Source organism: Streptomyces sp. NPDC005811 (genome assembly GCF_040630405.1).
Taxonomy (GTDB): domain Bacteria; phylum Actinomycetota; class Actinomycetes; order Streptomycetales; family Streptomycetaceae; genus Streptomyces.
Window position 1 is genome coordinate 1 of sequence record NZ_JBEXXK010000041.1, and the last position, 56,170, is coordinate 56,170.

A 56,170-nucleotide genomic window follows, 5' to 3' on the forward strand; every position below is an offset into this window, starting at 1 on the left:
GGCAAGGCGGGCGCGGTGGCGAAGGTGCTGTCGGTGGCGGGCAAGGCGGGTCGCGTGATCGACCCGATGACGTACATCGCCAAGGGCGCGGGCGCGGGCCTGTCGAAGATCGGCGACATCAGCAAGGCCCTGAAGGGCATGGGGAACATAGAGATCCCGAAGCTGCCCGAGAACGCGATCACGCTCCCCGAGGGGACGGTCCACCTCCCCGACGGCACGATCCACCTGCCCGAGGGCGCGGCGATCCCGGAGGGCGTGACCAAGCTCCCGGACGGCAACTTCAAACTGCCCGACCACACCCCGGCGATCCCCGAGGGCTCGGTCAAACTCCCCACGGACGCGGGCGCCCCGGCCCGCTACTACGACCCCCACGGCAACCTCCTCGACGAGAACGGCACCGTCCTGAAGTCCGCGGAGGACGGCCCCGGCGACATCGTCGACCAACCGGAGAACCCCGCGTCCGGTGCGGACACCCCCCGGGTCGACACCCCGGCCAAGGAACCGGCCCTCGTCGGCGCCGGCACCCACGCGGCGGAGTCCGGGGCACAACACATCAACCTGGGCAACAGCCTGGACACCCACCTCGGCGACATCGGACGCACCGCCGACAACACACCCACACCCCACACGGGCGACCATCTCCCCGGCGGCACCGCGGACCACCTCCCGGGCGGAGGCGTGGGCGACAACATGCCACGAAACAGCATCGACACCCCCGCACCGGCGAGCACCGGGGACAACGCGATCCCGGGAACATCGACCGGCGACCACGCCCCCGGCGGCCACACCACCGAAACCGGCCCGAGCACAGGCCACGATCTCCCGGGCACCGGCGGCCACGACCTCCCCGGCCACACCCCGGAAACCCCTCCGGGCGGCGGCCTGGACGACCTGGGAGGCCTGGGCGACGACGCCCTCGACCACGCGGACGGCTTGGGCGACGATGCCACTACGCCCGACCACCACACCGCCGCCCCGGAGCGCCCTGAGTTCATGCGGGACGGCGACAATCCCTACGGTCCGAAGGATTCGCTGACCCCCGAGCAGATCAAGGAAATTCAGGTCTATCGGGCTAATCACGAACCGGGTTACTACGAAAAGTACTACTACGACGACGGCCGTCGACTCCGAACGAACATCCCGGACGAGAGTGGTTACGCCCCCGTTCAGATGCACGTCGATCCCGTCACCGGGGTGAAGACCGCGGCCTCTGACGCACCGCCCCCCATCCCCGAAAAGTACATCGACAGTGCCGAAGTGAGTCGCGGCCGGCATCAGGTGCTGAACGACGAGACGCTCCGACATCTGGATGAGGCCGCAGCGCATCGGAGGAGCTCGATCGACTATTCGAAGAGCGCCGAGAACCACAGGGAAATCATCGGGGGTTGGGACGACTCGCACGAGGCGCTCCACGAAGCCGGCAACGAGTACAAGTCCGCGATGAACGAACGGACCAAGGCCGCCGAGGCCTTCGGCGAAGCGGTCGCGGAACACCAGGTGATTCCAGAGCTCTACCCGAACTCGGTCCGGGAGACTCTGCATGGCCCGGCGAACGGCAACGACCAGTTCGATCAGTTGTGGCGCCGCGAGGACGGAAGGTTCGTCGTCGTCGAGGCCAAATCGACAATCGACACCAAGCTGGGCAAGAGGGACGTGCCCTATCTCGACGGCAAGAGAGCCGCCATGCAGGGCACAAGGGAATACTTCATGGACATTATCCAGAAGATGGAGAGCAGAGGCCGAAAGTATCCGAGTGAGGCACGGCTCGCTGCGGATCTGAAGATTGCTCTGGCCGAAGGCAAGGTGGACTACATTCTCGTCAAGGGCAAGGTCGACGGCGGTCTGTACGCTGGCTACGAGAAGCAGCAGTTCAACATCGGGTGACGGGAGATTTCAGTGACAGCGAGGGTGATCCGACACGGCAGCCCCGGGCCCGATGACGAGGCGTACGCACAGACCTTGGGCGAGGGACTGGAGCGGACGATCGCCGTCCTGGAAAGCTCGCCCAGCATGTTCGACGGGGCGATGGGAGGCGCGGAAACCTACCTCCGCGCCCGCCTGGCGGTCGATCCGGACGCCTCGCATCTCCGCACCTGGGAAGCCACCGTCACCGCGATGCAGGTGTATTCCTCGGCATTCGCCGCCGCGGTGCGGACGGAGGGCGCCATCGAGTGCCGTATCGCGGACGTGGTGCGAACCGTCCCGGCAACCGGTCCGCAGTACTACACGAATGCAGGAAACTGGCTCACCGCATTCTGGTTGGCGGTTGTCTGCCGTGAACAGACCCGCATGACCCAACTGTGCGAGATTCCGGTCGGATTCCTGCGCTCGTCAGGAGTCGAATACGACGATTACGTTTATCACTGGATCGACGCCCTCCAGACGTACTGGTCGGAACGCCCGGGATTGGGCGAGAAGCTGATCGCAGCGATCCAGGCTTCCGAACCGGAAGTCGTACGCATCGCCGACCGGGAACTGCTGGACAAGATCCTTTATCAGCCGATCAATCTGTTCCAGTATTTCCTCCGCAAGGACCACGAAGGTTTCCGGCAAGCCCTTTTCGAGGCCTTGGAACTGCATAAATCGTTCTGGACGGCGTCAGAGGAACGCGAAGAGACGGTCGATGGCTACCTGGCACTCGGCCCTCTCGCCGTCGCCTGCCTCGCCTACGATGCCGGATTCCCCATCGAGGTCGAATCCGAGTACATCCCCGGCGAGTTGCTCAAGCGTGCCTGGCTCGGTGAATTCCCGACCTGAGGCATAGCAGTCAGAACAGACTCAACAACGCCTCCGCCGGATCCGTCAGGCCCATTTCGCCGTCCGGGAGGGGGAGTTCGAACCAGACCGTCTTGCCTCGGGGGGTGCGGCGGGAGCCCCAGGCCGCGCTGAGGAGGCCGACGAGTTGGAGGCCTCGGCCGCCCTCGTCCGTGTCGCGGGCGCGGCGGCGGCGTGGCTGGACCAGACCCGCGTCCCAGACCTCGCAGACCAGGGTGCGGTCGAGGAGGAGGCGGAGGCGGATCTCGCCCTCGCCGTAGCGCAGGGCGTTGGTGACGAGTTCGCTGACCAGCAACTCCGTCGTGTCGACGAGGGGTTCGAGGTCCCAGGAGAGGAGCCGGGTACGGGCGTACTCGCGCGCCCGGCCCACGCTGCGCGGCTCGCGCGGGAGGGTCCAGTCGCCGACCGAGTCCTCGGGGAGGCCCTGTACACGTGCCATCAGCAGCGCGATGTCGTCCTCGCCGTGATGGGTGTCGAGGGTGTTGAGGACGTGGTCGCAGACGTCCTCCAGGGGGCGGGTGGGGTCCGTGAGGGCGCCGACGAAGGCCTGGAGGCCCTCGTCCAGGGGGTGGTCGCGGGACTCGACGAGGCCGTCCGTGTAGAGGGCGAGCAGCGCGCCCTCGGGGAGGTCGACCTCCACCTCCTCGAAGGGCTCGCCGCCGACACCGAGCGGCATGCCGGGAGGGACGTCGAGCATGAGGGCCGGCTCGCCGGGTTCGACCAGCACCGGCGGGAGGTGGCCCGCGTTGGCGAAGGTGCAGCGGCGGGTGACGGAGTCGTAGACGGCGTACACGCAGGTCGCGAGGTACACCTCGGAGAGGTCGGCCTCGCGGGGACGGCGGGCGGCACGGGTGGCCTGCTGGACGCCGCCGGGGGTGCCGAGTCCGCGCGCGATCTCGTCCAGCGCGGAGAGGACCTCGGCGGGTTCGAGGTCGAGCAGGGCCAGGGTGCGCACGGCGGTGCGCAGTTCGCCCATCGCGACCGCCGCGCGCAGCCCGCGGCCCATGACGTCGCCGACGACCAGGGCGGTGCGGTGGCCGGGGAGTTCGATGACGTCGAACCAGTCGCCGCCGACCTCGCTGGGCCGGCCGGTGGAGACATGGCCCGGGAGGTAGCGGCAGGCGATGTCGAGGCCGGAGGCGACCGGGTCGCCGGGGGGCAGCAGGGACCGCTGCAGTATCAACGCCCGCTCGTGCTCACGCCGGTAGAGGCGGGCGTTGTCGATACAGACGGCGGCCCGTGCCGCGAGTTCCCAGGCCAGATCCCGGTCCCGGTCCCCGAACGGCTCGCTGCCCTTCGTACGGGAGAACTGCGCGAGTCCTACGACGGTGTCGTGGGCGACCATCGGAATGGCGAGCGTGGACTGCACGAGCCCGCCGTCCTCGCCGGGGATGGCCTGCGGGCGCGCGGTGCGCAGGGCGTCCGCGCAGGGCGAGTTGAAGGGGAAGTGGTGGACCGCACCGACCGCGACGGGCGCGCCGGTGGCCGAGTACGGCGCGTCGGAGACGGCCGAGGAGAAGGCGACCCGGCGCAGTTCGGCGCTGCCGTCGGCGAGACCGGGCGGGGTCTCGTCGCCGGCCAGGAGTCCCTGGTAGAGGTCGACGGTGGCGAGGTCGCAGAAGCCGGGCACGACGACGTCGAGGAGTTCGCGCGCGGTGGTCTCCAGGTCGAGGGAGTTCCCGATGCGGGCGCCCGCCTCGTTCAGGAGAGCGAGATTGCGCCGTGCGGCGGCGGCCTCGCGGGCGGCGGCACGGCGGGCGGTGATGTCGGTTCCGAGCCAGGCGATGCCGATGGGGCGGCCGGTGCCGCTGTGCACGCGGTAGAGGTTGATGGACCAGTGCCGGCGTTCGTCGGAGCCCGGCACGAAACCGGTGACGTGCATGTCCGTGATGGAGTCGCCGGTCTCCAGGACCCGGCGCAGGGTGGCGCTGACCCGCTCGGCCTCGGGCCGGGGCAGATAGTCGTGGACGCCCTTGCCCCGGTGGTCGTCGGGGCTGCCGCCGAAGATGGAGGCGAACCGCTGGTTGGCGCGGCGGACCCGCAGGTCGGGGTCGATCAGCAGGAAGCCGAACGGGGATTGGCCGAAAATAGCCTGCGAGGCGGCGAGGTCGGTCTCGATGCTGCGCAGGGTGCGGACGTCGACGACGATGCACACGGCGGCGTTGTCACCGTCGAGGCCGCGGGTCGGCATGACGTACACCTCGGCGAGCCCGCGCTCGCCGCGCCCGCCGCCGGGCACGGGGTCGGGCATCCGGAAGGGGACCACTCCGGTCCACTCCCGTCCGTCGAGGATCTCGGCCATCTTGCGCTCGCCGCGCTCGCGCAGATCCGGGTCGATGAACGCCTCGATGGGGTCCATGCCGACGGCCCGGTCCGCGGAGATGCCGAAGATCTGTTCGGCGCGCAGGCTCCACTGGTCGACGAGCCCGTCGGGGCCGATCGAGAAGGACGCGACCTTGATGTAGTCGTAGATGGAGCCGGGCGGGCTGCTCTGCCACACGGCGTCCCCCGGTGCCGCCCCGCCGTCCGCGAGTCCGTCGTACGCACGGTCGGAAGCCGGGGACGCGTCCGAAGCGAACGCCCCTGCGGCCCTGGCCCTCGCGCCGCCCGACGGGTCCTCGGACCCCGTGGCCTTCGCTGGTATCTCGCTCACGCGAACCGTCCCCTCCAGCTCACCGCGCCCGGCACCGGTCACCGGCGGCGGCTGCCCGCAGTATCCAGCACTACGGCGCCGCACGACACGGTGTTCACGATCACAGCACGGTCCAGGCTTTTTTTGGACCGTTCCGCGACCACACTCCCAGTCTTCTAACCAGCGGGCACGTGGTCGAACCACACCTTCCGTGACCGGTCGCCGACGGGCACCGCACGGGTGACGGAGGAGGGCCCGCCGTACACGCGGTCAGCCCGGTACCGCGAGTTCGAACCAGACCGTCTTCCCGCTCGCTCCCGGCCGGGTTCCCCAGCGCCGGGAGGAGGAGGCCACCAGTTGCAGTCCGCGGCCGCTCTCGTCCTCGGGCCGGGCGGCGCGCTCGCGGGGCGGGTCGGGCAGCGGGTCGGAGACCTCGACCAGCAGGACGCCCTCGAGGCCGGCCGGGCGGACCAGACGGACGCCGATGGGGCCGGTGGCGTGCCGCAGGGCGTTGGTCACCAGCTCGCTGACCAGCAGGGCGGTGATGTCTCCCAGGCTGTCGAGGCCCCAGCCGTGCAGCCGGCCCCGGACGACGCGGCGGGCGGTGGCCACCGCCCCGGGGTCCGCCGGGAACGTCCACTCGGCCCAGCCGTCTTCGGTGTCGACCACACCGATCACTTCCCCGGCCAGCGAGTAGACCCACGTCCGGTTTCATGGGGTTAATGAGGACATACCCGATATCCAGGGGGCGGTACCGCCCGCACACCCGGGGAAGGCGGGCCCGCGTCAGCGGGGCCGGGCCGTGAGCCGGGTGAGGGTCTCCCGTACGGCGGGGACGTCCTGGTCCAGCCAGGGCACGTCCCAGATCTCGTCGGGGGTGAGCCAGCGCAGCTCGTCGTGGTCCTGGAGGGGTGCGGGGGCGGCGGAGCCGGGGCACAGCCGGGCGGTCCACACCTGAAGCACATAGGGCGCCCTGAGGGGCCATTCGCCGGGGACGCGCTCGACGGCCTCGGTGTCGACGCCCAGTTCCTCGCGCAGTTCGCGCACGAGGGCCGCCTCGGGCCGCTCGCCGGGCTCGACCTTGCCGCCGGGCAGCTCCCAGCGGCCGGCCAGCTCGGGAGGTGCGCTGCGGCGCGCGGCGAGCAGCCGGCCCGCGTCGAGGAGGGCGGCTCCGACCACCACGGTCCGTTCGGTCATGCGCCGGAGCCTACGGGACCCCGGCGCGGGTCAGTTCCGCGTGCTGTCTCCGCTCGGGGCCTGGCTCTGGCCGATGCGCTCGACCCAGTAGAGCTGCTTGTGGCCACGGTCGTCGAGGCTGTCGGCGATCTTCTGCGCCTCCGCCCGGGTGGCGTACCGGCCCACGCGGTAGCGATTGCCGTTGTCGTCCTGCCGTATGACGAGCCAGGGCAGAGAGATGGTGCCCTCGTTCATCGTGCCCCTCCGCTTCCCCGGCACGGCACGGCCCGTGCCCCGCCCTCTAAGGAAACCGCAATCCGCATATGCCCGAGCGTACGCCTTACCTTTACACAGCGAACACGGCTTTGCACAAAGAGGTACGCAACCAGCCAAGACGCAGGGGGCGCACGAGACCGAACGCGCCGTGCGGGCGCGCTGACGCGTCCGGTCGGCGGCGGGTCGGGCATATATGGGACGACCTGCGAGAACGGCCGGAAACGACCGAATCCCGACGGCGGGCGGGCGCGCTGTGTGCGGGCGTTTTCCGGGGGCAACTGCCGGAAGGGTGTGCGCCGCCCGCCGCGATGCGCTACCGCAAGGACGGCCGAGGGCCGTCCCCCACGCACCCCGGCCATCCCGCCGAGCGGGCAGGCCGAGCGGGCGGACCGAACGGGCTATCTGACGGGCAGGTGGTACGCGACGCGGTAGCGGTCGGCCGGGATGACCACGTCGGCCGTCTCCACGGGGCGGCCCGAGGCGTAGTACGTGCGCTGGACGACCAGGACGACATGGCCGGGGACGCCGCCGAGGGCGAGGAGTTCCTCGGCGAGGCCCGGGCGGGCGCCCACCTCCTCCGTCACGTTGTCCACGATGACGTCGATGGCGCGCATCCGCTCGACCACGCCCATGCCGCCGAGCGGGCCCTCCTCGGGCAGCATGACGGGCGTACGGCCGGTGACGGCGAGGGGTTCCCAGGAGGTGGAGAGCATCATCGTCTCGCCGGCCTCCCGGAAGACGTACTTGGTGCACATCACCCGGTCCCCGGCCTTGATGCCCAGCCGTTCGGCGACCGCGCCGCTCGCCTCGGACTGCCGGCTACTGGACTCCCAGGTCCCGCGGGCGTGCGCCTCGGCCTGCTCCTGGCGGAACGGTGTGGCCCCGCTCGCGGGCCGGTAGCCGGAGCGGGCGATACGGCGGGGCACCGGCCGCTCGCGGACATACGTACCGGATCCGGAGCGGCCCTCGACCAGGCCCTCGGCCATCAGGACCTTGCGGGCCTCCAGGGCGACGGTGTCCGAGACGCCGTACTCCTCGCGGATTCTGGCCTGGGACGGCAGCCGGGTGTGCGGTGGCAGCGAGCCGTCCACGATCTTCTTGCGGAGATCGCCCGCGACACGCAGGTACGCCGGCTGCTCACCGAATGTCACTGGCCGCTCCCATCAGGTTGTACAGACAGCTACAGCGTGGCAACCGTGGGTTCGACCATGCAAGCAAAGGCCAGAGAATCACTCGATGTGATGACATGTGCCCCGGAAAGGCTTTACGCAGGCAGTTTCTCCCCGCTATGGCCGCGCTCACACGTCCTGGCGGTCGCTCCCGCCGGTGCCGGAGCCGGCGCCGGCGCCGTCCTCGTCGTACGAGGGCGGGGTGGTGGCCAGGCCCAGGGCCTTGCGGGCGGCGACGGTGGTGTCGCCGTCGACGTACGCGTAGCCGCTGTCGTAGTGCAGATAGAACGTGTCGGCGTCCCCCGCGGTGGCCGCCTTCGCCCAGGCCGCCCGCGCGTCCCGCATGTCCTCGACCAGCGCGTCCACCGGCTTCCCCGCGTCACCGGCCCAGGTGTGGCCGCCCAGCGCCCCGGCCTGCTCGGCGAGCGCGTCCCGGACGTCCGCCGCCCAGGCCTTGTTGGCGTCCAGGTCCTCCTCGGCGTAGTCGTCGGGCTCCTCGTAGAGGACCACGTCGACCGCGGCCATCGCCTTCAGGAAGGCCACCTGGTCGGCGTCCAGGTTCGTCTCGTCGGCGCGCAGCGAACCGGTCAGGGTGCCGGTCTCGTCGGTGTGGGCGAAGACGCAGGTGATCTCGCGGTCGCCCCACTGCCAGCTGTCCTCGGTCGGCGTCAGGTAGTAGACGTCGACCTCGTCGCCCAGCGCCCAGGGGTCCATGGCGTAGGCGTCCTGGAGGGTCCAGCACTTGTCCTCGGCCTGGTCCGTGACGTATCCGTCGCCCGGGTAGTCGTCGCCGGACAGCGGGATCGTGCCGAACACCTCGCCCTCGTGCGGGTCGGAGCAGGGCACCTCGTCGACGTCGTAGACGTCCTGGTCGAAGCGGCCCGGCACGTCGAAGCAGTCGCCCTCGGCGAGCGAGTAGCTGGTGCCCCTCGCGCCCTCCTTGACGCCCTCCCAGAACTCGGAGGCGACGTTCGTGGACAGCGACAGCGCCCACAGCGTGAGGCCGAGGGAGGACAGGACCGCGCCCGCGATCGCCATCCCCTTGCCGCGCTCGCCCCGCTTCCTGATCTGCACCAGCGCGATGATCCCGAGGATCAGCCCGACGGCCGGCAGGAAGCAGAGCAGCCCCAGCACGAGGGCGGCGATGGCGACCCCGTTGACCGGCGCGGGCCGGGCGAAGGGGGTGTACCCCTGCCCCCAGACCTGGTACGGCGAGGGGCCGTACGGCGTGTGGGGGTACGGCCCCTGCGGATACGGTCCGTGCGGCTGCGGAGGCCGGTACGGGTCCTCGGGCTGCTGGGGCCCGGGGGGCGGGGGTATCGACACGAGTACCGTGCTCCTGGTTCGGACGGATCGGGGCGGGGTGCGGGCAGTCTGGCAGCGGGGTCCGACAGCGGTACGGAACTCGGATGCGACGGACGCGACTGGGCGGCATCGTAAGCGTGTGACTCATGGGGGCGGAATGCAGGGCGCGAACGCGACGATTCGGGCGGTGAACGCGCTTGCTGCGCGCTGGGCCGGAGAGATCCGCGCGGACGGGAACTCGGTCTTCTCGGCGGCGGGCGTCTGGCCCCTGCTGGCCTTCCTCGCGGACGGCGCCGAGGGAGCCGCGCGGAAGGAACTGGCGGACGCCCTCGGGGTGCCGGCGGATCAGGCGGCGGGCGCGGCACGGGGGTTGCTCGCCGGGATGGACGCGATGCGGGGGCTGGACCCGGCCCTGGGCCTGTGGACGAACCGGACCCTCGAGCTGCGCGAGTCCTGGGCGGCGGGGCTGCCCACCGGGGCGCACGGGGTGCTCACCGGGGACGCCGAGGCCGACCGGGCGGCGCTGGACGCGTGGGCGGCGAAGCGGACCGGCGGGCTGGTGGAGGCGATGCCGGTCACGGTGACGGACCGCACCGAGCTGGTGCTGGCGAGCGCGCTGGCCCTGCGGACCCGCTGGCTGCGGCCCTTCCAGGAGGGCGGTCTGCTGGACACCCCGTACTGGCCCGAGGGGGACGTGCTGAGCCTGACGCGGGAGAGCGCGCTGCCGGACCGGCTCGGGGTGGCGGACACCCCCGACGGCCAGGTCACCGAGCTGAAGGTCCTCGGCGACAACGCCCTCGACGTCCATCTGCTGCTCGGCGAGGAGCAGATGACGCCGGGCCAGGTGCTGGGCGCCGGCGTGGGGCTGCTCTCCCGACGGTACCCGGTGGTGCCCGGGTCGCGGCTCCCGTACGGCGCGGCGGGGCCCGGCGTGTACGTGGCGAGGGAGCGTTCCGAGACGCCCGATCCACCGACGCTGAGGGTGACGACACCGGCGTTCGACGTCGCCGCCGGTCACGATCTGCTGCGACAGCACGAGCTGTTCGGCCTCACCACCGCCCGCGACACTCTGCACGGTCACTTCCCCGGCATCAGCGGCACCCAGCCGCTGGCCATCGAGTCGGGCGGGCAGTCGGCAGTGGCGAGGTTCGGCGCGACGGGCTTCGAGGCGGGCGTGGTGACGGCGTTCGGCGCGGTCGGCTGCGGTGTGCCGCGCACGCGATGGCTGGTCACGACCGTCCGGGCCCGCTTCGACCGCCCGTTCGGCTTCCTCGCCCTGCACCGCCACTCCCGGCTGGTGCTCGCGGCGGGGTGGGTCGCGGACCCCGAACGGCTCACCGAAGACCCCTACGACTCGGAGGACTTCTAGGACCCCGAGAACCCCGAGGACCCCGAGAACCCCGAGGTCCCTGAGGACCCTGAGGACCCTAAGGGCCCTCAGGGACCCGAGGACTTCTGATGCGTGCGACCCTCCTGGTCGACACGGTGTTCTCCGCGGTCGGGCTCCGGCCACTGCTCGCGTTCCTCGTGGAGGCCGCGCTCGGGCTGTGGACGGCTCGGACGGTGGAGCTGGAGGAGTCATGGGCCTCTCGGCTGGACCGGGACAGCGCGCTGGTGCCGGCGTCGGCGTCGGCGCCGCGGACGGACTGGGAGAAGCCGTTCGCCGGGGACATCCGCGTCCGGGTGGGCGGGCCGCCGTCCGGTGAGGACGTGGCGGGGCTTCGGCGGACGACCACCGATCTCGATGCCGTCACCGAGCCCGGGTGCGGGGCACGAACGGGCTGGACGTCCATCTGCTGCTCGGGGAGGAGCCGATGACGCCGGGCAGGTGCTGGCGGCGGGGGGGACATCCTCGGGGGCCGGCTCACGGCCGTACCCGGTGGGCGGCTTCCGCCCGGTGAGGCGGGGCCCGGGCTGCGCGTGGTGCGGGAGCGGGTGCGGGACACTTCCCCGGCGTCGGCCAGGACCCGCTCAGGCCCGTTCCGCCTGCCGGACCGCCACGGCCGTCGTCGTCCGCGCCGTCCTCGACCGACCCTTCGGCTTCCTCGCCGTGCACCGGGCGAGCGGGCTGGTCCTGTCGGCGGGGTGGGTGACCGAGCCTCGCCCGCGAGCCGGGGCGTCGGCCTCACCGCACCAGTTCGGCGGCCTTCGTCGTCCGGCCGAGGAGCCACTCCAGCGGACCGCGCCGGAAGAAGCGGGACCAGAGCGTCGCGAACACGGTGACGGCGACGACGAAGCCGAGCAGGACGTGCAGGGGGGAGCCGGGCAGTTCCTCGATGCCGAGGAGACGGATGCCGACGATGTGGAAGACGTACGCGCTCAGGGACATCGAGCCGACCGCGATGACCGGGCGGGCGAGGGCGTGGAAGCGCGGGAAGGCGTCGACCGCGACGAGGCAGGCCGCGAGGACCGCGATCGCGACACCGGTGTTGGCGAGGACCGACAGGGTCGTCTCGCTGTGCGGCGAGGCGACCAGCAGCCCGGCCGGGGTGCTGCCGTCGGGGTAGCCCCAGGTGTCGGACCACCAGGCCGACGCGGCCGATCCCCCGTCGCCCCAGGCGGCGGCACTCAGTTTCGTCAGGGCGCCGGGGACCAGGTGCAGGGCGAGCCAGGAGCCGCCGTACCCGAGGACGGCGAGGGCGCCGCCGGTGAGTGCGAGGCGGGTGCGGACGACGGCGTCGGTGAGGTCGAGGCGGGCCACGGCCATGCCCGCGATGACGAAGGGGAGCCAGGTCAGGGCCGGGTAGCTGCCGGTGAAGAGCAGCGAGACGATGCCGTCGCCGCCGGCGGGCCAGGCCCAGACGCCCTGGGCGCCGTCCGCGGGGAGCGCGTGCTGGACGATGTACAGGAGCTGCGGCATGACCAGGGCGGTGCCCGCCGCGACGACGGCGAGCGGGCGCGCGCCGAGCCGGTACAGGGGCAGGACGAGCAGGAAGTACAGGCCGTAGAAGGCGAGGATCACCTCGACCGGGGTGCCGGTGAGCGTGAGCGCGGTGCCCAGCGCCAGCAGGACCAGCGCGCGGATCACGACCTTGGCGACCGCCTGGCGGCCCGCGCGGCCGGTCCTCGGCGTACGGCGGCCGGTGATCAGCATGATCGAGAAGCCGGCCAGGAAGGCGAAGAGGGCGGAGGCGCGGCCGTGGGCCAGCTCCATCAGGTGCCCGGTGATCCCGCCGCGGGACGGGTCGGGGCCGACGTGGGCGGCGTACATCCCGAAGACCGCGAGACCGCGGGCCAGGTCGACGCCGATGAGGCGGCCCACCGGGAGCCGGGCGGGGGCGGGGGCGGCGACGGGGTCCGGGGCGGGTTCCGGGGCGGGTTCCGGGCGTGGCGTGTGCGCCGTGTCGGAGGGGTTCGGGTTCATGCGTTCCAGGCTGGAATCGGGCTGCGGCCCGGAGTATCCGGCGACCGTCCGGTCCCGTCCCGCCATCCGGTGCTTCCGCACCCCCCGTCCGGCTGGACCGCTCCCCCCGAGTGGCGGGAACACCCTTCGCGTCCCACCGCGGACGGCACGTCCCGTTCTACGGTCGGACCGGTGACAATCGACACCGACAGCGACATGGACAGCGACATCGGCGTACGGCCGCAGCCGTGCGCACAGGTACGGCGAGGCGGGGCACGTGTGATCCGGGTCATGGTCGTGGACGACGAGGCGCTGGTGCGCTCCGGTTTTCAGCTCATCCTGAGCGCGGCCGACGACATCGAGGTCGTCGCGACCACGACCGGCGCGGAGGCGGTCGACGCCGTACGGCGGACCGCTCCCGACGTCGTGCTGCTCGACATCCGGATGCCGGACGTGGACGGGCTGACGGTGCTGCGGCAGCTGCGCCTCCAGCCCGTGCCGCCGGTGGTCGCGATGCTGACGACCTTCGACGCCGACGAGTACATCGTCACCGCCCTGAAGTCCGGCGCGGCCGGGTTCCTGCTCAAGGACACCGAGCCCGACCAGCTCGCCCAGCTGGTGCGCACGCTGGCCGCGGGCGGGGTCGTGCTGTCGCCGAAGGCGTCCCGCGCGGTCTGGCGCGACCACCCCGGGACGGCGGTCGCCGACGACGCGGAGACGGCCCGCGTCGGGCGGCTCACCGAGCGCGAGCGCGAGGTGCTCGTGCTGATCGCGGAGGGACTGTCCAACACCGAGATCGGCACCCGGATCCACCTCAGCGCGGGCACCGTCAAGGACCACGTCAGCGCGATCCTGACCAAGCTGCGGGTCGCCAGCAGGGTGCAGGCGGCACTGCTGGCGCAGCGGGCGGGGCTGCTCGACGCCGGACGGCGGCGCCCGGGGTCCGGGCGATGACCGCGCCCGGGGCGTGGTGGGCGCGGATACCCGCTCCGGCGGTCGACGCGCTGGTCGTCGCGGTCGCCGTCGTGGACATCCTGCTCAACCTGGACGGCGCCGGCCCGGTGGAGCGGTCCATGGGCGCACTGGCCTGCGCCGCGCTCGCCGTGCGGCGCCGCTTCCCGTTCCCGGTGTTCCTGCTGGCCCTGCCCTCGAGCCTCGTGCTGGACATCGTGTTCGCGCCGTTCGCGGCGCTGTTCACGCTGGCCGAACGCTCCCGCGACCGGCGGCTGCTCGTCGGGTGCGCGCTGCTGTTCGCCGTGGCCTCCGCCACGCCCTGGCCGCTCGCCGAGCTCTCCTCGCACGAGCGCACGTGGACGCTGGTCTACTTCTTCTACACGCTCGCCACCGCCGCCGCCCCGGTGCTGCTGGGCCAGCTCGTCCAGGCCCGCCGGGACCTGGCCCGCCGGCTCGCCGAGATCGAGGAGGCGCGCGAGCACGAACGCCTCCTGCACTCCCAGGCCGTCCTGGCCCGTGAACGCGCCCAGCTCGCCCGGGAGATGCACGATGTCGTCTCCCACCAGGTGAGCCTGATCGCCGTGCAGGCCGGTGCCCTCCAGGTCGCCGCCGCCGACGCCGGCAGCCGGGACGCCGCCCGCACGATCCGCTCGCTCAGCGTCGACACGCTCGACGAACTGCGCCACATGGTCACCCTGTTGCGCGCCTCCGGGGGCCGCGCCACCGAACTCACCCCGCAGCCCACGCTCGCCGATCTGCACCGGCTCGTCACGTCGAGCGGCATCGAGGCCGAACTGACCGGCGCGCTCCCGCCGGACGTCGGCACCACGGCCCAGCGGACCGTCTACCGCACGGTGCAGGAAGCCCTCACCAACGTCCGCAAGCACGCCCCCGGCGCCTCCGCGACGGTCCGCCTCTGGCGGACCCCCGACCGCACGGCCTTCGGCGTGACGATCACGAACACACCCCCCACCCGCCCCTCCCTCCCCCTCCCCGGCTCCCACCAGGGCCTGATCGGCCTCGCCGAACGGGCCGACCTGCTGGGCGGCACCTTCACGTCGGGTCCCACGGCGGGCGGTGGCTATGAGGCGCGGCTGCGGATTCCGGGGGTGGGGAGCGAGGGGTGACGGAAGTCCGGCTGAAGGGTGCTGAGGGTTGTGGGCTGAGGTCTGCGGGCTGAGGGCCTCTGCGAAGCTGGGACGATGACCATGAAGATCACGGCGGAGTGGGAACAGCGGTGTGCCGCCCTGTGGGCCGCCTTCGACGAGTACGACGCGGCGGACTTCCGCTCGAGGATCAAGGCGCTGACCGACGAACTGCCGGAGGGACACCCCGTCGCGGCGTTCGAGCTCGCCTCCGCCGACGACGCGACCGACCTGGGTGAGAGCGCGGTCTCCCTCTACCGGGCGGCCCTGGACGGCGGCCTGGACGGTACGCGCCGACGGGAGGCGGTCATCCAGCTGGCGAGTACGCTGCGCACCCTCGGCCGGCCGGAGAGCGGCGCCGAGCTGTTGATCGCGGAGCGCGAGCGGACCTCGGACCACCTCGACGACGCGGTCACCGCGTTCCTCGCCCTGACGTTCGTCGACCTCGGCCGCGAACGGGAGGCCGCGGCACTCGCACTCGGCGCACTCGCCGGCCATCTGCCCTCGTACGGCCGCTCACTGACCCGCTACGCGGCGGAGGTGACCGGCCCGATCCCGAACCGCTGAGCCGGCGCCGGGGGTTCCTGCGAGCGACGTCCACAGCCTGTCGGCGGGGAGAGGCATCCGAGCGAATCCGAAGGGGCCGAACTCCCCAGGAGTTCGGCCCCTCACCGGCACGCGGAACGTCTGATCACACGTTGAAGCGGAACTCCACCACGTCGCCGTCCTGCATGACGTAGTCCTTGCCCTCCATGCGGGCCTTGCCCTTGGCGCGGGCCTCGGTGACCGAGCCGGTCTCCACCAGGTCGGCGAAGGAGATGACCTCGGCCTTGATGAAGCCCTTCTGGAAGTCGGTGTGGATGACACCGGCCGCCTCGGGGGCCGTCGCGCCCTTCTTGATGGTCCAGGCGCGGGATTCCTTGGGACCGGCCGTGAGGTAGGTCTGGAGGCCGAGGGTGTCGAAGCCGACGCGGGCGAGGGTCGCGAGGCCGGGCTCCTCGGCGCCGACCGACTCCAGCAGCTCCATGGCGTCCGCCTCGTCGAGCTCGGCGAGGTCCTGCTCCAGCTTGGCGTTGAGGAAGATCGCCTCGGCCGGGGCGACCAGGGCGCGCTGCTCGTCCTTGAAGCCGTCGTCGGTCAGCTCGTCCTCGTCGACGTTGAAGACGTAGAGGAACGGCTTGGTGGTGAGCAGGTGCAGGTCGTGCAGGAGCTCGGCGCGCTCGCCGCCCTGCACGATGCCCTGGGAGAACAGCGTGTCGCCCTTCTCCAGGATCTCCTTGGCCTCCTCGACGGCCTTGACCTTGGGGGCCACGTCCTTCTTGATGCGCGACTCCTTCTGGAGGCGCGGGAGGACCTTCTCGATCGTCTGGAGGTCCGCCAGGATCAGCTCGGTGTTGATCGTCTCGATGTCGTCCTTGGGCGAGACCTTGCCGTCGACGTGCACGACGTTCTCGTCCTTGAAGGCACGGATGACCTGGCAGATCGCGTCGGACTCACGGATGTTCGCCAGGAACTTGTTGCCGAGACCCTCGCCCTCGGAGGCACCGCGCACGATGCCGGCGATGTCGACGAAGTCGACCGTCGCCGGGAGGATCCGCTGGGAGGAGAAGATCTCGGCCAGCTTGGTGAGGCGGGCGTCCGGGACGCCGACCACGCCGACGTTCGGCTCGATCGTGGCGAACGGGTAGTTGGCCGCCAGCACGTCGTTCTTGGTCAGGGCGTTGAACAGGGTCGACTTGCCGACATTCGGCAGACCGACGATTCCGATCGTGAGCGACACGTTGCGACTTCCCGTAGTCAGAGGGCCAGGGGGCCGGTTCCCGTGGTGAGAGGGCCGGGGGCGGGCCGAGAGGCCGACCGATCCACCAGTTTACGGCGTGCCGGGCACCGGGCCTGCGGTCCCGTCGAACGCGTGGCCACCGTCCGCTCCTCGGCGTGTCCGACACCCGATTCGGCACATAAACCGACCTAAGTTGGTGCAGTGGAGCAACACAGGACGCGCCCCCCGCAGAGCACGACGCGCCGCGAGCCGCCTTCGCCACCGCCCCTGCCACCCCAGACGGCCCGGGAGACCCCGTCGGGGGTGAGGACCGGGGCGAAGGCTCGGGATGCGGGGGCGACCGGGGGTGTACGGCCGTCCGCCGGCCCGCTTGCCGCCTACGGCCGGCGGCCTTCCTCGGACGCCCGCCCCTCCCTGGGGGGCGAACCCGGTCCCGGCGACCGTCCACGTCCAACCGAGCGTCCACGTCCAAGCGAGCGTCCACTTTCAAGCGACGGCCCACTTTCAAGCGACGGCCCACGTCCAAGCGACGGCCCACGTCCAAGCGACCGCCCACGTCCAAGCGACCGCCCACGTCCGAGCGACCGCCCGCGTCCAAACGAAGGTCCACGTCCAAGCGACCGCCCGCGTCCAAACGACGGCCCACGTCCAAGCGACCGCCCGCGTCCAAACGACGGCCCACGTCCAAGCGACCGCCCGCGTCCAAACGACGGCCCACGTCCAAGCGACCGCCCACGTCCAAGCGACGGCCCACGTCCAAGCGACCGCCCCGTCCCAGGCCACCGTCCCCTCCCGGGTGCCGGGCGCTTTCCTGGTGACCGGCCCTCCCCGGGCGGCGGATCCTCCCCCGGCGGGCGTCCCTCCCCCACCAGCGGCCCTTTGCCCCACGAGCGCTCCTCCCCCACACGCCGCACTTCCCCCACCACCGGCCCCTTGCCCCACGAGCGCCCCTCCCCCACGCACCGCGCTTCCCCCACCAGCGGCCCCTTCCCCCACGAGCGCTCCTCCCCGGTGCGCCGCCCCTCCCCCGTCGGCCGTCCTTCCCCTTCCTCCGGTGTGCCTCCGGTGTCGGTCAGGGCCGCCGGAGCGGTCGGGGGGCGGTGGTCGAACCCCCGGCTGACCGGGCTGGGGAGCGGGCTGTTCGGTGGGGTGGTGATGTTCGCGGTCGGAGGTGTGGACGAGCTGCTGTTCGGCAGTGCGCTGACCGTGTACGGCGTGTTGTTCCTGCCGGTGTGTCTGCTGGTCGCGCTGTGGGTGCGCCCGGGAGATCTGCTGGCGGCGCCCGTCGTCGTGCCGATCGCCTTCGCGATGGGGCTGCTCCCCGTCGTCGCGGAGGACGGGCTCGGTGCCCGGCTGATGGGGCTGGCCACGGCACTGGCCACCCAGGCCGGCTGGCTCTACGCCGGCACGCTGCTCACCGCCGCGACCGTCCTGGTACGGGGCGTGCGCAGAGCAACGGCCCGCCGCCGGACCACGACCGCGGGCCGGGGCGCACGCCCCTCGGGCCGCGCCTCCTGACCGATCTGATCTGATCTGATCCGATCCGATGCGGGCGGGTCCGTCAACGGCCTCAGCCCGCCCGGCCGCCCCCCGTGGACGCCCTCATCGCCGCCCCCACGATCCCCGCGTTGTTCTGGAGCTGGGCCGGAACGATCTCTGCCGTGATGCCCTCGATGTAGTGGAGGAACTTCTCCGACTTGCGGCTGACTCCGCCGCCGATGATGAAGAGCTCCGGGGAGAACAGCATCTCGACGTGGGCGAGGTACTTCGTGACGCGGCGGGCCCAGTGTTCCCAGGTCAGCTCGTGGTCCTCCTTGGCCTTGCTGGAGGCCCGCTTCTCCGCGTCGTGGCCGCTCAGTTCGAGGTGGCCGAGTTCGGTGTTGGGGACGAGCACGCCGTCGGTGAAGACGGCGCTGCCGATGCCCGTGCCGAAGGTCAGCAGGACGACCGTGCCCGCGCGGCCTTGGCCGGCGCCGAAGGCCATCTCGGCGACGCCCGCCGCGTCCGCGTCGTTGACGACGGTCACCGGGAGGCCGCCCAGCCGCTCGCTGAACAACGCGCGCGCGTCGGTGTCGATCCAGGCCTTGTCGACATTGGCCGCCGTACGGATGTGGGAGCCACCGGTGACCACACCGGGGAAGGTGAGGCCGACCGGTCCCGTCCAGCCGAAGTGCTCGACGACTTCCTTGACGCCGTCCGCCACCGCATCGGGCGTCGCCGGATGCGGGGTGAGCACTTTGAGGCGCTCCTGGGCAAGGTCGCCCTTGTCCAGGTCCACAGGGGCGCCCTTGATCCCTGATCCGCCGATGTCCACGCCGAAGATCTGCATGGCCCTACGTTACGACGGACGACTGACCGTCACTCGCCCGAGACGGCCTCCGGGGCGCCCGGGGAGGCCTCGGCGCCGCTGCCGCCGCGCGCCGCCACCAGCGCCGCCGCCTCTTCGCGCAGGTCGCGGCGCAGCTCCTTGGGCAGCGAGAAGATGATGTGCTCGTCGGCTGCCTTGACCAGCTCGACGTCGTCGTAGTCACGCTCGGCGAGGAAGGCGAGGACCTCCTCGACGAGGACCTCGGGGACGGAGGCGCCGGAGGTGACGCCGACCGTGCTCACGCCCTCCAGCCACGCCTCGTCGATCTCGCTCGCGAAGTCCACCAGGTACGAGGCGCGCGCGCCGGCCAGCTTGGCGACCTCGACGAGCCGCTTGGAGTTGGAGGAGTTGCGCGAGCCGACCACGATGACCAGCTCGGCCTCGGCGCCCATCTGCTTCACGGCGAGCTGACGGTTCTGCGTGGCGTAGCAGATGTCGTCGCTCGGCGGGGAGATGAGCTGCGGGAACTTCTCCTTGAGGGCGTCGACCGTCTCCATGGTCTCGTCGACCGAGAGGGTGGTCTGGGACAGCCAGACGACCTTGGAGGGGTCGCGGACCTCCACCTTGGCGACATCGCCCGGGCCGTCGACGAGCTGGATGTGGTCGGGGGCCTCGCCGGAGGTGCCGATGACCTCCTCGTGGCCCTCGTGGCCGATCAGGAGGATGTCGTAGTCGTCCTGGGCGAAGCGGACGGCTTCCTTGTGGACCTTGGTGACCAGGGGGCAGGTCGCGTCGATCGTGGCGAGCCGCCCGCGCGCGGCCTCCTCGTGGACGACGGGGGCGACCCCGTGCGCGGAGAACATCACGATGTTGCCCGGCGGGACCTCCTCGGTCCGCTCGACGAAGATCGCGCCCTTCTTCTCCAGGGTCTGCACGACGTACTTGTTGTGGACGATCTCGTGCCGGACGTAGACCGGGGCCCCGTACTGCTCCAGGGCCTTCTCGACGGCGATCACGGCGCGGTCCACACCCGCGCAGTAGCCCCGGGGAGCGGCGAGCAGGACACGGCGGCGGGCTGGCGAAGCAGTCATGTGTCCCATCGTAAGGCCGTCCGCCGTACCGCCTCGCGCCCGTCGCAAGCGGTCGGCGGCGTTGTCGGTGCCTGCCGATACGCTCGGTCGCATGGCTGTGAACACGTCCGCGGACGCCCCGCTGCCCGTCGGCGAGGTGTCCCGGCTCATCGGGGGGTGGATCGAGCGGCTCGGCGCCGTGTGGGTCGAGGGGCAGATCACCCAGTTGTCGCGGCGTCCGGGGGCGGGCGTCGTGTTCCTGACGCTGCGGGATCCCTCGCACGACATCTCGGTGGGCGTGACCTGTTACCGGCAGGTCTTCGACACCGTCGCGGACGTCGTCGGGGAGGGCGCCCGGGTCGTCGTCCACGCGAAGCCGGAGTGGTACGCGCCGCGGGGGCAGTTGTCGCTGCGGGCCGTGGAGATACGGCCGGTGGGGGTCGGGGAGCTGCTGGCCCGGCTGGAGCAGCTGAAGAAGTCGCTGGCGGCGGAGGGGCTGTTCGCGGCCGACCGGAAGAAGCCGCTGCCCTTTCTGCCGCAGCTGATCGGGCTGGTGTGCGGGCGGGCGTCCGCCGCGGAGCGCGATGTGCTGGAGAACGCCCGGCACCGGTGGCCCGCGGTCCGCTTCGAGGTGCGCAATGTCGCCGTGCAGGGAGTGCACGCGGTGACGCAGGTCGTCCAGGCCGTGAAGGAGCTGGACGAGATCCCCGAGGTCGATGTGATCGTCGTGGCGCGGGGCGGCGGCAGTGTGGAGGATCTGCTGCCGTTCTCCGACGAGCAGCTGGTGCGGGCGGTCGCCGCCTGCCGTACGCCGGTGGTCTCGGCCATCGGGCACGAGCCCGACAATCCGCTCCTCGACCATGTCGCCGATCTGCGGGCCTCCACTCCCACCGACGCCGCGAAGAAGGTCGTACCGGACGTCGGCGAGGAGCTGGAGCGGGTGCGGATGCTGCGGGGGCGGGCGCGGCGGTGTGCGCAGGCGTTCGTGGAGCGGGAGGAGCGCGGCCTGGCGCACGCGCTGGGGCGGCCGGTGCTCCAGGATCCGCACCGGATGGTCGAGGAGCGCGCCGATCAGGTCACCTCGCTCGTCGAGCGGTCCCGGCGCACGCTGGGGCATCTGCTGGACCGCGCCGACTCCGAGCTGACGCACACCCACGCGCGCGTGGTGGCCCTCTCGCCGGCCGCGACGCTGAAGCGGGGGTACGCGGTGCTCCAGCGGGCCGACGGGCATGTGGTGCGGGGTCCGGGCGAGGTGGACGCGGCCGAGGTGCTGCGCGCGCGGGTCGCCGAGGGCGAGTTCACCGTTCGAGTCGAGGAGAGGGAAGGACCGCATGACGAGCAAGGCTGAGGAAGCCCTCGGGTACGAGCAGGCCCGGGACGAGCTGATCGATGTCGTACGACGTCTGGAGGCGGGGGGTACGACGCTGGAGGAGTCGCTCGCCCTGTGGGAGCGCGGGGAGGAGCTGGCCAAGGTGTGCCGGCGCTGGCTGGAGGGCGCCCGGGCGCGGCTGGACGCGGCGCTGGCCGAGGAGGGGGCGGCGGAGGGCGAGTGAGCACGGCGGTGGCGGGGTGCCGCTGTGAGGCGGGTCACCGCCCCCCGCATTTGGTTGAAACTTGAACCTCTCCTGGCGTACGGTCGTCGACATCAGCCGATCCGGACCACGGTCCGGAACGGAGTCAGGCGCCCCACCCTAGGAAGTCCACGCATGTCTCTCGTTCTTGACCCCACCGCCCAGGACCTGCTGTTCCGCGAGGCCCACACCGCGAACACCTTCACCGACGAGCCGGTGACCGACGAGCAGATCCAGGCGATCTACGACCTGGTCAAGTTCGGCCCGACCGCCTTCAACCAGACCCCGCTGCGCATCACCCTCGTCCGCTCGGCCGAGGCCCGCGAGCGGCTGGTCCAGCACATGTCCGACGGCAACAAGGCCAAGACGTCCACGGCCCCGCTGGTCGCCATCCTCTCCGCGGACAACGAGTTCCACGAGGAGCTGCCGACCCTGTTCCCGGCCTTCCCGCAGGCCAAGGACCTGTTCTTCGCCCAGCGCGCGGCCCGCGAGGGTGCCGCCGGGATGAACGCCGCCCTCCAGGCCGCGTACTTCATCGTCGGCATCCGCGCCGCCGGCCTGGCCGCCGGGCCGATGACCGGCCTGGACTTCGAGGGCGTCCGCAAGGAGTTCCTCGACGACGACCACACCCCGCTGATGGTGATCAACATCGGCAAGCCCGGCCCGGACGCGTCCTACCCGCGTTCCCCGCGCCTCGCCTACGACCAGGTGGTCACCACCGTCTGAGCGGATCGAGACATGCGCAGGGGCCCCCGACCGGTCGGTCGGGGGCCCCTGCGCATGTCGATCAGGTCGACCGGGGGGCGCTCACGCCGTCTTGAGCGCCTTCGCCATCTCCGTCAGACGGTCGAAGGACGCCGTACCCGCGACGACCGTCGTCGAGCCGTCGGTGCCCTGGAGGACGAGGGCGTCGTAACGGCCGCCGGTGTAGCGCGTCCAGGTGCGGCCGGCGATGTCCTCGGTGACCTTGGTCGCCTTGGCGCCCTGGCTCGCCTGCTCGATGAAGTCCGCGCGCTTCTGAGTGGACTGCTCGACCGCGACGTACTCCCCGTCGGGAGCGTGGAAGCCGAGGTGCCAGGAGTCGGACTCGGCTCCCCGGAAGCGCACGGAGGTCGCCTTCCAGCTCTCGGGCAGGCCCTCGGGCGCAGCCACCGGGTACGACGCCGCTCGACGGGCCGTGAGCAGCTCGACACGGTAGTCGACCCGCTGGACGTCGGGAGCGGTCTCGTCGTGCGGGACGAAGAGGTAGATCACATATGCCGCGATGACGATGAGGCCCAGGGAGAGAACCATGTCCCGGGCCGTCTTCTGCTTGCCGTTCGAACCTGCCACGCCCCTATCGTCGCAGGTGCCCGGTCCGCTCATCCGTGGGGTCCCCTGCTCATTTTGTCGGACTGACGATAGAGTCGAGGATCGAACCCTCATCCGGCCGTCGTCGTATCAGAAAGGTGCGCTCCGATGACCGAGCATCATCATCTGCCGTCCGAGCTCGATGTCCCTTCCGAGGCCCCCGACCGCAACCTCGCCCTGGAACTGGTCCGCGTGACCGAAGCCGCCGCGATGGCCGCGGGCCGCTGGGTGGGACGCGGTGACAAGAACGGCGCCGACGGGGCCGCGGTACGCGCGATGCGGACCCTCGTCTCGACCGTCTCGATGAACGGCGTCGTCGTCATCGGCGAGGGCGAGAAGGACGAGGCGCCGATGCTGTTCAACGGTGAGCGCGTCGGCGACGGCACCGGGCCGGAGGTGGACATCGCCGTCGACCCGATCGACGGGACCACGCTGACGGCCAAGGGCATGCCGAACGCGATCGCGGTCCTCGCGGCCACCGAGCGGGGCGCCATGTTCGACCCGTCCGCCGTGTTCTACATGGACAAGCTGGTCACCGGCCCGGAGGCGGCCGAGTTCGTCGACATCAACGCACCCGTCGAGGTCAACATCCGACGGGTCGCCAAGGCCAAGCGGGCCACCCCGGAGGACGTCACCGTCGTCATCCTGGACCGGCCGCGGCACGAGGGCATCATCAAGGAGATCCGGGACACCGGCGCGCGCATCAAGCTGATCTCCGACGGCGATGTGGCCGGCTCGATCCTGGCGCTGCGCGAGGGCACCGGCATCGACCTGCTGCTCGGCATCGGCGGTACGCCGGAGGGCATCATCTCGGCCTGTGCGGTGAAGTGCCTCGGCGGCACCATCCAGGGCAAGCTGTGGCCCAAGGACGACGAGGAGCGGCAGCGGGCGGTCGACGCGGGGCACGATCTCGACCGGGTGCTGACGACCGAGGACCTGGTCCAGGGCGAGAACGTGTTCTTCGTCGCCACCGGGATCACGGACGGCGAGCTGCTGCGCGGGGTGCGGTACCGGTCGGAGACGGCGACGACCGACTCGATCGTGATGCGCTCGCGGTCGGGCACGGTCCGGCGGATCGACTCCGAGCACCGGCTCAGCAAGCTGCGGGCTTACAGCGCCGTCGACTTCGATCGGGCCAAGTAGCGGCTGGTGGTGGGGGCGCGGTGCGTCGGCGGGTGCGGGTGCATCGTGGCTTGTCGCGCAGTTCCCCGCGCCCATGAAAGCAAGAACACGACAGTGGGCGTCCCCCGGTGCGGAGGGGGGCGCCCACTTCGGCTTGGGACGGTGGCTAGCCCGCCTGGGCTATGCGGCCCGACGACCTGGCCGCCTTCTTCAGTTCCATGTCGCGGCGGCGGCGCCGGGCCAGGACGACCCGGCGTTCGGCGGCGGTGAGGCCGCCCCAGACGCCGTAGGGCTCGGGCTGGAGCAGGGCGTGCTCCCGGCACTCCACCATGACGGGACAGCGGGCGCAGACCCGCTTCGCGGCCTCTTCGCGGGAGAGGCGGGCGGCGGTGGGTTCCTTGGAGGGAGCGAAGAACAGGCCGGCCTCGTCACGCCGGCACACCGCCTCGGTGTGCCAGGGAGCGTCTTGGTCGCGCGCTGGCACCCGCTGGGCCGGAACGGCGGCGACCTGCAGGGACGAATGCGGCGGTTGCAGCACGGGTCTACTCCTGACGACGGCTTCGCGAGCGAGAGACGATGCAGCAAGGCCTACCCGCTGTGCGCGCGCCTATGCACTGCGTCCCGAACCGCTGATTCACGACCGTCAATGGCCCAGATGTTTGCGCAAACCCTTGTCGACCTTGCGCTGCACGCGATCGAGGATGTCCGCGACGAGCCTGCCGCGCTTGGGCCGGCCCTCGATGTTGCCGAGCACCGCCCAGCCGTCGACGTAGACCACGGGGGCGTCGGGTTCGGGCGAGTCGAGGGCGTCCACCTCGAAGTTGCCGAGGACTCCGCCGCCGGTGCCGCGCAGCGACACGTTCTCCGGGACGTACACCTCGATGTTGCCGAAGACGGACCAGGCCTTGATCATGACCTGCTGGTACTCGAAGAGCGCCTCGCTGAGGTCGATCTCGACGCTTCCGAAGATCGCGTACGCGTGGATACGGCGGCCCGCGCGCCAGCGGCCCCGGCGGCTGGCGCTGCTGAACACCGCGATCACGTTGTCGTCGGGGTCGGCTGGGATCGCGCTGCGGTCGGGCCGGCCGGGGGTGCCGCCGGGGGCCGTGCGGCGGGCGTGGGCGGCGGGCAGGTCCTGGATGAAGACCTCCAGTTCGCCGACCGTCTTGGCGGCCAGCACGCCCTCCACGCGCTCGGCGTGCTCGTCGGCGGTCAGCCGGCCCTCGGCCAGGGCCTCGCGCAGGATGTCGGCGACGCGGTCGCGGTCGGCGTCCGAGGCGCGCAGCCGGGTGGGCGGTGTGGGAGCGGCGGCGGTCTGCTTCTGAAGGTCCACGGAACCAGCGTACCCAAACACGATAGATCGCGATACCCCTGCCCCGCTCCGACTGAGCCTTACCTCACAAGCTCCGCGCCTGAGGCAGGTTCTACGCTGGTGGGGCCCGCCAGTGTCGGTGGGCCGCCGTCTGCAGAGTGAGGAATGGGCTGCGATGCCTGAGTTCGCGTACACCGATCTGCTCCCCATGGGAGAGGACACCACCCCGTACCGGCTGGTGACCTCCGAGGGTGTCTCCACCTTCGAGGCCGACGGGCGGACGTTCCTCAAGGTGGAGCCGGAGGCGCTGCGCAAGCTCGCCGCGGAGGCCGTGCACGACATCCAGCACTATCTGCGGCCGGCGCACCTCGCCCAGCTGCGGCGGATCATCGACGACCCCGAGGCCTCGGGCAACGACAAGTTCGTCGCGCTGGACCTGCTGAAGAACGCGAACATCGCGGCGGCGGGCGTCCTGCCGATGTGCCAGGACACGGGCACGGCGATCGTCATGGGCAAGCGCGGCCAGAACGTGCTGACCTCGGGCGGCGACGAGGAGGCCCTCAGCCTGGGCATCTACGACGCGTACACCAAGCTCAACCTGCGGTACTCGCAGATGGCCCCGGTCACCATGTGGGACGAGAAGAACACCGGCTCCAACCTGCCGGCCCAGATCGAGCTGTACGCCACCGACGGCGGCGCGTACAAGTTCCTGTTCATGGCCAAGGGCGGCGGCAGCGCCAACAAGAGCTTCCTCTACCAGGAGACGAAGGCCGTCCTCAACGAGGCCTCCATGATGAAGTTCCTGGAGGAGAAGATCCGCTCGCTGGGCACGGCCGCCTGCCCGCCGTACCACCTGGCGATCGTCGTCGGCGGTACGTCCGCGGAGTACGCGCTGAAGACCGCGAAGTACGCCTCCGCGCACTACCTCGACGAGATCCCGGCGGAGGGCTCGGAGCTCGGTCACGGCTTCCGGGACAAGGAGCTGGAGGAGAAGGTCTTCGAGCTGACGCAGCGGATCGGCATCGGCGCGCAGTTCGGCGGCAAGTACTTCTGCCACGACGTGCGCGTGGTGCGGCTGCCCCGGCACGGCGCGTCCTGCCCGGTCGCCATCGCGGTGTCCTGCTCCGCCGACCGCCAGGCCGTCGCGAAGATCACCGCCGAGGGCGTCTTCCTTGAGCAGCTGGAGACCGACCCGGCGCGGTTCCTGCCGGAGACGACGGACGAGCACCTCGACTCCGCCGACGAGGACGTGGTCCGCATCGACCTCAACCAGCCGATGGACGACATCCTCGCCGAGCTGACGAAGTACCCGGTGAAGACCCGGCTCTCCCTGTCCGGCCCGCTGGTCGTGGCCCGGGACATCGCGCACGCCAAGATCAAGGAGCGGCTGGACGCGGGCGAGGAGATGCCGCAGTACCTCAAGGACCACCCGGTGTACTACGCGGGCCCGGCCAAGACCCCCGAGGGCTACGCGTCCGGTTCCTTCGGCCCGACCACGGCCGGCCGCATGGACTCCTACGTCGAGCAGTTCCAGGCGGCGGGCGGCTCCAAGGTGATGCTGGCCAAGGGCAACCGCTCCCAGCAGGTCACCGACGCCTGCGGCAGCCACGGCGGCTTCTACCTCGGCTCCATCGGCGGCCCGGCCGCCCGCCTCGCCCAGGACTGCATCAAGAAGGTCGAGGTCGTCGAGTACGAGGAACTCGGCATGGAGGCGGTCTGGAAGATCGAGGTCGAGGACTTCCCGGCCTTCGTCGTCGTCGACGACAAGGGCAACGACTTCTTCAAGGACCCGGCCCCGGCGCCGACGTTCACGACCATTCCGGTGCGGGGCCCCGGGCTCGCGTAGCACCTGGGGCGGCGGAGGGTTCTCGCCCCCACCGCCCCTACCCGTCCCGTCCTCCACGGGCCGCCGCCCCTCGCCCCCACCGGGACTCCGCCCCGAACCCCTGCCGGCCCGAAGGACCTCGTCCTCGAGCGCCGGACGGGCTGGGTGGTGCCGTCGGACGAACCAGTGGAACGACTTCTTCAAGGACCCGGCCCCGGCGCCGACGTTCACGACCATTCCGGTACGGGGCCCCGGGCTCGCGTAGCACCTGGGGCGCGGCGGGGAGCGGATCTCGCCTCCGCCGCCCCTGCCCGTCCCCTCACCAGGGGGCTCCGCCTTCGACCCCACCGGGGCCGCGCCCCGGATCCCGCCTCGGTGGACGGCCTCCCCCGGACTCCGCCGACGGGCTGAGGGGGGTGGCCTGTGTCGAAAGCCCCCGGGCTCGCGTCTCGCCTCCACGGGAACAGCAGGCCCGTCCGCGATGCTGTCCCCTGTGGAGGTGATCGTCGATGGCCGACGAGCAGGACAAGGGCGGGTACCGGATCGAGCACGACTCCATGGGTGAGGTGCGGGTGCCGGCGGACGCCAAGTGGCGGGCGCAGACGCAGCGGGCCGTGGAGAACTTTCCCGTGTCCGGGCAGCGGATCGAGCGGGCGCACATCGAGGCGCTGGCCCGGATCAAGGGTGCCGCGGCGAAGGTGAACGCCGAACTGGGGGTGCTCGACAAGGACGTGGCGGAGGCCGTTCAGGACGCCGCCGCGGAGGTCGCCGAGGGGACCTGGGACGCGCATTTCCCGGTGGACGTGTTCCAGACGGGGTCGGGGACCTCGTCGAACATGAACACCAACGAGGTCATCGCCACGCTGGCGAGCGAGCGGCTCGGCCGGGACGTCCATCCCAACGATCACGTCAACGCGTCGCAGTCGTCCAACGACGTGTTCCCGTCCAGCATCCACATCGCCGCCACCGCCGCCGTCACCCGGGACCTGATCCCGGCCCTGGAGCACCTGGCCGACGCGCTCGGCCGCAAGTCCGAGGAGTTCGCGGACGTCGTGAAGTCCGGGCGGACGCATCTGATGGACGCCACCCCCGTGACACTGGGGCAGGAGTTCGGCGGGTACGCCGCCCAGGTGCGGTACGGCGTGGAGCGGCTCACCGCCTCGCTGCCGCGGCTCGCGGAGCTGCCGCTGGGCGGGACCGCCGTCGGGACCGGGATCAACACCCCGCCCGGATTCTCCGCCGCCGTCATCGAGGAGGTGGCCCGCGCCACCGGACTCCCGCTGACCGAGGCCCGGGACCACTTCGAGGCGCAGGGCGCCCGGGACGGGATCGTCGAGACCAGTGGGCAGTTGCGGACCGTCGCAGTGTCCCTGACGAAGATCGCGAATGATCTGCGATGGATGGCCTCGGGGCCGAGGACGGGTCTCGCGGAGATCTCGCTGCCCGACCTCCAGCCCGGGTCCTCGATCATGCCCGGCAAGGTGAATCCGGTCGTCCCGGAGGCCGTGCTGATGGTCGCCGCGCAGGTCATGGGCAACGACGCCACCGTCGCCGCCGCCGGAGCGGCCGGCAACTTCGAGCTCAACGTCATGCTCCCGGTCATCGCCAAGAACGTGCTGGAGTCGATCCGGCTGCTGGCGAACGTCTCCCGGCTGCTCGCCGACCGGACCGTGGACGGGATCGTCGCGCACCGGGAACGCGCCCGCGAGTACGCCGAGTCGTCCCCGTCCGTCGTCACCCCGCTCAACAAGTACATCGGCTACGAGGAGGCCGCCAAGGTCGCCAAGAAGGCCCTCGCACAGCGCAGGACGATCCGCGACGTCGTCCTCGAAAGCGGGTATGTGGAGCGCGGCATGCTGACGGTCGAACAGCTCGACGAGGCCCTGGATGTCCTGCGGATGACGCGCCCGTAACCTTTCCCCGCGGCGCGCAGAACCGTGACGCGCGCCGCAGCGTCGTATGCCCATGGCACCTAATATCTGTGCATGGCAGACGGTGGAGCGGTGAGACGCGTGGGAACAGGTGGTACGGCGGCGTTCTGGACGCCCGGGGACCGGATCCTGTGGCGCTACCGGGAGAACGGCGGCCCGGGCTTCCACATCGCCCGCCCCGTCACCGTGGTCCGCGACGACGAGGAACTGCTCGCGGTCTGGCTGGCGCCCGGCACCCAGGTCGTCAAGCCCGTGCTCGCCGACGGCACCCCGCTGCACCAGGAACCGCTGCCGACGCGCTACACCAAGCCCCGGACCGTCCAGCTCGACCGCTGGTTCGGCACCGGAGTATTGAAGCTGGCCCGGCCCGGCGAACCCTGGTCCGTGTGGCTGTTCTGGGAGCCGGGCTGGCAGTTCAAGAACTGGTACGTCAATCTGGAGGAGCCGCTGGCCCGTTGGGACGGCGGAGTGGACTCCGAGGATCACTTTCTGGACATCTGTGTGTACCCCGACCGCACTTGGGGCTGGCGTGACGAGGACGAGTTCGCGCAGGCCCAGCAGGACGGGCTGATGGACGCCGCCGTCGCCGAGCGGGCGCGGGAGGCGGGCCGAGCGGCGGTGGAGGTGATCGGTGCCTGGGATGCTCCGTTCAACAAGGGCTGGCAGCACTGGCGCCCGGATCCCTCCTGGGCCGTACCGTTGCTTCCGGAGGACTGGGACCGAGTCCCGGCGCACGTGTCCACATGAGACCCTTGCTGCGCCCCCGGGCAGGAAACGTAGGATCGTCCTCCGCAACACCATCGAACAGCAACTCCCGGGGCCGACACCGGGTCTGACCGAACGTCACCGAGGGGCGGCAGGACGTGAGCGAGGGGTACGAGGGCAACACCGGCGGGGCCGTCAGGACGGACGGTGCCCGCTGCCGGAGCCGCGCCCGGTCCTCCGGTGGCACAGGAACAGCCTCTGACCACGCGGGAATTCCGTTCCGGGGACAGGTATTCCGGGTATCGGGTTTTCTGCGGGACCAACTGTGTGCGCGCCGCGCAGCCCCGGACGGACGGATTCGACACGCGTGACGGAGCAGCCCACCAGCTACGAACGCCCCCAGGGTGTGGACCCCGCGGAAGCCCGCGGGGCGCTCCTGCGTACCCAGGCCCCGGACGCCTCGGACGCCTTACCTCCCGCCGCCTCCCAGGGCCGCGCGGAGGACGGCCCTGGCACCACCGCGTCATGTGCCACCAGCGGGAAGGGCAGCAAGGGAAACAAGAGTGCCCAGGGAACGGAGCCGGCCGGTTCACAGGCCGAGCACTCACAGCCGGCGACCGGAGCCGAACCCGACAGCCACCGGCCACGTCCGGCGCCCGAGTCCATCCCGGCCCAGCCGGGCGGTGACATGCGCGCCGAACGCCGTACGGGGCAAGGGGTGACGCCCGGGCGTCCCACGCCGATGCGCCGGGACGGGGACCGGCTGCGTTTCGTCGGCGCCGCCACCCGGCGGATCGCCCGCGGTCTGGACCTCGACGAGATCGTGATGGGGCTGTGCCGGGCCACCGTGCCGACCTTCTCCGACGCGATCCTCGTCTATCTGCGCGACCCGCTGCCGGTCGGCGACGAGCGGCCGGTGGCCGACCGCGTCATGCTGCGGCTGCGGCGCACCGACCGCATCCCGGAGGAACGCGACACGGAGACCGGCTTCGCCGCGCTCGCCCTGCCGCCGCCGGAACCCTCCGAGCTGAGCGCCGAGTTGTCCTCCGCGATCGCCGAACTGTGCGAGGTACGGCCCGGCGGGGCGCTCGCGGAGGTGCTGCGCGGGGTGCGCCCGGTGTTCGCCGACAGCCCGGCCGCCCGTGCCGCGCTGCCCGAACTCCTGGGCGAGGACAGCACCCTGGTCGTCCCGGGCGGCCAGCGGGCCATCCTGGCCCCGCTGCGGGGCCGTCGCCGGGTGATCGGCGCGGCGGTCTTCCTGCGCCGCCCGGAGCGCTTCCCGTTCGAGAACGACGACCTGCTGGTCGCGGCCCAGCTCGCCACGCACAGCGCGCTCGGCATCGACAAGGCGGTGCTGTACGACCGTGAGGCGTACATCGCCGACGAGCTCCAGCGCACCATGCTCCCGGAGCATCTGCCCCGGCCGACCGGCGTACGGCTCGCCTCGCGCTATCTGCCGGCGGCCGAGACCGCGCGGGTGGGCGGCGACTGGTACGACGCGATCCCGCTGCCCGGCAGCCGGGTGGCGCTGGTCGTGGGCGACGTCATGGGGCATTCGATGACCTCGGCCGCGATCATGGGCCAGCTGCGGACCACCGCGCAGACCCTCGCGGGCCTGGATCTGCCGCCGCAGGAGGTCCTGCACCATCTCGACGAGCAGGCCCAACGGCTCGGCTCCGACCGCATGGCGACCTGCCTGTACGCCGTCTACGACCCCGTATCGCACCGCATCACCATCGCCAACGCCGGCCATCCGCCGCCGGTCCTGCTGCATCTGGGCGGCCGGGCCGAGGTGCTGCGGGTGCCGCCGGGGGCGCCGATCGGTGTGGGCGGGGTCGACTTCGAGGCGGTGGAGCTGGACGCACCGGCCGGGGCGACGCTGCTGCTGTACACCGACGGCCTGGTGGAGTCCCGGCTGCGGGACGTGGCGACCGGGATAGAGCAGCTGCGGGAGAAACTGGCCGCGACCGCCCAGCTCACGGGGCCCGATCATCCGCCGCCGCTGGAGGCGCTGTGCGACGAGGTGCTCGACATGCTCGGGCCGGGCGACCGGGACGACGACATCGCGCTGCTCGCCGCCCGCTTCGACGGGATCGCGCCGAGCGATGTGGCGTACTGGTTCCTGGAGCCGGAGGACGCGGCACCCGGCCGCGCCCGGCGGCTGGCCCGGCGGGCGCTGTCCCGGTGGGGCATGGAGGACCTGACCGACTCGGTGGAGCTGCTGGTGAGCGAGGTGGTCACCAACGCGGTGCGGTACGCCTCCCGGCCGGTGACACTGCGGTTGCTGCGGACCGATGTGCTGCGGTGCGAGGTGGGGGACGATGTGCCGCAGCTCCCTCGGCTGCGGCAGGCTCGGGCCACCGATGAGGGTGGGCGGGGGCTGTATCTCGTCAATCGGCTCGCTCGGCGGTGGGGGGCCACACGGCTCAGTACCGGGAAGGTCGTGTGGTTCGAGCTGAATCGGTCGTAGGCCCCTGAGAGACAAAAACGAGAGGGCGCCCGGTGATCACCGGGCGCCCTCTCTGTCTCATGTGCCTATTGGCCGTCGCCGCTCAAGGGGCCCGTTGGGTCGCTCGGGTCCACTGTCGGCTCTTCCGTGGCTGGTTCCGTGGTGGTGTTGCCCGTGGGTTCGTTGGTCGTGGGCGTGCTCGTGGGGGTGTTGTTCGGCGTCGGCTGCTGGGTCGTGGGGGCGCTCGTGGGGGTGTCCTGGGCCGTGGGAGTGGGGGAGGCCGTGGGGCTCGACGAGGCCGACGCGGTGGGGGACGGGGAGGCCGTCTGGACCGCCGCGCCCTGCTTGGTCTCCAGGTCGAACTTGGTGACCTCGGTGGAGACGCCGAAGGTGTACGCCGCCCAGATCTGCGCCGGGAAGCCACCGCCGTTGATACGGCCCGCGACCGTGGTCAGGCCCGTCGTCGCACCGGTCAGGCTGACCTGGGCGCCCGTCTTGGCCTTCTCGCCGAACAGACCGACCGAGGTGACCAGGTCGGGGGTGTAGCCGGTGAACCAGGCCGACTTGTTGTTGTCGGAGGTACCCGTCTTGCCGGCCACCTTCTGGCCCTTGCGCAGCGGATTGTCCCGTACGGACTTCTTGGCCGTACCGTCGTCGACCACACCGGTGAGGACCGAGGTGACCGAGTCGGCGGCCTCCCGGTCGATGACCTGCTCGCCGATGGGGTCGGTGTGCTTGAAGGACGGGTAGGCGCTGTTCGTCGCCGTCTTGATGAGCGCCGGGGTGACCTTCTTGCCGTGGTTGTCGAGGGTGGCGTAGACACCGGCCATCTGGAGGGGGCTGGCGCCCATGGTGCCGAGGGTCTGGGCCGGCACCGCCTTGAGGTCCTTGGTGTCCATGCCGAGGTCGTCGGCGACCTTCAGCACCTTGTCCATGCCGACGTCGACACCCATCTGCGCGAAGACGGAGTTGATGGACTTGTTCAGCGCCGTCTGGACGGTGACGTCACCGTAGTCCTGGTCGTCCTCGTTCTCGGGGGCGAAGCCGATGTCGCTGCCGACGACCGGGCGCTTGCTGGTGCCGTCGTAGAGCGTGTTGGAGGTGATCTCGTCGCCGTCCTGCGTCTTGGCGTTCTCGTCGAAGGCCGCGGCGAGGATCACCGGCTTGAAGGTGGAGGCGGGCTGGTAGTCGGTGCGGGTGGCGTTGTTGACGTAGTGCTCGGTGTAGCCCTTGCCGCCGTACATCGCCACCACGGCGCCCGTCTTCGGGTCCACCGAGACCGCGCCGGCCTGGACGTCACCGTCGACCTTGCGCTTCTTCGCGTCGAGCTTGCTGGTGAGCTGTTCCTTGACCGCCGTCTCCAGCGCCTTCTGCTTCTTCTTGTCGATGTTGAGCTCGATGTTCCAGCCGCCCTTCTTGATCAGGGCGGTGGCCGACTCGAAGTTGTCGGCGATCCCCGTGGCGACGAGCTGGTTGGCCAGTTCGATGTTGGCCGCGTACACCAGGTAGCCGGTCTGGCCCTCCTGGCCGGGTGCGGCCTTCGGGGCCTCGGGCTCCGGGAACGTCATCTTGTCGCGCTTGGACTTGTCGAGCCAGTCCTGCTCGACCATGTTGTCGAGGACGTAGTTCCAGCGGGCCTTGACCAGGCGCTTGCCGGTGTCGGTGGCGACGGCCCAGTCGTACTGGCTCGGGGCCTGGAGCAGGGCGGCGAGGTAGGCGCCCTGCTCGACGGTGAGTTTGTTGGCGTCGACGCGGTAGTAGGCCTGGGCCGCGGCCTGGATGCCGTAGGCGCCGCGGCCGTAGTAGCTGGTGTTGATGTAGCCGGCCAGGATGTACTCCTTGGACTCCTCGCGGTCCAGCTTGAGCGAGATGATCAGTTCCTTCAGCTTGCGCGTGACGGTCTGTTCCTGGCTCAGGTAGTAGTTCTTGACGTACTGCTGGGTGATCGTCGAACCGCCCTGCGCGCCCTTGCCCATGAGGGTGTTGAGGATGCCTCGGGTGGTGCCCTTCAGGTCGACGCCGGAGTCGCCGTAGAAGGTCTTGTTCTCTGCGGCGACGAAGGTGTGCTGGACTTCCTTGGGGACCTTGGAGAGGTCGACGTTCTCCCGGTTGACGTCTCCGTCGCGGGTGGCGATCGAGCCGTCCTTGTACTTGTAGACGTTGCTCTGGAGCTTGGCGTCGGGGTTCCCCGCGGGGATCGGCGTGCTGACGTACAGCCAGACGAGAGCGCCGATCACGGCCGTGGTCATGAGGAGGAACGCGCCGAGGATCTTCTTCCAGGTGAAGATCCTGCGTATGAGGCTCTTGTCCTTCTTTCCGCCCTTGCCGCCGGCCTTGACCCCCCGGCCGCCCTTCTTCCCCGCGGCGGCCCTGCGCGCGGCTGCGCGGCCGCCGGGTGCGGGACTTCCGGCGGTGTCGGGCGCCTCGGTCGTCTCGGGGGCTTCGGGGGCCTCCACGGCCGATCGTGACGTGCCGCGCGAGGGCGGGGCCTCCCGTCGCGGGGAGCGGTTCTTGGGCGCCGCGCGACGGCCACCGCTCTGCCGCGCTCGTCTCTCGTCCGCTCGTCCCATGAGTCCGCTCGCTCCGCTTCGTACTCGGCAGTCACACCCGTGACTGGAGGCAGGTCAGCTCAGAAAGCTAACACCGTCGGCTGTGTCGAAGAGGCCTCGGTCCGGCGTTCGGAGGGGGTGAGAATCAGCACCCCGCCGGGAAACCGGCACACCACGTCACCTCGTTCGACGACTGGAACGCTCCGAGGGTTGCCAATCGCTCATAAAGTGATATCACTTAGCTAGACCGATGATTGCGCGTGGCCGGTGCGGACCGGTCACGCCTGTACGAACCGGGGGGAATCACCCATGTCCGCAGCTCCTCACTCCACCCTCTCCACGGAGAGTTCCTCGGCCCACGCGTCCGCGCTGCCCGCCCCGCACGTCAAGGAGTTCCCGGCCCACAGCGTGGGCGGCGGGCTCGCGCTGCTCGGCGGACTGGCCGGGCTGCTGATCGGCGGCGGGATGATCGCCGCCGCGACCACGGTGGCCGCGACCGGCGCCAAGGCCGCGCTGATCGTCGGCGGCATCGTCATAGGCATCGCCGCGTTCCTGTCGATGTGCGGGCTGAACACGGTCGCGCCGGGCGAGGCGCGCGTGGTGCAGCTCTTCGGGCGCTACCGGGGCACCATCCGCGAGGACGGGCTGCGCTGGGTGAACCCCTTCACCTCGCGCGAGAAGATCTCCACCCGGGTGCGCAACCACGAGACGGCCGTCCTGAAGGTCAACGACGCCTACGGCAACCCGATCGAGCTCGCCGCGGTCGTGGTGTGGAACGTGCAGGACACCGCTCAGGCCGTCTTCGAGGTGGACGACTTCCTGGAGTTCGTCTCCACCCAGACCGAGGCGGCGGTACGGCACATCGCCATCGAGTACCCCTACGACTCCCACGACGAGGACGGGCTCTCGCTGCGCGGCAACGCCGAGGAGATCACCGAGAAGCTCGCGGTCGAGCTGCACGCGCGCGTGGAGGCGGCCGGCGTGCGGATCATCGAGTCCCGGTTCACGCATCTCGCGTACGCTCCCGAGATCGCCTCGGCGATGCTCCAGCGGCAGCAGGCGGGCGCGGTGGTCGCGGCGCGGCGGGAGATCGTGGACGGGGCCGTCGGGATGGTCGAGGCCGCGCTCGGCCGGATCGCCGAGCAGGGCATCGTGGAACTGGACGAGGAGCGGAAGGCGGCGATGGTGTCCAACCTGATGGTGGTGCTGTGCGGGGACCGGGCGCCGCAGCCCGTGCTCAACGCGGGGACCCTCTACCAGTGACGGTTCCCTCCGGGGGTTCGACCCCACAGGGCCGGCCGCAGCGCAAGCAGGTGCTGCTGCGGCTGGACCCCACGGTGTACGACGCGCTGGCGCGGTGGGCCGGGGACGAGCTGCGGTCCGCGAACGCGCAGATCGAGTTCCTGCTGCGGCGCGCTCTCGCGGAGGCCGGGAGACTGCCTCGCGACACGAAGCCGATTCCCCGGCGTGGGCGGCCCCCCGGGGGCTCCGCCCCCAGACCCCCGTCGGCCTGAAGGGCCTCGTCCTCATCGCCGGACGGGCCGGGGTCGCAGGACCGGCCCCGAGCAGCAACCCGCGCTGTAGCAGAACGGTGACAATCGCGCCCCACCTGCACGCCCCCACCCCCCGCCACCACCTCCGCACTCCGCGTATACACACCGCGTATACACCGCGTGTACAGTCCTCCGCATGTCCATCGGTCACACCCTCCTGGGACTCCTGGAGTCCGGGCCCCGTCACGGTTACGACCTGAAGCGGGCCTTCGACGAGAAGTTCGGTCACGACCGGCCGCTGCACTACGGCCAGGTCTACTCGACGATGTCGCGTCTGCTGAAGAACGGTCTCGTCGAGGTCGACGGCATCGAGGCCGGCGGCGGCCCCGAGCGCAAGCGGTACGCGATCACCGACGCCGGCATCACCGACGTGGAGCGCTGGCTCGCCACGCCCGAGAAGCCCGAGCCGTACCTCCAGTCGACCCTCTACACGAAGGTCGTCCTCGCCCTGCTGACCGCGCGCGACGCGGCCGACATCCTCGACACCCAGCGGGCGGAGCATCTGCGCAGCATGCGCATCCTGACCGACCGCAAGCGCAAGGGCGATCTGGCGGACCAGCTGATCTGCGACCACGCCCTGTTCCATCTCGAGGCCGACCTGCGCTGGCTGGAGCTCGCCGCCGCGCGCCTCGACAAGCTGAAGGCCACGGTGACCGCATGAACGCTCCCGGGGGATCCCTGCTCGTCGCCGAGGACCTGAAGAAGGCGTACGGGCCGACCATGGCGCTGGACGGCGCCGCGTTCTCCATCCACCCCGGCGAGGTCGTCGCGGTGATGGGCCCGTCCGGGTCCGGCAAGTCGACGCTGCTGCACTGCCTCGCCGGCATCGTGACGCCCGACTCCGGTTCGATCCGGTACGACGGCCAGGAGCTCGCGACGATGAACGACGCCCGGCGCAGTCTGCTGCGGCGCACGGAGTTCGGGTTCGTGTTCCAGTTCGGCCAGCTGGTGCCGGAACTGACCTGTGTGGAGAACGTGGCCCTGCCGCTGCGGCTGAACGGCACCTCCCGCAAACAGGCCGAGCGCACCGCCCTCGGGTGGATGGAGCGGCTGGAGGTCGACGACCTCGCCAAGAAGCGGCCCGGTGAGGTGTCCGGCGGGCAGGGACAGCGGGTCGCGGTGGCGCGCTCGCTCGTCACCAGCCCGCGGCTGATCTTCGCCGACGAGCCGACCGGCGCCCTGGACTCGCTCAACGGCGAGCGGGTGATGGAGCTGCTCACCGAGGCGGCCCGGTCGGCCAACGCGGCCGTGGTGCTGGTGACGCACGAGGCACGGGTGGCCGCCTACTCCGACCGCGAGATCGTCGTACGGGACGGGAAGTCGCGGGACATGGAGCGGGTCGTATGAACGTCAAGCAGTGGTCCCGGGATCTCGGCCTCGGGGTGCGGTTCGCCTTCACGGGCGGCCGGGAGGGCTGGATCCGCGCCGCGCTGACCGCGGTCGGCGTGGGGCTCGGGGTGGCGGTGCTGCTGCTGACGACCGCGATCCCCAACGCGCTTCAGGCCCGGCACGCGCGCGAGGAGGCACGGCTGGATTACTCGTTCTCCGCGGAGGTGCCGCGCAAGGCCGACGACACCCTGCTGCTCGTCGAGACCGACACCACGTTCCGCGACAAGGACGTCCGAGGCCGGGTGGTGGAGCCGGAGGGGCCCGACGCCCCGCGGCCGCCCGGGGTGGACGCCTACCCGGCCAAGGGCGAGATGGTGGTCTCGCCGGCGCTGAAGAGACTGCTCGCCGCCAGCGGTTCGGCACTGCTGCGGGAGCGGCTGCCGTACCGGATCGTGGGGACGATCGGGGAGAGCGGGCTGATCGGCTCGCAGGAACTCGCCTACTACGCGGGCGGCTCCGGACTGGCCGCGTACCTCGACGGCAACGGGGCGACCCGGCTGACGGGCTTCGGGAACCCGAAGCCGACGCACGAGTCGACGGACCCGGTGCTGGTCCTGCTGATCCTCGTCATGATCGTGGTGCTGCTGATGCCGGTCGCCGTGTTCATCGCCGCGGCCGTGCGGTTCGGCGGCGAGCGGCGCGACCGCAGGCTCGCGGCGCTGCGGCTGATCGGTTCCGACGGCGGGATGACCCGGCGCGTCGCGGCCGGCGAGGCGATGGCCGGGGCGCTGCTCGGCCTGGTCGCCGGCACCGGGTTCTTCCTGATCGGCCGACAGGTGGCGGGCTCGGTGGAGGTGCTGGGCATGAGCGCCTGGCCGAGCTATCTCAACCCCTCGCTCCTGCTGGCGGCGGTCGTCGCGCTGGCGGTCCCGGCCGCCGCCGTCCTGGTCACGCTGTTCGCCCTGCGCGGGGTGGTCATCGAACCGCTCGGCGTGGTCCGCACCGCCCGGCCCGCCCGGCGCCGGCTGTGGTGGCGGCTGCTGCTGCCCGTGGGCGGTCTCGCGATGCTCTACCCGATGATCGGCCAGGGCCGCGACAGCGGGGCCTTCAACCAGTACCTGGTGACCGGCGGGGTGCTGCTGCTCCTGGTCGGGGTCACGGCCCTGCTGCCGTGGCTCGTGGAGACGGTCGTCGCCCGGCTCGGCTCCGGTGGAGTGGCCTGGCAACTGGCGGTACGACGGCTTCAGTTGAGCAGCGGTACGGCAGCGCGGATGGTGAACGGCATCGCGGTGGCGGTGGCCGGGGCCATCGCCCTGCAGATGCTGTTCGCCGGGGTCGACAGCGACTACACCGAGTCCACGGGACAGGATCTGCGCCGGGCACAGTTCCAGGTGAGCGTGCGGGAGGGCATCCCTCTGGCGGACACCGCCCGGAAGTTCGCCGACACCAAGGGCATCACGAAGGTCACCGCGCTGTGGGAGGGCTACTTCGGCGACTCCTCCTGGAACAGCGAGAACGGCCCGGAGATCAGCTCGGAGCTGACTGTGGGCGACTGTGACGCGCTGCGCGAGGTGGCGAAGCTGCCCTCCTGCAAGGACGGCGACATGTTCGTCCTGAACGGAGCCGAATACGACACCGACTCCGCGAAGCTGAACAAGCCCGGCACGAAGCTCTATATCCAGGGGTGGGGCGAGAACAGCCCCGAAGCCGTCTGGACCGTCCCCGCGGGAATCCGGGAGGTTCCCTCGGTCAAGGACCCCCGCAACCTGCGGCGCGGTGGCTTCGCGCTGACGACCGGCGCGCTGCCGAAGGCGCTGGAGAAGGCGGTCAGCGGTGAGGTGTACCTCTCGGTCGACGAGTCCGTGCCCGACGCGACCGAATACGTCCGCAACACCACGTTCCGCGTGGACCCGCTGGCCTCCATGATGACCTGGTCGGCCACCAAGCAGAACGAGAAGTACACCTCCATCCGCAACGGTCTGATGATCGGCTCGGCCTGTGTGCTGCTGCTGATCGGGGCGAGCCTGCTGGTGTCGCAGCTGGAGCAGCTGCGCGACCGCCGCAAGCTGCTGTCGTCGCTGGTCGCGTTCGGCACCCGGCGGCGCACCCTGGGCCTGTCGGTGCTGTGGCAGACGGCCATCCCGATCGCGCTGGGACTGCTGCTGGCCATGGCGGTGGGGCTGACGCTGGGCGCGGTCCTGCTGCGGATGACGGACACCGCGATCAGCGTGGACTGGCCGAGCGTGCTGGCGATGACCGGCTTCGGAGCGGCGGTCGTGGTGCTGGTGACCCTGCTGAGCCTGCCGCCGCTGATCCGGCTGATGCGGCCGGACGGACTGCGCACGGAGTGACCGCGCCAGATTGACCTGAGGGCCCCTCGGATCCGACGTCGAGGGGCCCTTCGGCCGTTCAGAGCTGGTACTCCCGCACCACCCTTCGCACCTGCGCGAACAGCATGCCCACGTTGACGGACTTGCGGCAGACGACCACCGCGACGACGTCCTGCTGCTCGGTCATCCTCACGAACAGGTGAGTGAGGTTGTCGCTGTTGACGAGGATCTCCTGGAAGAAGTGGTTGTCGCTCTGGATGCCGCGCCGCTCCTTGAAGACGTCCTCGATCATGACGACCGTGCGGCCCTGGAACAGGTCGAGCGTCGCGCCCGCCAGCAGGTCGAGGACCTCGGGCGGGTGGTTGTCGACCGTCTCGTAGGAGAGCAGCATGCCGGTGGACATGTCGACGACGCCGGAGGCGACGCAGTCGGGGGCATCGGTACGGAGTGACTTGACCAGGCCCATCACCTGATCGGAGAAACCGGGGGTCATACGCTTCGTCGCCATCCCTTCAGACTCCTTCAGCGGTTTTCTCGGTGAGGATCAGATCGATGCGGCGCAGCGCCGGCTGGGTCGCCCGGTGCAGGCGCTCCACATCCATCCCCTCGTCCCCGAGTACGACCATCAGCGCGGTGTCGCCGACGGCGTAGAACGCGGCGCAGCCGTGGCTGCCGTAGGTCACCGTGCGGTGCAGGGCACCGCGGGCGGTCGCCTCGGAGGTACGGCGGGCGAGGCCGAGGCCGGCCGCGGCGAGGGCGGCGAGGCCCTCCGGGTCGATCGAGTCGGCCGTGTCGGCGGCGATGAGCAGCCCGTCGGCCGCGGCGAGGGCGGTGTCGGTGATTCCGGTCACCTGCTCGCGCAGGCCGCGCATCTCCTGTGCGAGGGCTTTATGGTCCATGGGTGCAACTCCCCTGATTCTGATCGCATATGACCGTCGGATTTCTGTGGGGGTTTCGGCGTGGGGTTGTCAAAGGTGAGTCCCTCGGCGAGTTCTCTATTTCGCCGTCGGATTGCGGAGCCGGAAGAATTCCTTCCAGCCGCTGCCTGTGCCGTGGTTCTCGTCGGGTTCCGGGGCGAGGGCCTCGTTGATGCCGCTGGCGCCCGGGCTGCGGCGGGGCAGGGCGGCCGGTTCGGGAGGCGGTGCGTACGGCGGGACGGGGGCGGGCGGCGGGGGCGGGGCCGGTTCCCGGGGCCGTACGCCCTGGCCGCCGGGCGGCAGCCGCACCGGGATCGGCAGGGGCGCCTCCCCGCACGCCAGCAGCCCCTCGCCCAGCATCCGGGCCACCGCGACGGTGACGGTGTAGACCCCGCGCCCGGTGCGGAAGGCGAGGTCGCGGGCGGTGCGCCGGCCGTCGGCGTGAGTGAGCAGCTCACGCTGGATCGGGCCGAGGCTGTCGGCGGCGTAGGAGAGGGCACCGGGCACCGGACGCTCCCGCTCGGGGCGTACCGGATACGGCATCGAGAGCAGCGCCGAGAGCTTGCGGGCCGCCTCCTGGAGCAGCCGGGTGGGCGCCTCGCCGATGGTGACCGGGGCGGGCGGCGGGCCGGTCGCCGGACCGCGTTCGCAGCCGTCGACGCTGCCCGCGACGACCGCGAACGCGGCGTCCTGGAGGGCCATCGCGCAGACCACCCGGAGCTGGGCGGCGCCCGCGTAGCCGTGGGCGATCAGGCCGGCGGCGGGCCAGCGGGCGCCCCCGGACTCGCGCACCAGCGCGGCCCACTCCTCCCCGGCGATCCGCCCGGAGCGCAGCAGCAGCGCCTCCGCGCCGGGCGCGCCGGGCGACTCGATCGCGGCGATCAGTCCGCCGTGCAGGTGGAAGATGCCGCCGGGTGAACCCGCCACCCACAGCTCGCCCGTGAACCCGTCGCGCACGCACGCGGCAAGGGCGCGTGCCAGCAGCTCGTAGCCCGACATCACTCCCCTTGTCCTGTCGCACATACGCCTGACGCGTACCGCTGAGGGGGGAATGTCTATCAGCCCGGGCGTATGTCCCAGCCGGGGATTTGCTAGCTGCCCCGACCTGACGGAAGTTGTCTTGTCGGATGATTTAAATATTCTTGTTCGGCGTTCATTTGACCGAACGCGGAGGAAAGCAGGAGAAGGGGGAGCCATGTCGCTGGACGCTCTGAAGTCCGCTCTGCCGGACTATGCCGAGGACCTGCGGCGCAACCTGGACTCGGCCATCGGGGACACGGCCCTGTCGCCGCAGCAGCTCTGGGGCACGGTCCTGGCGACCGCGATCGCCGTCCGCTCCCCGATCGTGCTGCGCACGCTGGGACCGCTCGCGCGGGCGAACCTCTCGCCGCAGGCGTACACCGCCGCGCGGTCGGCGGCCGCCGAGATGGCGATGACGAACGTCTTCCACCGCGCCCGGCACCTGCTGTCCGACCCCGGGTACGGCCGCCTGCGGGCGGGGCTGCGGACGAACGTCCTCGGCGACCCCGGGGTCGCCCGGACGGACCACGAACTGTGGAAGCTCGCCGTGTCCGCGATCAACGCGTGCGGGGTGTGCCTCGACGCCCACGAACGGGCGCTGCGCGCGGCGGGAGTCGACCGCGAGACGATCCAGGAGGCCTTCAGGATCGCGGCGGTCATCCACGCGGCAGGCGTGACCCTGGAAGCGGAATCCCTACTGAACGAGTAGCCCGACCCAGGCCCGCCGGCTCCCCGTCTCCGCCGCGCACGAGCGGGCGCTGCGCGCGGCGGGGGACGAACGCGAGGCGATCCAGGAGGCCTTCAGGACCGCGGCGAGCGTCCACTCGGGGGGACACCGGAGTCTGAGGCCGTACTGGACGAGTAGCTCGACCCCCGCCCCTCGGTCTCCGACCCCAGCCCCCGGTCTCCGACCCCAGCCCCAGTCCTCGGTCTCCGACCCGGCCCCCGGCCCTCGGTCCTCTGTCTCCGGCCCCCGCCCCCGGTCTCCGACCCCGGCCCCAGTCCTCGATCTCCGACCCGGCCCCCGGCCCTCGGTCCTCTGTCTCCGGCCCCCGGTCTCCGGCCCCGGCTCCCAGCCCCCAGCCCCCAGCCCCCAGCCCCCAGCCCATGCTCAGGCCCTGGGCCCCAGGCCCCGCCGCGCGGGCGGGCCCCGTCCCATGGCCCCGGGCCCCGTTCGGGTCCTAGAGGGTCTTGTCCTCGGGTGTCGGGGCGGGTGGGGCGACCGGGGCCGCGTCCATGGCTGTCGCTCCTCGGGGTCTGGGGGACGTGCGGAGGGCCGGTTCCTGGGCGTAGGCCTTCAGGTAGCCGACCACCGTGTTCGTCACCGCCACCAGGGGTACGGCGACCACCGCGCCGCCGATGCCGGCCACCAGGCCGCCGGAGGCCACCGCCAGGACCACCGCGAGCGGGTGGACGCGGACCGCGCGGCCGAGGATGAACGGCTGGAGGATGTGGCCCTCGATCTGCTGCACGGCGAGCACCACGACGAGGGTCATCACCGCGGTGAACACGCCCTGGGTCACCAGCGCCACGACCACCGCCAGCGCGCCGGAGGCCACCGCGCCGACCAGCGGGATGAACGAGAACAGGAAGATGAACACGGCCAGCGGCACGGCCATCGGCACATCGAGAAAGTAGATGCCGAGGCCGATGAAGATGGCGTCGATGAGGGCCACCACGACCGTGCCCCGGACGTACGCCGTCAGCGTGGCCCAGGCCCGCGGGCCCGCGCCCGCCACGCCCGGGCGGGCGGCGGCCGGGACCAGCTTGAGGGTCCACTCCCAGATCCGCTTGCCGTCGTAGAGCAGGAAGAGCGTCGAGAAGAACGCCAGCAGGATGCCGGTGAGCGCCTCGACGACGACCGTGACGCCCTCCAGACCCGCCGAGGTGATGGAGTCGGTGTTGGCGCCGATCGCCTCGCGCAGGTTCTTGGCGATGCCGTTGATCTGCTTGTCGGTGACGTGGAAGGGGCTGTTGAGCAGCCAGCGGCGCAGATCCTCGATGCCGTCCTGGACCTGGTCGGAGAGGTTGTCGATGTTCTCCATGACCTGCCAGGTCACGAACCAGCCCATCAGACCGATGACGACGAAGCCGAGGATCGCGGTGAGGGCGGTCGCGGGTCCCCCGGGCACCCCCATGCGCTTGAGCCGGGCCACGGTGGGTTCGAGGAGAGCGGTCAGCAGCAGCGCGACCACGAAGGCCAGGACGACCAGTTGGACCGCGCTGATGACCTTGATCAGGACCCAGACGGTCCCGGCGAGCACCAGCAGCCGCCAGCCCGCCTCGGCGGCGACCCGGACGCCCCAGGGGACGGCCTGGGCGGGATCGGGGCGCGGGAGGGGCGTGGAGGGCTCCTCGGGGGCCGCCACGACGGTCTCGGGCACCGCCGGCTCCGGCTCCGGCACGGGCGCCGGCTCCTCGGGCAGGCTCTCGCGCTCCACCTCGGCACGCCGCTCGTCGAGCCGCTCCCCCATCTCGGTCAGACCGGCGCCGAGCCGGCCGAGCCACCCTGGCACTCGCGACATGATCCGCCCTCTTCCCCCGTCTCTCCCCACCACTCCCCCTGGAGTCGTCGGCTTGTCGACCGTACAGGGCGATGGCCCCTCACCTGAGGACGGGGAGGGGCTGCGCGGGGTTGAGTGCCGGCTCAGTACGAGCCGTTGGCCTGCCAGTAGTCCCAGGCGTCGCAGGGGCTGCCGTACCGTTCGTTCATGTAGTTCAGGCCCCATTTGATCTGGGTCGCCGGGTTGGTGCGCCAGTCGGCGCCCGCGGACGACATCTTCGATCCCGGGTAGGCCTGGACGAGACCGTAGGCGCCCGACGTGGGGTTGACGGCCTGGTAGTTCCAGGTGGACTCGTGGTTCACGATGTTGCTGAAGCACTGGAACTGGCCGGCGGGCACGATCTGACGTGCGATGGCCTGGACCTCGGCGACGGTGTACGACGCCTGCTGCGGGAAGCTCGCGGTGCTGCCGGAGGACGCGGTGGACTTGGTCTCCGCCTCGGCGCGTTCCTTGGCTTCCTTCGCTTCCTTCTCGGCCTCGGCCTTGGCGACGGCGGCCTTCTGCTTGGCCACGGCGTCCTTGGCCGCCTGCTTACGGGCGGATTCCTCCGCCGTCTTCTTGGCGGTGGTGTCCGCGGCGATGGCCTGGGTGGTGGCCTGCTGGTGCAGCGAGGCCGTCTGTACCTCGGCCTGCTGGCCTATCGGTAAATCGGCGAGCAGCGTCGTGCCGCTCGCCGTGGCCTGCGCGTCGTCACTGGGCTGTGCGGTGTTGGCCTGGGCCACGCCCATGACGGCACCGACAGTGGTGACCGCGGTGGCCGAGGCCACCGCGAATCCCCGGGCCGAGTTCCGGCTCACACGAATTCCTTCGTTCGAGGTGAAAGTCGAGCTGCAAGGAGGTAGGTGCGGCCGGAGCCGCTGGAGACTCAGTACCAGTGGTTGGCCTGCCAGAACGACCAGGCCTCACAGGGGCTGCCGTACCGGCTGTTCATGTAGTTCAGGCCCCACTTGATCTGCGTGGCCGGGTTGGTCTGCCAGTCGGCGCCCGCGGACGCGTACTTGCCGGCGGGCAGCGCCTGGAAGAGGCCGTACGCGCCGGAGGAGGCGTTGACGGCGTGGTAGTTCCAGCTGGACTCGTGGTCCACGATGTTGCTGAAGCACTGGAACTGGCCGCTCGGCACCATCTGCGCGGCCATGGCCTGGATCTGCGCGACCGTGTAGGAGCTCTGCACCGGGAAGTCGGACGCGCTGCGGCTGGCCTTGGCCTTCGCCTCCGCGCGCTCCTTGGCCGCCTTCTCGGCGGCCTCCTTCTTCGCGACGGCGGTCTCGGCGGCAGCCTTGCGGGCCGCGGCCTCCGCTTCCTTCTTCGCACCCTCGTCGGCGGCGATGGCCTGGTAGTTGGCCTGCTGCGCCACGGTGGCGGTCTGCACCTGGGCCTGCTGGCCGGCAGGGATGTCAGCGAGGAGTGTCGCGTCGCTCGCGGTCGCCTCAGCGTCGTTGTTCGGTGCTGCGATGCTGCCCGAGGCAACGCCGACAACGCTTCCGACGGCGGTGACCGCCGTGGCCGAGGCCACTGCGAATCCCCGGACCGAGATCCGGCTCACACGGTTTCCTTCCAGCAGCGCCCGCTTCGGTGACCCTGGCGGACGCGATCGTGCCCCTGGCGCTGGCCTCCCCTCGATGGGTCACGGGAGACACGGGCCCGGTGGGCAACTCCCGCGAAGGGAGCGCCGCGTGGTGCTCGGGCGGCATACGGCGACGTTATGGAGTTGGAGGTGGTGCGCGTGTGTTCCCGTACTCCTGGGGGTACACGTGTGCCGTATGCGGGGCCTGACAGGATCGAGACTCTGCCGTAACCAGCTGCCGCAAGGCAATTCCGGGTTACGTGTGAAAGCTCACACCCTCGGGATCCCCGGATATTTCGCCGAACCCCCACACACGCCGGTGCCGCCCGGCTAGGCTCACGACCTTTGCCGGACGGCACCAACTGACGCTCAAAGCTTATGAACTTGTGCGGTCAGGGTCAGATATGCCCGTCCTCCAGCATTTCGGTCACAAGCGCCGCGATCTGGGACCTCTCGGACCGGTTCAGCGTCACGTGCGCGAAGAGCGGGTGGCCCTTCAGTTTCTCCACGACGGCGACGACACCGTCGTAGCGCCCGACCCGCAGATTGTCCCGCTGGGCCACGTCATGGGTGAGAACCACCCGCGAATTGGCGCCGATCCGGGACAGAACGGTCAGCAGCACGTTGCGTTCGAGGGACTGGGCCTCGTCGACGATGACGAACGCGTCGTGCAGGGAGCGGCCCCGGATGTGGGTCAGGGGCAGGACCTCCAGCATGCCGCGCGCGGTGACCTCCTCGATGACCTCGCGGGACGTGACGGCCGACAGGGTGTCGAACACCGCCTGCGCCCAGGGGCTCATCTTCTCCGACTCGGAGCCGGGCAGATACCCGAGCTCCTGCCCGCCCACCGCGTACAGCGGCCGGAAGACCATCACCTTCTGGTGCTGACGGCGCTCCAGCACCGCCTCCAGGCCCGCGCACAGCGCCAGCGCCGACTTGCCGGTGCCGGCCCGGCCGCCCAGGGACAGGATGCCGACGTCCGGGTCGAGCAGCAGGTCCAGCGCGATGCGCTGTTCGGCGCTGCGGCCCTTGATGCCGAACGCCTCCCGGTCGCCGCGCACCAGCCGGATGTTGCCCTCCGGGGTGACCCGGCCCAGCGCCTTGCCGCGTTCCGACTGGATGGTCAGACCGGTGTGCACGGGCAGGTCGGCGACCTCCGGGACGTACACGTGTCCTTCCTCGAAGAGGATGTCCACCTGTTCGCCGGACAGGCCCAGTTCGGACATTCCGGTCCAGCCGGAGGAGTCCGTGATGGCGAGCTCGGCGCGGTACTCCTCCGCCAGGAGACCGACCGACGAGGCCTTGATCCTGAGCGGCAGGTCCTTCGACACGACGGTGACGTCGAACCCCTCGGCCTGCAGATTGCGGGCGACCGCGAGGATGCGTGAGTCGTTGTCCCCCAGCCGGTAGCCGCTGGGCAGCACGCTGGGGTCCGAGTGGTTGAGCTCGACACGGATGGTGCCGCCGAGTTCCCCGATCGGGATGGGGGCGTCGAGGCGACCGTACTTCACCCGGTAGTCGTCGAGCAGGCGCAACGCCTGCCGGGCGAAGTAGCCGAGTTCGGGATGGTGCCGCTTGGCCTCCAGTTCCGTGACCACGACGATGGGGAGCACGACCTCGTGCTCCTCGAAGCGGGTCATGGCGTTCGGGTCGGCCAGCAGGACGCTGGTGTCGAGAACATAGGTGCGCCGGTCAGGCATACGGCGCTTTGTGCTGGTCACCACGGAAGGACGTACCCCCTCGGATGAGGTCGGGGAGCGACGGAGTGGAGCTGGACCGGTCGACGGCCCCGATGCACGGGCCGGGGACCGGCCCCCCGCTGCTTCTTCCGTGCCGTGACCGCACGGTCGGGCTGGTGCAAAGGGCCTCCCGGGCGGACGGCCCCGTGCCGCCCGCTGAGGATCCGACACCCGTGGTTCGGGCGTCGACCTGCTTGGCTTATGCCCTCGAAAATGCGCCGCCATGCCACGGCATATGACGGCGCACCGGTGAACTCCTTGTTACTTCCGTCCCGCGGTCAGCCGCCGTAACGGCGATGACGTGCCGCGTAGTCGCGCAGGGCACGCAGGAAGTCGACCTTGCGGAAGGCCGGCCAGAAGACCTCGCAGAAGTAGTACTCCGCGTGGGCCGTCTGCCACAGCATGAATCCGGACAGCCGCTGTTCGCCGCTGGTGCGGATCACCAGGTCGGGGTCGGGCTGGGCGCCGGTGTAGAGGTGGCGGCCGATCAGGTCGACGCTGACGGACTCCGCGAGGTCCTCCATCGGGACGCCGCGGTCGGCCGCGTCGGTGATCATCGAGCGCACGGCGTCGGCGATCTCCTGGCGACCGCCGTAACCGATGGCGACGTTGACCAGTATGCCGTCGACGTGGGCCGTGGCCTGCTCGGCCTCCTTCAGCGCGGTCTGCACATGGGAGGGGAGGATGTCGGGCGTGCCGACGTGGTGGACGCGCCAGCGGCCGTCGGCGGCGAGGGTGCGGACCACGTCCTCGATGATGCCGAGGAGGGGAACGAGTTCCTCCGCGGGCCGGTCGAGGTTGTCCGTCGACAGCAGCCAGAGGGTGACGACCTCGACGTCCGTCTCGGTGCACCAGCCGAGGAACTCCTCGATCTTCTCGGCGCCGGCACGGTGCCCGTGCTCGGTGGTGGACCCCGAGGCCTTCGCCCAGCGGCGGTTGCCGTCCATGATGACGCCGATGTGCTTGGGCACCTGAGCGTGGTCCAGGTGACCTTCCACCCGGCGTGCGTACAGCCTGACCAGAAGGCCGCGCAGCTTGTCGCGCAGGTTCACGTGATGTCAGCCCCTCCGTGCGAGTGCGGTCCCCGCGGGCCAACAGGGTACCGGTGCGGGGGGGTGCGGTTGATGGTCGGGTGCGGGCGGGTGGGGGGTGCTCGCGCAGTTCCCCGCGCCCCTTTCAGGGAGGGCCGATCGCCCGCGCCGGCGAGGCGCCGCTCTCTGGTGCAAAAAACGGGCCGGTCCGTGGGGGGGAGACGGACCGGCCCGAGGGGGGGTTTCCACCATAACCCTTCGTAAGTGATGCTGCGTGCATCGGCGCGGCAGAATTACTCTCCGGAGTCGGACGGCGACACCCAGATGGCCTTCCGGGGCATGATTCATAGGGCTCACATGGCCGGAACACGGCGGAATCCCAGGGGAATGACGGCGTTTACCGAGGGAAGCTCAGGTTTTGGCGGGACTTGGGTGCCGGTCGGGCAGTTGTCCGGCCGTCCCCCCGACGGGCTACCCCGGCCGCTCACGCCGGCTTGACGCGAACGGCGCCGCACAGTCCCCTCCACCGCGCGATGCCGCCCGCGCAGCTTTGCTCACGCGAATTACCTGCGCTTGAACTTACGTGAGGCCCACAGCGAATGCGAACCGCTCGCGATAACGATGTGGAAACCTCATGGAGAATGTGCGGCGGTCTGCGCCGGAGTGAACCGGAATGCCCTTTTCTGCTTGTCCGGCGGCTCCGGGCGGGCCGACACGACCGGGGTACGCCGGGCCCATGGCGGACAGTTCCCGGCCTCTTTGCCTTCTAGCGTCGGCGCCATGACCCCGAGGATCAGTTGGCAAGAGGCATCCGCACGGCGGCTGGAACGGCAGTTCCTGGCCAATCCGCTCGCGGCCGGCACCGGAGGCCCCGCGGAGATCGTCGCGGCCATGCTCGGCGCGCACGCACAGGTTCCCTCCGCCGCGGAGCTGTCGGTCGGCATCCGCGCCGAGGGGACGACACGGGCCGGCGTACGGGCCGCGCTGGCCGGGGACCGGTCGCTGGTGCGGACCCACGGCCCGCGCGGGACGGTCCATCTGCTGCCCGCCCGTGAACTCCCCCTGTGGACCGCCGCCCTGACCGCCCTCCCGTCCGGCCGCAGCCCCTTCCCGCCGGACGTACGCCTCACCGGGGAACAGGCCGAGCAGGTGGTGGCGGCGGTCGGGGAGGCCCTCGACGGGGTGTGCCTGACGCTGGACGAGCTGGACGCGGAGGTCGTCGCCCGCACCGGTCCCTGGGCCGGGGACCGGGTGATGCCCGCCTTCCAGGACCTGTGGCCGCGCTGGCGCCAGGTCCTCCTCCCCCATAGCCTCAAAGGCATGGGGGGACCCCCACGGCCGGCCAGTCCGGCGCGCTGTGCTTCGGGCCGAACCGGGGCCGCAAGGTGACGTACACCCGCCCGCCCCGCTTCGATCCGCTGCCGCCCCGGGAGGCACTGCGCCTGCTGCTCCTGCGCTATCTGACCGCCTACGGACCGGCGACCCCGCAGGACTTCGCCCAGTGGCTGGCGGCGCCGCCCGGCTGGGCGGTCGCGCTGTTCGAGGAGGCGCTCGGGGAGGCGGCGGTGGAGGAGGTGCGGTGCGCGGGCCGGCGGGCCTGGGTGGTGGCCGGGGACACCCGCTTCCCCGAGGAGCCGGTGCGCGGGGTGCGGCTGCTGCCGTACTTCGACGCGTACGTCGTCGCCGCCCAGCCCCGTGAGCTGCTGTTCCCGGGGGCCGCCCACGGGCGGGCGCTGGCGGGCGGGCAGGCCGGGAACTTCCCGGTGCTGCTGGTGGACGGGGTGGTGGCGGGCGTGTGGCACCAGCGGCGCCGGGGCCGTCGTACGACCGTCACGGTCGAACCGCTCGACCGCCTGACGGCCCGCCAGACCCAGGAGCTGGGCGAACGGGCCGACCGGGTCGGGGAGGTGCTGGAGGCGACGGCGGAGCTGGTGATCGGGGAGGTGACGACGGGGGCGCACGCGTAGGGGGGGGCGTCCGTCGGCGCGGCTCAGGCGGACGGTCTGCGGGCCTCGACGAGGTGGCGGGTGCTGTGGGCGACGAAGGGGCCGTGCGCGGTGATCTGTCCGTGCAGGGCCCGCAGCCGGGGCTCGTGGGCCTCGACGGTGAAGTCCGGCACCATCCAGATCACCTTGCGCAGGAAGTGGACGACGGCGGCGATGTCGTGGAACTCGATCCGAAGGCGTTCCGCGCGCAGGTCGACGATCTCCAGGCCCGCCGCCTCGGCCTCGGCGCGCTCGCGGTCGGGGTGCCGGTCGTGGCTCGCCGCCCCGGGCTGCGGGCCGAGGAAGTACTCGACCAGCTCATGGACGCTGCGCGGCCCCACGTGCTGGGCGAAGTAGGTCCCGCCGGGCCGCAGCACCCGGGCGATCTCGCGCCACGGGGGCCGTACCGGATGCCTGCTGCTCACCAGGTCGAAGGCGGCGTCGGCGAAGGGCAGCGGGGCCGTCTCCGGGACGGCGACGACGGCGATGCCGCGCGGCCGCAGGAGGGCGGTGGCCTTGGCGGCGTTCGCCGGCCAGCCCTCGGTCGCGACGGTGAGGACGGGCGCGGGGGCGGCGGCTCGCGCGAGCGCGAAGTCCAGGACCTCCCCGCCGCCGGTCTGGATGTCGAGCACGGCACCGGCCCCGGCCAGCCGTCCGGCGAGCGACACCGCGTACCCCCAGGAGGGCCGTTCCTCGGTCGCCCGCCCCTCGAACCAGGAGAAGTCCCACCCTTCGGTGGGGACGGCGGCGCCCTCGGCGAGAAGGTCCTCGAAGGCCGGGCCCGGGTGGGGGTGATCGTCGTCGCTCATGGAGCGATCGTGGCAGCCGGGCCCCCACCCCCGCCGCCGATTAATTCCCGTCAGTCCCGCTCCACGTCGTAACGGAGCAGCACGACGCCGTTGCCGAAGGTGCGGGACTCGGCGAGATGCAGACCGGTGACCGTGCCGGTGTCCGGGAAGAGGGGTTTGCCGCGGCCGATCAGTACGGGGTGGACATAGAGCCGGATCTGGTCGACGAGCCCGAGGCGGAGGAACTCGGCGCCGAGATCGGCGCCGCCGAGCCCCAGGTCGCCGGGGCCCAGCTCCGCGTCGTGCCGCTCCCTGAGGGCCCGTACCTCCTCCGGGACGACCTCCCGCACGATCGTCGTGTTCCAGTCGGCGTGCTCCAGCGTGCGGGAGTAGACGTACTTGGGGATCTCCCGCCAGAGGGCGGCGAATTCGGCCATCACCGCGGGCGTCTCGGGGTCGGCGTCGGCGGTGGGCCAGAAATCGGCCATGAGGTCGTGCGTGACCCGGCCGCTCAGAAGACCGGCCATCCGGGCGACGAAGTCGTTGGCGTCCTGGTGGACCTCGTCGTCGACGCGGTGCCAGGAGATGTCGCGGTCCGGTCCCTCCATGTATCCGTCCAGGGACACCGACATCATCAGGACGATCTTCCGCATACGACGGCCACCTCTTCGTGTCCCGGCTCGCTACCGTGCCGAGGGTAGCGAGGCGAGCGAGGGGATCAGGACTATGGCGCGCTGGCACGACGGGTATGCCGAACTGCTCGTGAAGACGGACGACGGGCCCCCGCTGCGCATCCCCCTGGAGATCGCCGCGTCCTACCGCGCCCGCACCCGGGGCCTGCTGGGCCGCGACGCGGTGGACGGCGCCCTGCTCCTGACGCCCGCCGGCAGCATCCACACCTTCGGCATGCGCATCCCCATCGACGTCGCCTACCTCGACCGCCACCTCAAGGTCCTCGCCGTCCGCACCATGCCCCCCACCCGCCTGGGCCTCCCCCGCCTGCGCTCCCGCCATGTCCTGGAGGCGACGGCGGGGGTGATGGAGGGGTGGGGCCTGCGTCCGGGCGTACACCTCGAGGTGACGGAACTCAGCCCGCCGTCCTCGGGAAGGTGATCTCCACCCGCCGGTTCTTCTTGCGGCCCTCCTCCGTGGAGTTGTCGGAGATGGGGTACTGCTCGCCGTAGCCGCGGACCTCGAAGGTGATGGCGGGGTCGTTGAGATCACCGGCGAGTTCCGCCTGGACGGCGTCGGCGCGTTGCTTGGAGAGGACGTCGCCGTGGGCGGAGGAGCCGAGGTTGTCGGTGAAGCCGAAGACGCGGACCAGCTTGGTGTTCTGCTTCTTGATCTCGTCGGCGATCACCGCGATACGGGCCTTCGCGTCCGTGCCGAGCTTCGCGCTGTCCTTGCCGAACAGGACCTCGGCCTGGAGGGCGAACGTGACGTCCGCGTTGGTGTCCTCGCGCCGTTCGTCGCCGGACTCGTCCTCCACGACCTGCTTGATGTCGAGGACCTTGGGCTCGGCGAGCGTGCCGCCCTCGGGGAGTTTGAGGTCGGGGTCGTTGGGGTCCACCTCGACCGGCGCGGAGGCGGTGGCCTCGGTGCCCGGGGGGACGCTGGGGGTGCTGTCGTCGGCCAGGGAGGCGGGGGCCGTGCCGAGGACGAGGAGGGTGGCCGTGGCCACCGCCAGGGACAGACGTGGGGTCATGACCGGCCTCACCCGGAGATCTTGACGACCGCGCTGGGGAACAGCGGGAGCTGGAAGGTGACCTCCGTGCTGCTCGCGGGCGGGGCGGGGAACTGGAGGAACACGTCGATCGTCTCCCCCGCCTTCAGCGTCGAGAAGCCGGTGGTGGTGAGGGGGCGGCCCTCGGTGTCGCGGAGGACGTAGTAGCGCTTCTTGCTCTTGGAGTCGACGAGGGTGGCTCCGCCGAGGGAGCGGCCGTTGTTCATGATCTCGGTCTCGTTGCCGCTCAGCGCCGAGGGGATCGTCGCGACTTCCCCGCCGTCGTTCTTGAGGTCACCGTTCACCGTGACGAAGCCTCCGGTGTCCCGGACGGCCGAGGTGATCTGGAGGAGCAGTCCGCTCGGGCCCTTCAGCTCGGCGATCGGTGCCGCGGACTCCCCCTCCTGCGGGTTCGGCTGCGATCCACCGGACGTGGAGGCGGACGACGAGTTCTGTGGCTTCTTGGCATCGTCGTCACCCCCGCCCCCGCAGGCGGCCGACCCCAGGGCCAGCCCCGCCACGACGGTCAGCGCGACCGTCACCCTGCGGGTCTTGGCAGTGAACCGCATCCTCATCGCTCCGTTTTCCTTCCTCAGCCTGTGGCCAGGTGCACGTCGAACAGGTCCTCGGGACCGGGCAGATCGGTCAGGTCCTGCGGGTCCAGCTCCCATTCGGCCCCGTCATCGCATGTGAGTGTCGGCAGTACGTCGACTTCGGCGTCGTCGCCGCCCGCGCCGTCGTCGTCACCCGCGCCGTCGTCGTCGCCCCCGCTCGGCAGCTCGAACGTGCACAGCGAATCGATCACCGCGACGGCGGAGGCGTGGGCGCGTGTGGTGCTCGTGGCGGGGATCACCGAGTGCCCCGCCGTCTTGTTCGCCTGCACCGTGACGCTGGTGCGAAGGACGTCCGGCTCGTCGCAGCGCTGCAGGCTGGCGTCGTTCTGCGCGGCGAGCTCGGACGCGCGCCCGCACGAAGAGGCCAGCCCGAACACGTCCCCGTCGAAGATGTCCTGCCACTTCGCGGGGTCGAGGATGTCCAGTCGCCACTGGTCGAAGAGCTGGTCCCGCGTGTCCTGCGCCGCCGCCAGGGCCGCCGCGTCGGCGGCCGTCTGGGCTCCGTTCCTGTTCACCGCCGCCTGGGCCACCGCGAAGTACGCGAACGCGAGAAAGAGCAGGCCCGCCACCACCGTGAGGTAGATGGGGAAAGCCTGCCCCGAGTCGCCGCGCCCTCGTAGTCGGATCAGGGGGCCACCTTGCCGATCTGGGTGGTGAGCTTGTCCACGATCGTCTGGCCCAGGTTCGTGTTCGCGATCAGTACCACGATCGCCACCACCACCGCGATGATCCCCAGATACTCGACCGCGGTCTGCCCCCTGTCGTCGGCGGTGCGGCGCCGTACCGCCTCCGTCACCCGGACCATGGCCGCGACGACGGTCTTCAGCAGCAGGTCGCTCATGGCGTTCCTCTCGGTTTGAGGCATTGGCAGGAGGAACGTAGGGCGCCGGGGGTGCCTCCGGCGAGGGTCCCAGGGCCCAATTTCCCAGCCACTTGGCCGCCGCCTCGGCGCGGCTGCTGCTGTGCAGCTTGGCGAAGATGCGGTTGATGTGATTCTTGACCGTCTTCTCGCTGATGAAGCATGCGGCGGCGATCTGCTGGTTGTTCATGCCCGACGCGATGAGGTCCATGATCTCCGCCTCCCTCGCGCTGAGCTGGAACCCCGCCCGGTGACCCGACTCGCCAGAGGATCCCATAGGTGATTGCAGTCGCGAAAGCCGTTTGGGAGAAGTCGCAAGGAACAAGGGACTTGTGGGCACGGTAGCGTGTGCATTCGCACCCTCGTGGGCGTTCCTCACCGCTTCCCTCAGTTCCGCCACCGTGAACTGTCCGTGCACCAGGTAGCCGCTCGCCCCGCCCCGCAGCGCCGCCCGGACGGTGTGCGGGTCGTGGCTGTACGTCAGCATCAGGACCGTGGTGGTCCGGGCGAGGTGGGGCAGGGCCGTGAGGCCGTCGACGCCGGGCATGCGGACGTCGAGGAGGACCACGTCGGGGCGGTGGCGCAGCGCGGCCTCGCAGGCCTCGCGGCCGTCCGCCGCCTCCGCCACGACCGTGAAGTCCGCGCAGCTGGACAGGAGCGCGGTGAGGCCCGCGCGGACCACGGGGTTGTCGTCGGCCACCACTACGCGTACGGCGGTGCGGTCCGGCATGGCGCCTCCTCTCGGAAGGTCAGGGCGGCCAGGGGGAGTTCCAGGCGTACCTCGGTGCCGGGGGCGCGGTCGTCGCTGGCGATGCGCAGGCGGGCGCCCACGCAGGCGGCCCGTTCCGCCATGCCGAGGAGGCCGAAGTGACCGGTGTCGCGGAGGTGTTCGAGGGTGGTGCCGGGAGGCAGGCCGCGGCCGTCGTCGTGGACGGTGAGGGTGAGGAGGTCGTCCTGGACGCCCGCGCGGACCTCGACCGCCGTGGGGGCGGCGTGGCGGTGGGCGTTCTCCAGGGCCTCGGCGGTGATGGTGAGGAGCTGGCGGGCCACGGCAAGGGGCACGGGGAGGGTCGTACGGTCGCCGGTGGGGCGGTAGGTGACCGGTAGGCCGGTGCGGGCGGCGAAGTCGTCGGCTCGGGAGGCCAGTTCGGGCAGGACGTCCACCCCGCCGCCCTCGTCGACCCGTTCCGGGTCCCGGCGCAGATCCGCGAGCAGGTCGCGGGACTCGGCGGCGGCGCGGCGGGCCGAGGCCGCGACCAGCTCGGCCTGCCGCCGTACGTGCGCCGGGTCCGTCGCGGTGGCCAGGGCGTCCGCCGCGAGGGCGACGCCGTACAGGGTCTTGGTCACGGAGTCGTGCATCTCGCGCGCGAGGCGGGCGCGTTCGGCGGTCACCGCCTCGGCGGCGGC

Annotated in this window: 51 protein-coding genes and 3 pseudogenes (1 of these 54 cut by a window edge); 24 read left to right on the forward strand and 30 right to left on the reverse strand. The window is 71.2% G+C overall.

The genetic code is table 11. The annotated features are described in order from the left end of the window. Together ABZ490_RS35020 and ABZ490_RS35025 are read left to right on the forward strand one after the other, a co-directional pair. Positions 1-1,884: pseudogene (locus tag ABZ490_RS35020) on the forward strand (hypothetical protein); the annotation flags it as partial. 75 nt (positions 1,885-1,959) lie between these two features. After that, the gene (locus tag ABZ490_RS35025) at positions 1,960-2,757 is read left to right on the forward strand and encodes an immunity 49 family protein (RefSeq protein WP_358999488.1); all 798 of its coding nucleotides are present in this window, start codon (positions 1,960-1,962) and stop codon (positions 2,755-2,757) included. Positions 2,758-2,767: 10 nt separating this feature from the next. Here ABZ490_RS35025 and ABZ490_RS35030 read toward each other — a convergent pair whose 3' ends face one another. The 6 genes from ABZ490_RS35030 to ABZ490_RS35055 form a co-directional block, all read right to left on the reverse strand. Then, positions 2,768-5,428: a SpoIIE family protein phosphatase gene (locus tag ABZ490_RS35030; RefSeq protein WP_358999491.1), complete on the reverse strand. Its 2,661-nt coding sequence runs from the start codon at positions 5,426-5,428 to the stop codon at positions 2,768-2,770. Positions 5,429-5,677: 249 nt separating this feature from the next. After that, the gene (locus tag ABZ490_RS35035) at positions 5,678-6,085 is read right to left on the reverse strand and encodes an ATP-binding protein (RefSeq protein WP_358999494.1); all 408 of its coding nucleotides are present in this window, start codon (positions 6,083-6,085) and stop codon (positions 5,678-5,680) included. Positions 6,086-6,193: 108 nt separating this feature from the next. Further along, on the reverse strand, positions 6,194-6,604 hold the full coding sequence (locus ABZ490_RS35040) for a (deoxy)nucleoside triphosphate pyrophosphohydrolase (RefSeq protein WP_358999497.1): 411 nt from the start codon (positions 6,602-6,604) through the stop codon (positions 6,194-6,196). 30 nt (positions 6,605-6,634) lie between these two features. Further along, the gene (locus ABZ490_RS35045) at positions 6,635-6,838 is read right to left on the reverse strand and encodes an SPOR domain-containing protein (RefSeq protein ID WP_358999500.1); all 204 of its coding nucleotides are present in this window, start codon (positions 6,836-6,838) and stop codon (positions 6,635-6,637) included. Between the two features lie 419 nt (positions 6,839-7,257). After that, positions 7,258-8,010, reverse strand: coding sequence for a GntR family transcriptional regulator (locus tag ABZ490_RS35050; RefSeq protein ID WP_358999503.1), 753 nt, complete (start codon positions 8,008-8,010; stop codon positions 7,258-7,260). A 147-nt stretch (positions 8,011-8,157) separates the two neighbouring features. Next, positions 8,158-9,354 (reverse strand): DUF4190 domain-containing protein, encoded by a 1,197-nt coding sequence (locus ABZ490_RS35055; RefSeq protein WP_358999506.1) that lies wholly within the window; start codon positions 9,352-9,354, stop codon positions 8,158-8,160. A 136-nt stretch (positions 9,355-9,490) separates the two neighbouring features. On the opposite strand from ABZ490_RS35055, the gene ABZ490_RS35060 reads away from it, so the two are divergent. Then, complete coding sequence (locus ABZ490_RS35060) at positions 9,491-10,702, forward strand: serpin family protein (RefSeq protein WP_358999509.1); 1,212 nt, start codon at positions 9,491-9,493, stop codon at positions 10,700-10,702. Between the two features lie 89 nt (positions 10,703-10,791). After that, positions 10,792-11,151 carry a hypothetical protein gene (locus tag ABZ490_RS35065; protein WP_358999512.1) on the forward strand — a complete coding sequence of 120 codons (360 nt, stop codon included), beginning with the start codon at positions 10,792-10,794 and terminating at the stop codon, positions 11,149-11,151. A gap of 307 nt (positions 11,152-11,458) precedes the next feature. Here ABZ490_RS35065 and ABZ490_RS35070 read toward each other — a convergent pair whose 3' ends face one another. Beyond that, the gene (locus ABZ490_RS35070; protein WP_358999515.1) at positions 11,459-12,697 is read right to left on the reverse strand and encodes a DUF418 domain-containing protein; all 1,239 of its coding nucleotides are present in this window, start codon (positions 12,695-12,697) and stop codon (positions 11,459-11,461) included. A 270-nt stretch (positions 12,698-12,967) separates the two neighbouring features. On the opposite strand from ABZ490_RS35070, the gene ABZ490_RS35075 reads away from it, so the two are divergent. The 3 genes from ABZ490_RS35075 to ABZ490_RS35085 all read left to right on the forward strand — a co-directional run bounded on the left by ABZ490_RS35075 (position 12,968) and on the right by ABZ490_RS35085 (position 15,342). Next, positions 12,968-13,630, forward strand: coding sequence for a response regulator transcription factor (locus ABZ490_RS35075; protein WP_358999764.1), 663 nt, complete (start codon positions 12,968-12,970; stop codon positions 13,628-13,630). Next, positions 13,627-14,757, forward strand: a complete 1,131-nt coding sequence (locus tag ABZ490_RS35080; protein WP_358999518.1) for a histidine kinase — start codon at positions 13,627-13,629, stop codon at positions 14,755-14,757. Before ABZ490_RS35075 ends, ABZ490_RS35080 begins: the two co-directional genes overlap by 4 nt. 75 nt (positions 14,758-14,832) lie before the next feature. Beyond that, positions 14,833-15,342 carry a tetratricopeptide repeat protein gene (locus tag ABZ490_RS35085; protein WP_358999521.1) on the forward strand — a complete coding sequence of 170 codons (510 nt, stop codon included), beginning with the start codon at positions 14,833-14,835 and terminating at the stop codon, positions 15,340-15,342. 124 nt (positions 15,343-15,466) lie between these two features. Here ABZ490_RS35085 and ychF read toward each other — a convergent pair whose 3' ends face one another. Further along, a complete protein-coding gene (gene ychF / locus ABZ490_RS35090; RefSeq protein WP_358999523.1) occupies positions 15,467-16,555 on the reverse strand; it encodes a redox-regulated ATPase YchF in 1,089 nt (362 codons plus the stop codon). Positions 16,556-17,611: 1,056 nt separating this feature from the next. Here ychF and ABZ490_RS35095 point away from each other — a divergent pair. After that, positions 17,612-18,073 carry a DUF6542 domain-containing protein gene (locus ABZ490_RS35095; protein ID WP_358999766.1) on the forward strand — a complete coding sequence of 154 codons (462 nt, stop codon included), beginning with the start codon at positions 17,612-17,614 and terminating at the stop codon, positions 18,071-18,073. A gap of 52 nt (positions 18,074-18,125) precedes the next feature. Here the strand turns inward: ABZ490_RS35095 and ppgK are convergent, their stop codons facing one another. Together ppgK and ABZ490_RS35105 are read right to left on the reverse strand one after the other, a co-directional pair. Then, a complete protein-coding gene (gene ppgK / locus ABZ490_RS35100) occupies positions 18,126-18,884 on the reverse strand; it encodes a polyphosphate--glucose phosphotransferase (RefSeq protein ID WP_358999526.1) in 759 nt (252 codons plus the stop codon). A 29-nt stretch (positions 18,885-18,913) separates the two neighbouring features. Next, complete coding sequence (locus tag ABZ490_RS35105; RefSeq protein WP_358999529.1) at positions 18,914-19,963, reverse strand: 4-hydroxy-3-methylbut-2-enyl diphosphate reductase; 1,050 nt, start codon at positions 19,961-19,963, stop codon at positions 18,914-18,916. An 82-nt stretch (positions 19,964-20,045) separates the two neighbouring features. Here ABZ490_RS35105 and xseA point away from each other — a divergent pair, with 82 nt between their 5' ends. The 3 genes from xseA (at position 20,046) to ABZ490_RS35120 (ending at position 22,230) form a co-directional block, all read left to right on the forward strand. Beyond that, positions 20,046-21,281, forward strand: a complete 1,236-nt coding sequence (gene xseA, locus ABZ490_RS35110) for an exodeoxyribonuclease VII large subunit (RefSeq protein ID WP_358999532.1) — start codon at positions 20,046-20,048, stop codon at positions 21,279-21,281. Beyond that, positions 21,265-21,486 carry an exodeoxyribonuclease VII small subunit gene (locus ABZ490_RS35115; protein ID WP_358999535.1) on the forward strand — a complete coding sequence of 74 codons (222 nt, stop codon included), beginning with the start codon at positions 21,265-21,267 and terminating at the stop codon, positions 21,484-21,486. Before xseA ends, ABZ490_RS35115 begins: the two co-directional genes overlap by 17 nt. Positions 21,487-21,639: 153 nt before the next feature. Next, entirely contained in the window at positions 21,640-22,230 is a 591-nt protein-coding gene (locus ABZ490_RS35120; protein WP_358999538.1) for a malonic semialdehyde reductase, read from the forward strand. A gap of 81 nt (positions 22,231-22,311) precedes the next feature. Here the strand turns inward: ABZ490_RS35120 and ABZ490_RS35125 are convergent, their stop codons facing one another. After that, positions 22,312-22,836, reverse strand: a complete 525-nt coding sequence (locus ABZ490_RS35125; RefSeq protein WP_358999540.1) for a DUF4245 domain-containing protein — start codon at positions 22,834-22,836, stop codon at positions 22,312-22,314. 126 nt (positions 22,837-22,962) lie between these two features. Here ABZ490_RS35125 and glpX point away from each other — a divergent pair, with 126 nt between their 5' ends. Further along, positions 22,963-23,997: a class II fructose-bisphosphatase gene (gene glpX / locus ABZ490_RS35130; protein WP_358999543.1), complete on the forward strand. Its 1,035-nt coding sequence runs from the start codon at positions 22,963-22,965 to the stop codon at positions 23,995-23,997. 145 nt (positions 23,998-24,142) lie between these two features. On the opposite strand, the gene ABZ490_RS35135 is transcribed toward glpX, so the two are convergent. Both ABZ490_RS35135 and ABZ490_RS35140 read right to left on the reverse strand, forming a co-directional pair. Beyond that, positions 24,143-24,514, reverse strand: coding sequence for a WhiB family transcriptional regulator (locus ABZ490_RS35135; RefSeq protein ID WP_358999546.1), 372 nt, complete (start codon positions 24,512-24,514; stop codon positions 24,143-24,145). Positions 24,515-24,619: 105 nt separating this feature from the next. Further along, the gene (locus ABZ490_RS35140; RefSeq protein WP_358999548.1) at positions 24,620-25,309 is read right to left on the reverse strand and encodes a DUF1707 domain-containing protein; all 690 of its coding nucleotides are present in this window, start codon (positions 25,307-25,309) and stop codon (positions 24,620-24,622) included. Between the two features lie 154 nt (positions 25,310-25,463). Here ABZ490_RS35140 and ABZ490_RS35145 point away from each other — a divergent pair, with 154 nt between their 5' ends. The 4 genes from ABZ490_RS35145 to ABZ490_RS35160 all read left to right on the forward strand — a co-directional run bounded on the left by ABZ490_RS35145 (position 25,464) and on the right by ABZ490_RS35160 (position 32,219). Next, positions 25,464-27,134, forward strand: coding sequence for a fumarate hydratase (locus ABZ490_RS35145; RefSeq protein WP_358999551.1), 1,671 nt, complete (start codon positions 25,464-25,466; stop codon positions 27,132-27,134). Positions 27,135-27,622: 488 nt separating this feature from the next. Then, a complete protein-coding gene (locus ABZ490_RS35150; RefSeq protein WP_358999554.1) occupies positions 27,623-29,026 on the forward strand; it encodes a class II fumarate hydratase in 1,404 nt (467 codons plus the stop codon). A 72-nt stretch (positions 29,027-29,098) separates the two neighbouring features. Next, positions 29,099-29,791 carry a DUF402 domain-containing protein gene (locus ABZ490_RS35155; RefSeq protein ID WP_358999557.1) on the forward strand — a complete coding sequence of 231 codons (693 nt, stop codon included), beginning with the start codon at positions 29,099-29,101 and terminating at the stop codon, positions 29,789-29,791. A gap of 325 nt (positions 29,792-30,116) precedes the next feature. Next, positions 30,117-32,219: a SpoIIE family protein phosphatase gene (locus ABZ490_RS35160; protein ID WP_358999560.1), complete on the forward strand. Its 2,103-nt coding sequence runs from the start codon at positions 30,117-30,119 to the stop codon at positions 32,217-32,219. 65 nt (positions 32,220-32,284) lie between these two features. Here ABZ490_RS35160 and ABZ490_RS35165 read toward each other — a convergent pair whose 3' ends face one another. Continuing rightward, positions 32,285-34,768 (reverse strand): transglycosylase domain-containing protein, encoded by a 2,484-nt coding sequence (locus ABZ490_RS35165; RefSeq protein WP_358999563.1) that lies wholly within the window; start codon positions 34,766-34,768, stop codon positions 32,285-32,287. A gap of 288 nt (positions 34,769-35,056) precedes the next feature. Between ABZ490_RS35165 and ABZ490_RS35170 the strand changes: the two genes are divergently transcribed. The 5 genes from ABZ490_RS35170 to ABZ490_RS35190 all read left to right on the forward strand — a co-directional run bounded on the left by ABZ490_RS35170 (position 35,057) and on the right by ABZ490_RS35190 (position 39,980). Then, positions 35,057-36,010 carry an SPFH domain-containing protein gene (locus tag ABZ490_RS35170; protein WP_358999565.1) on the forward strand — a complete coding sequence of 318 codons (954 nt, stop codon included), beginning with the start codon at positions 35,057-35,059 and terminating at the stop codon, positions 36,008-36,010. Further along, on the forward strand, positions 36,007-36,261 hold the full coding sequence (locus tag ABZ490_RS35175) for a hypothetical protein (protein ID WP_358999568.1): 255 nt from the start codon (positions 36,007-36,009) through the stop codon (positions 36,259-36,261). The genes ABZ490_RS35170 and ABZ490_RS35175 overlap by 4 nt, the downstream gene beginning before the upstream one ends. Positions 36,262-36,436: 175 nt before the next feature. Beyond that, entirely contained in the window at positions 36,437-36,961 is a 525-nt protein-coding gene (locus ABZ490_RS35180) for a PadR family transcriptional regulator (RefSeq protein ID WP_358999571.1), read from the forward strand. Beyond that, entirely contained in the window at positions 36,958-37,647 is a 690-nt protein-coding gene (locus tag ABZ490_RS35185; RefSeq protein WP_055633842.1) for an ABC transporter ATP-binding protein, read from the forward strand. Before ABZ490_RS35180 ends, ABZ490_RS35185 begins: the two co-directional genes overlap by 4 nt. After that, complete coding sequence (locus ABZ490_RS35190; protein WP_358999575.1) at positions 37,644-39,980, forward strand: FtsX-like permease family protein; 2,337 nt, start codon at positions 37,644-37,646, stop codon at positions 39,978-39,980. The genes ABZ490_RS35185 and ABZ490_RS35190 overlap by 4 nt, the downstream gene beginning before the upstream one ends. Positions 39,981-40,038: 58 nt before the next feature. Here ABZ490_RS35190 and ABZ490_RS35195 read toward each other — a convergent pair whose 3' ends face one another. From ABZ490_RS35195 to ABZ490_RS35205, 3 genes are all read right to left on the reverse strand, one after another. Then, positions 40,039-40,467, reverse strand: coding sequence for a hypothetical protein (locus ABZ490_RS35195; protein ID WP_067248480.1), 429 nt, complete (start codon positions 40,465-40,467; stop codon positions 40,039-40,041). A 4-nt stretch (positions 40,468-40,471) separates the two neighbouring features. Next, positions 40,472-40,858, reverse strand: a complete 387-nt coding sequence (locus ABZ490_RS35200) for a roadblock/LC7 domain-containing protein (protein ID WP_358999579.1) — start codon at positions 40,856-40,858, stop codon at positions 40,472-40,474. Between the two features lie 96 nt (positions 40,859-40,954). Then, entirely contained in the window at positions 40,955-41,875 is a 921-nt protein-coding gene (locus ABZ490_RS35205) for a MarR family transcriptional regulator (protein ID WP_358999582.1), read from the reverse strand. 196 nt (positions 41,876-42,071) lie between these two features. Here ABZ490_RS35205 and ABZ490_RS35210 point away from each other — a divergent pair, with 196 nt between their 5' ends. Continuing rightward, positions 42,072-42,605 (forward strand): carboxymuconolactone decarboxylase family protein, encoded by a 534-nt coding sequence (locus ABZ490_RS35210; RefSeq protein WP_358999585.1) that lies wholly within the window; start codon positions 42,072-42,074, stop codon positions 42,603-42,605. 472 nt (positions 42,606-43,077) lie between these two features. On the opposite strand, the gene ABZ490_RS35215 is transcribed toward ABZ490_RS35210, so the two are convergent. From ABZ490_RS35215 to ABZ490_RS35235, 5 genes are all read right to left on the reverse strand, one after another. Further along, positions 43,078-44,421, reverse strand: coding sequence for an AI-2E family transporter (locus tag ABZ490_RS35215; protein WP_358999587.1), 1,344 nt, complete (start codon positions 44,419-44,421; stop codon positions 43,078-43,080). A 122-nt stretch (positions 44,422-44,543) separates the two neighbouring features. After that, positions 44,544-45,257 carry a transglycosylase SLT domain-containing protein gene (locus ABZ490_RS35220; RefSeq protein ID WP_358999590.1) on the reverse strand — a complete coding sequence of 238 codons (714 nt, stop codon included), beginning with the start codon at positions 45,255-45,257 and terminating at the stop codon, positions 44,544-44,546. 68 nt (positions 45,258-45,325) lie between these two features. Further along, entirely contained in the window at positions 45,326-46,003 is a 678-nt protein-coding gene (locus ABZ490_RS35225; RefSeq protein WP_358999593.1) for a transglycosylase SLT domain-containing protein, read from the reverse strand. 419 nt (positions 46,004-46,422) lie between these two features. Next, positions 46,423-47,748, reverse strand: a complete 1,326-nt coding sequence (locus tag ABZ490_RS35230) for a PhoH family protein (protein WP_358999596.1) — start codon at positions 47,746-47,748, stop codon at positions 46,423-46,425. Between the two features lie 293 nt (positions 47,749-48,041). After that, positions 48,042-48,815, reverse strand: a complete 774-nt coding sequence (locus ABZ490_RS35235) for an isoprenyl transferase (RefSeq protein ID WP_358999599.1) — start codon at positions 48,813-48,815, stop codon at positions 48,042-48,044. A gap of 759 nt (positions 48,816-49,574) precedes the next feature. Here ABZ490_RS35235 and ABZ490_RS35240 point away from each other — a divergent pair. Continuing rightward, a pseudogene (locus tag ABZ490_RS35240) lies at positions 49,575-50,761 on the forward strand (winged helix DNA-binding domain-containing protein). 23 nt (positions 50,762-50,784) lie between these two features. On the opposite strand, the gene ABZ490_RS35245 reads toward ABZ490_RS35240, so the two are convergent. Together ABZ490_RS35245 and ABZ490_RS35250 are read right to left on the reverse strand one after the other, a co-directional pair. Continuing rightward, positions 50,785-51,588 (reverse strand): methyltransferase domain-containing protein, encoded by an 804-nt coding sequence (locus ABZ490_RS35245; protein WP_358999602.1) that lies wholly within the window; start codon positions 51,586-51,588, stop codon positions 50,785-50,787. A 50-nt stretch (positions 51,589-51,638) separates the two neighbouring features. Continuing rightward, positions 51,639-52,220, reverse strand: coding sequence for a dihydrofolate reductase family protein (locus ABZ490_RS35250; RefSeq protein ID WP_358999605.1), 582 nt, complete (start codon positions 52,218-52,220; stop codon positions 51,639-51,641). A gap of 73 nt (positions 52,221-52,293) precedes the next feature. On the opposite strand from ABZ490_RS35250, the gene ABZ490_RS35255 reads away from it, so the two are divergent. Then, entirely contained in the window at positions 52,294-52,680 is a 387-nt protein-coding gene (locus tag ABZ490_RS35255; protein ID WP_358999608.1) for a DUF192 domain-containing protein, read from the forward strand. Here ABZ490_RS35255 and ABZ490_RS35260 read toward each other — a convergent pair. The 6 genes and pseudogenes from ABZ490_RS35260 to ABZ490_RS35285 all read right to left on the reverse strand — a co-directional run. Then, positions 52,655-53,272: an OmpA family protein gene (locus tag ABZ490_RS35260; protein ID WP_358999611.1), complete on the reverse strand. Its 618-nt coding sequence runs from the start codon at positions 53,270-53,272 to the stop codon at positions 52,655-52,657. The genes ABZ490_RS35255 and ABZ490_RS35260 overlap by 26 nt on opposite strands. Before the next feature lie 8 nt (positions 53,273-53,280). Beyond that, positions 53,281-53,865 (reverse strand): hypothetical protein, encoded by a 585-nt coding sequence (locus tag ABZ490_RS35265; RefSeq protein ID WP_358999614.1) that lies wholly within the window; start codon positions 53,863-53,865, stop codon positions 53,281-53,283. A gap of 17 nt (positions 53,866-53,882) precedes the next feature. Then, positions 53,883-54,530, reverse strand: coding sequence for a pilus assembly protein TadG-related protein (locus ABZ490_RS35270; RefSeq protein WP_358999769.1), 648 nt, complete (start codon positions 54,528-54,530; stop codon positions 53,883-53,885). Next, on the reverse strand, positions 54,530-54,745 hold the full coding sequence (locus ABZ490_RS35275; RefSeq protein ID WP_133912890.1) for a Flp family type IVb pilin: 216 nt from the start codon (positions 54,743-54,745) through the stop codon (positions 54,530-54,532). The genes ABZ490_RS35270 and ABZ490_RS35275 overlap by 1 nt, the downstream gene beginning before the upstream one ends. 82 nt (positions 54,746-54,827) lie before the next feature. Further along, positions 54,828-55,493: pseudogene (locus tag ABZ490_RS35280) on the reverse strand (response regulator transcription factor); the annotation flags it as partial. Next, positions 55,466-56,170 carry the 3' portion of a histidine kinase gene (locus tag ABZ490_RS35285; protein ID WP_358999617.1) on the reverse strand. The gene runs 627 nt beyond the window's last position, so the window shows 705 of its 1,332 coding nt (coding positions 628-1,332); its start codon lies beyond the right edge, outside the window; the stop codon is at positions 55,466-55,468. The gene ABZ490_RS35285 and the pseudogene ABZ490_RS35280, both read right to left, overlap by 28 nt.

Bases quoted from the DNA above. Each gene is read 5' to 3' on its own strand.
- ABZ490_RS35040 (WP_358999497.1), bottom strand. From the start codon at position 6,604: ATGACCGAACGGACCGTGGTGGTCGGAGCCGCCCTCCTCGACGCGGGC.
- ABZ490_RS35045 (WP_358999500.1), bottom strand. From the start codon at position 6,838: ATGAACGAGGGCACCATCTCTCTGCCCTGGCTCGTCATACGGCAGGAC.
- ABZ490_RS35060 (WP_358999509.1), top strand. From the start codon at position 9,491: ATGCAGGGCGCGAACGCGACGATTCGGGCGGTGAACGCGCTTGCTGCG.
- ABZ490_RS35065 (WP_358999512.1), top strand. From the start codon at position 10,792: ATGCGTGCGACCCTCCTGGTCGACACGGTGTTCTCCGCGGTCGGGCTC.
- ABZ490_RS35070 (WP_358999515.1), bottom strand. From the start codon at position 12,697: ATGAACCCGAACCCCTCCGACACGGCGCACACGCCACGCCCGGAACCC.
- ABZ490_RS35075 (WP_358999764.1), top strand. From the start codon at position 12,968: ATGGTCGTGGACGACGAGGCGCTGGTGCGCTCCGGTTTTCAGCTCATC.
- ABZ490_RS35080 (WP_358999518.1), top strand. From the start codon at position 13,627: ATGACCGCGCCCGGGGCGTGGTGGGCGCGGATACCCGCTCCGGCGGTC.
- ABZ490_RS35085 (WP_358999521.1), top strand. From the start codon at position 14,833: ATGACCATGAAGATCACGGCGGAGTGGGAACAGCGGTGTGCCGCCCTG.
- ppgK (WP_358999526.1), bottom strand. From the start codon at position 18,884: ATGCAGATCTTCGGCGTGGACATCGGCGGATCAGGGATCAAGGGCGCC.
- ABZ490_RS35105 (WP_358999529.1), bottom strand. From the start codon at position 19,963: ATGGGACACATGACTGCTTCGCCAGCCCGCCGCCGTGTCCTGCTCGCC.
- xseA (WP_358999532.1), top strand. From the start codon at position 20,046: ATGGCTGTGAACACGTCCGCGGACGCCCCGCTGCCCGTCGGCGAGGTG.
- ABZ490_RS35115 (WP_358999535.1), top strand. From the start codon at position 21,265: ATGACGAGCAAGGCTGAGGAAGCCCTCGGGTACGAGCAGGCCCGGGAC.
- ABZ490_RS35120 (WP_358999538.1), top strand. From the start codon at position 21,640: ATGTCTCTCGTTCTTGACCCCACCGCCCAGGACCTGCTGTTCCGCGAG.
- glpX (WP_358999543.1), top strand. From the start codon at position 22,963: ATGACCGAGCATCATCATCTGCCGTCCGAGCTCGATGTCCCTTCCGAG.
- ABZ490_RS35145 (WP_358999551.1), top strand. From the start codon at position 25,464: ATGCCTGAGTTCGCGTACACCGATCTGCTCCCCATGGGAGAGGACACC.
- ABZ490_RS35150 (WP_358999554.1), top strand. From the start codon at position 27,623: ATGGCCGACGAGCAGGACAAGGGCGGGTACCGGATCGAGCACGACTCC.
- ABZ490_RS35155 (WP_358999557.1), top strand. From the start codon at position 29,099: ATGGCAGACGGTGGAGCGGTGAGACGCGTGGGAACAGGTGGTACGGCG.
- ABZ490_RS35165 (WP_358999563.1), bottom strand. From the start codon at position 34,768: ATGGGACGAGCGGACGAGAGACGAGCGCGGCAGAGCGGTGGCCGTCGC.
- ABZ490_RS35170 (WP_358999565.1), top strand. From the start codon at position 35,057: ATGTCCGCAGCTCCTCACTCCACCCTCTCCACGGAGAGTTCCTCGGCC.
- ABZ490_RS35180 (WP_358999571.1), top strand. From the start codon at position 36,437: ATGTCCATCGGTCACACCCTCCTGGGACTCCTGGAGTCCGGGCCCCGT.
- ABZ490_RS35185 (WP_055633842.1), top strand. From the start codon at position 36,958: ATGAACGCTCCCGGGGGATCCCTGCTCGTCGCCGAGGACCTGAAGAAG.
- ABZ490_RS35190 (WP_358999575.1), top strand. From the start codon at position 37,644: ATGAACGTCAAGCAGTGGTCCCGGGATCTCGGCCTCGGGGTGCGGTTC.
- ABZ490_RS35195 (WP_067248480.1), bottom strand. From the start codon at position 40,467: ATGGCGACGAAGCGTATGACCCCCGGTTTCTCCGATCAGGTGATGGGC.
- ABZ490_RS35200 (WP_358999579.1), bottom strand. From the start codon at position 40,858: ATGGACCATAAAGCCCTCGCACAGGAGATGCGCGGCCTGCGCGAGCAG.
- ABZ490_RS35205 (WP_358999582.1), bottom strand. From the start codon at position 41,875: ATGTCGGGCTACGAGCTGCTGGCACGCGCCCTTGCCGCGTGCGTGCGC.
- ABZ490_RS35210 (WP_358999585.1), top strand. From the start codon at position 42,072: ATGTCGCTGGACGCTCTGAAGTCCGCTCTGCCGGACTATGCCGAGGAC.
- ABZ490_RS35215 (WP_358999587.1), bottom strand. From the start codon at position 44,421: ATGTCGCGAGTGCCAGGGTGGCTCGGCCGGCTCGGCGCCGGTCTGACC.
- ABZ490_RS35245 (WP_358999602.1), bottom strand. From the start codon at position 51,588: ATGAGCGACGACGATCACCCCCACCCGGGCCCGGCCTTCGAGGACCTT.
- ABZ490_RS35250 (WP_358999605.1), bottom strand. From the start codon at position 52,220: ATGCGGAAGATCGTCCTGATGATGTCGGTGTCCCTGGACGGATACATG.
- ABZ490_RS35255 (WP_358999608.1), top strand. From the start codon at position 52,294: ATGGCGCGCTGGCACGACGGGTATGCCGAACTGCTCGTGAAGACGGAC.
- ABZ490_RS35260 (WP_358999611.1), bottom strand. From the start codon at position 53,272: ATGACCCCACGTCTGTCCCTGGCGGTGGCCACGGCCACCCTCCTCGTC.
- ABZ490_RS35265 (WP_358999614.1), bottom strand. From the start codon at position 53,865: ATGAGGATGCGGTTCACTGCCAAGACCCGCAGGGTGACGGTCGCGCTG.
- ABZ490_RS35275 (WP_133912890.1), bottom strand. From the start codon at position 54,745: ATGAGCGACCTGCTGCTGAAGACCGTCGTCGCGGCCATGGTCCGGGTG.